At 63.0% G+C, this 55,088-nt stretch carries 48 protein-coding genes (1 of these 48 only partly in view); 29 read left to right on the forward strand and 19 right to left on the reverse strand.

Going from position 1 to position 55,088, the window contains the following annotated elements:
• The 5 genes from xerC to lptM all read right to left on the reverse strand — a co-directional run.
• Positions 1–783, reverse strand: the 5' portion of a protein-coding gene (gene xerC, locus PH586_RS11600) for a tyrosine recombinase XerC (protein WP_271347909.1). The gene continues 120 nt to the left of window position 1, outside the view; the window shows 783 of its 903 coding nt (coding positions 1–783); it begins with the start codon at positions 781–783; the stop codon falls past the left edge of the window.
• A 103-nt stretch (positions 784–886) separates the two neighbouring features.
• Entirely contained in the window at positions 887–1,591 is a 705-nt protein-coding gene (locus PH586_RS11605) for a DUF484 family protein (protein WP_271347910.1), read from the reverse strand.
• Positions 1,588–2,418, reverse strand: coding sequence for a diaminopimelate epimerase (gene dapF, locus PH586_RS11610; RefSeq protein ID WP_271347911.1), 831 nt, complete (start codon positions 2,416–2,418; stop codon positions 1,588–1,590). The genes PH586_RS11605 and dapF overlap by 4 nt, the downstream gene beginning before the upstream one ends.
• Before the next feature lie 10 nt (positions 2,419–2,428).
• On the reverse strand, positions 2,429–3,682 hold the full coding sequence (lysA, locus tag PH586_RS11615) for a diaminopimelate decarboxylase (RefSeq protein ID WP_271347912.1): 1,254 nt from the start codon (positions 3,680–3,682) through the stop codon (positions 2,429–2,431).
• Between the two features lie 9 nt (positions 3,683–3,691).
• The gene (lptM, locus tag PH586_RS11620; protein ID WP_333908326.1) at positions 3,692–3,817 is read right to left on the reverse strand and encodes an LPS translocon maturation chaperone LptM; all 126 of its coding nucleotides are present in this window, start codon (positions 3,815–3,817) and stop codon (positions 3,692–3,694) included.
• A 306-nt stretch (positions 3,818–4,123) separates the two neighbouring features.
• Here lptM and cyaY point away from each other — a divergent pair, with 306 nt between their 5' ends.
• The 3 genes from cyaY to rnk all read left to right on the forward strand — a co-directional run bounded on the left by cyaY (position 4,124) and on the right by rnk (position 5,180).
• Positions 4,124–4,456: an iron donor protein CyaY gene (gene cyaY / locus PH586_RS11625; RefSeq protein WP_238040680.1), complete on the forward strand. Its 333-nt coding sequence runs from the start codon at positions 4,124–4,126 to the stop codon at positions 4,454–4,456.
• Positions 4,380–4,652, forward strand: a complete 273-nt coding sequence (locus PH586_RS23705) for a DUF1289 domain-containing protein (protein ID WP_408636844.1) — start codon at positions 4,380–4,382, stop codon at positions 4,650–4,652. The genes cyaY and PH586_RS23705 overlap by 77 nt, the downstream gene beginning before the upstream one ends.
• Positions 4,653–4,772: 120 nt before the next feature.
• On the forward strand, positions 4,773–5,180 hold the full coding sequence (gene rnk, locus PH586_RS11635; RefSeq protein ID WP_271347914.1) for a nucleoside diphosphate kinase regulator: 408 nt from the start codon (positions 4,773–4,775) through the stop codon (positions 5,178–5,180).
• A 42-nt stretch (positions 5,181–5,222) separates the two neighbouring features.
• On the opposite strand, the gene PH586_RS11640 is transcribed toward rnk, so the two are convergent.
• From PH586_RS11640 to PH586_RS11650, 3 genes are all read right to left on the reverse strand, one after another.
• Positions 5,223–8,078, reverse strand: coding sequence for a class I adenylate cyclase (locus tag PH586_RS11640; protein WP_271347915.1), 2,856 nt, complete (start codon positions 8,076–8,078; stop codon positions 5,223–5,225).
• Between the two features lie 117 nt (positions 8,079–8,195).
• Complete coding sequence (locus PH586_RS11645) at positions 8,196–8,441, reverse strand: TIGR02647 family protein (protein ID WP_271347916.1); 246 nt, start codon at positions 8,439–8,441, stop codon at positions 8,196–8,198.
• Positions 8,442–8,577: 136 nt separating this feature from the next.
• Positions 8,578–8,856, reverse strand: coding sequence for a hypothetical protein (locus PH586_RS11650; protein WP_271347917.1), 279 nt, complete (start codon positions 8,854–8,856; stop codon positions 8,578–8,580).
• Positions 8,857–8,998: 142 nt separating this feature from the next.
• Between PH586_RS11650 and PH586_RS11655 the strand changes: the two genes are divergently transcribed.
• The 6 genes from PH586_RS11655 (at position 8,999) to PH586_RS11680 (ending at position 23,180) form a co-directional block, all read left to right on the forward strand.
• Positions 8,999–9,664, forward strand: a complete 666-nt coding sequence (locus PH586_RS11655; protein ID WP_271347918.1) for a glutathione S-transferase family protein — start codon at positions 8,999–9,001, stop codon at positions 9,662–9,664.
• Between the two features lie 263 nt (positions 9,665–9,927).
• Entirely contained in the window at positions 9,928–11,595 is a 1,668-nt protein-coding gene (locus PH586_RS11660; RefSeq protein ID WP_408636845.1) for a ShlB/FhaC/HecB family hemolysin secretion/activation protein, read from the forward strand.
• Positions 11,596–11,640: 45 nt separating this feature from the next.
• Complete coding sequence (locus PH586_RS11665) at positions 11,641–21,984, forward strand: two-partner secretion domain-containing protein (protein ID WP_271347920.1); 10,344 nt, start codon at positions 11,641–11,643, stop codon at positions 21,982–21,984.
• Between the two features lie 8 nt (positions 21,985–21,992).
• On the forward strand, positions 21,993–22,391 hold the full coding sequence (locus PH586_RS11670) for a hypothetical protein (RefSeq protein WP_271347921.1): 399 nt from the start codon (positions 21,993–21,995) through the stop codon (positions 22,389–22,391).
• A 161-nt stretch (positions 22,392–22,552) separates the two neighbouring features.
• Positions 22,553–22,858, forward strand: a complete 306-nt coding sequence (locus PH586_RS11675; protein ID WP_271347922.1) for a hypothetical protein — start codon at positions 22,553–22,555, stop codon at positions 22,856–22,858.
• A 22-nt stretch (positions 22,859–22,880) separates the two neighbouring features.
• On the forward strand, positions 22,881–23,180 hold the full coding sequence (locus tag PH586_RS11680; protein ID WP_271347923.1) for a hypothetical protein: 300 nt from the start codon (positions 22,881–22,883) through the stop codon (positions 23,178–23,180).
• Positions 23,181–23,251: 71 nt separating this feature from the next.
• On the opposite strand, the gene PH586_RS11685 is transcribed toward PH586_RS11680, so the two are convergent.
• The 5 genes from PH586_RS11685 to argH all read right to left on the reverse strand — a co-directional run bounded on the left by PH586_RS11685 (position 23,252) and on the right by argH (position 27,263).
• Positions 23,252–23,467 carry a hypothetical protein gene (locus PH586_RS11685; protein ID WP_271347924.1) on the reverse strand — a complete coding sequence of 72 codons (216 nt, stop codon included), beginning with the start codon at positions 23,465–23,467 and terminating at the stop codon, positions 23,252–23,254.
• A 259-nt stretch (positions 23,468–23,726) separates the two neighbouring features.
• On the reverse strand, positions 23,727–24,374 hold the full coding sequence (locus tag PH586_RS11690) for a DUF799 domain-containing protein (protein ID WP_271347925.1): 648 nt from the start codon (positions 24,372–24,374) through the stop codon (positions 23,727–23,729).
• Positions 24,375–24,380: 6 nt separating this feature from the next.
• Entirely contained in the window at positions 24,381–24,740 is a 360-nt protein-coding gene (locus tag PH586_RS11695; protein WP_271347926.1) for a DUF4810 domain-containing protein, read from the reverse strand.
• An 18-nt stretch (positions 24,741–24,758) separates the two neighbouring features.
• A complete protein-coding gene (locus PH586_RS11700; protein WP_271347927.1) occupies positions 24,759–25,430 on the reverse strand; it encodes a CsgG/HfaB family protein in 672 nt (223 codons plus the stop codon).
• A 438-nt stretch (positions 25,431–25,868) separates the two neighbouring features.
• The gene (gene argH / locus PH586_RS11705) at positions 25,869–27,263 is read right to left on the reverse strand and encodes an argininosuccinate lyase (protein ID WP_271347928.1); all 1,395 of its coding nucleotides are present in this window, start codon (positions 27,261–27,263) and stop codon (positions 25,869–25,871) included.
• Positions 27,264–27,516: 253 nt separating this feature from the next.
• Between argH and PH586_RS11710 the strand changes: the two genes are divergently transcribed.
• The 8 genes from PH586_RS11710 to PH586_RS11745 all read left to right on the forward strand — a co-directional run bounded on the left by PH586_RS11710 (position 27,517) and on the right by PH586_RS11745 (position 35,825).
• The gene (locus PH586_RS11710; protein WP_271347929.1) at positions 27,517–28,599 is read left to right on the forward strand and encodes a sensor histidine kinase; all 1,083 of its coding nucleotides are present in this window, start codon (positions 27,517–27,519) and stop codon (positions 28,597–28,599) included.
• On the forward strand, positions 28,596–29,342 hold the full coding sequence (locus tag PH586_RS11715) for a LytR/AlgR family response regulator transcription factor (protein ID WP_271347930.1): 747 nt from the start codon (positions 28,596–28,598) through the stop codon (positions 29,340–29,342). The genes PH586_RS11710 and PH586_RS11715 overlap by 4 nt, the downstream gene beginning before the upstream one ends.
• Before the next feature lie 114 nt (positions 29,343–29,456).
• The gene (hemC, locus tag PH586_RS11720) at positions 29,457–30,395 is read left to right on the forward strand and encodes a hydroxymethylbilane synthase (protein WP_271347931.1); all 939 of its coding nucleotides are present in this window, start codon (positions 29,457–29,459) and stop codon (positions 30,393–30,395) included.
• The gene (locus PH586_RS11725; protein ID WP_271347932.1) at positions 30,392–31,165 is read left to right on the forward strand and encodes a uroporphyrinogen-III synthase; all 774 of its coding nucleotides are present in this window, start codon (positions 30,392–30,394) and stop codon (positions 31,163–31,165) included. Before hemC ends, PH586_RS11725 begins: the two co-directional genes overlap by 4 nt.
• Positions 31,166–31,181: 16 nt before the next feature.
• Positions 31,182–32,330 (forward strand): uroporphyrinogen-III C-methyltransferase, encoded by a 1,149-nt coding sequence (locus tag PH586_RS11730; RefSeq protein ID WP_271347933.1) that lies wholly within the window; start codon positions 31,182–31,184, stop codon positions 32,328–32,330.
• Positions 32,327–33,574, forward strand: a complete 1,248-nt coding sequence (locus tag PH586_RS11735) for a heme biosynthesis HemY N-terminal domain-containing protein (protein ID WP_271347934.1) — start codon at positions 32,327–32,329, stop codon at positions 33,572–33,574. The genes PH586_RS11730 and PH586_RS11735 overlap by 4 nt, the downstream gene beginning before the upstream one ends.
• A gap of 393 nt (positions 33,575–33,967) precedes the next feature.
• Entirely contained in the window at positions 33,968–34,456 is a 489-nt protein-coding gene (gene rsd / locus PH586_RS11740) for a sigma D regulator (protein ID WP_271347935.1), read from the forward strand.
• A gap of 427 nt (positions 34,457–34,883) precedes the next feature.
• On the forward strand, positions 34,884–35,825 hold the full coding sequence (locus PH586_RS11745) for an AlgP family protein (RefSeq protein WP_271347936.1): 942 nt from the start codon (positions 34,884–34,886) through the stop codon (positions 35,823–35,825).
• Here PH586_RS11745 and PH586_RS11750 read toward each other — a convergent pair.
• Positions 35,822–36,286: a TIGR02444 family protein gene (locus tag PH586_RS11750; protein ID WP_271347937.1), complete on the reverse strand. Its 465-nt coding sequence runs from the start codon at positions 36,284–36,286 to the stop codon at positions 35,822–35,824. The two genes, PH586_RS11745 and PH586_RS11750, sit on opposite strands and share 4 nt — an antisense overlap.
• A gap of 50 nt (positions 36,287–36,336) precedes the next feature.
• Here PH586_RS11750 and PH586_RS11755 point away from each other — a divergent pair, with 50 nt between their 5' ends.
• The 4 genes from PH586_RS11755 to PH586_RS11770 all read left to right on the forward strand — a co-directional run bounded on the left by PH586_RS11755 (position 36,337) and on the right by PH586_RS11770 (position 40,326).
• Positions 36,337–38,247, forward strand: a complete 1,911-nt coding sequence (locus PH586_RS11755) for an ATP-binding cassette domain-containing protein (protein WP_271347938.1) — start codon at positions 36,337–36,339, stop codon at positions 38,245–38,247.
• Complete coding sequence (locus PH586_RS11760) at positions 38,244–38,831, forward strand: mechanosensitive ion channel domain-containing protein (RefSeq protein WP_408636846.1); 588 nt, start codon at positions 38,244–38,246, stop codon at positions 38,829–38,831. The genes PH586_RS11755 and PH586_RS11760 overlap by 4 nt, the downstream gene beginning before the upstream one ends.
• A gap of 5 nt (positions 38,832–38,836) precedes the next feature.
• The gene (locus PH586_RS11765) at positions 38,837–39,601 is read left to right on the forward strand and encodes a TerC family protein (RefSeq protein WP_271347939.1); all 765 of its coding nucleotides are present in this window, start codon (positions 38,837–38,839) and stop codon (positions 39,599–39,601) included.
• 95 nt (positions 39,602–39,696) lie between these two features.
• The gene (locus PH586_RS11770) at positions 39,697–40,326 is read left to right on the forward strand and encodes a LysE family transporter (protein ID WP_271347940.1); all 630 of its coding nucleotides are present in this window, start codon (positions 39,697–39,699) and stop codon (positions 40,324–40,326) included.
• 24 nt (positions 40,327–40,350) lie between these two features.
• On the opposite strand, the gene PH586_RS11775 is transcribed toward PH586_RS11770, so the two are convergent.
• Positions 40,351–41,124 (reverse strand): SDR family NAD(P)-dependent oxidoreductase, encoded by a 774-nt coding sequence (locus tag PH586_RS11775; RefSeq protein WP_271347941.1) that lies wholly within the window; start codon positions 41,122–41,124, stop codon positions 40,351–40,353.
• Positions 41,125–41,245: 121 nt separating this feature from the next.
• Between PH586_RS11775 and PH586_RS11780 the strand changes: the two genes are divergently transcribed.
• Entirely contained in the window at positions 41,246–43,144 is a 1,899-nt protein-coding gene (locus PH586_RS11780) for a cytochrome c/FTR1 family iron permease (RefSeq protein WP_271347942.1), read from the forward strand.
• 75 nt (positions 43,145–43,219) lie between these two features.
• The gene (locus PH586_RS11785; protein WP_271347943.1) at positions 43,220–43,672 is read left to right on the forward strand and encodes a YaiI/YqxD family protein; all 453 of its coding nucleotides are present in this window, start codon (positions 43,220–43,222) and stop codon (positions 43,670–43,672) included.
• A 1-nt stretch (position 43,673) separates the two neighbouring features.
• On the opposite strand, the gene PH586_RS11790 is transcribed toward PH586_RS11785, so the two are convergent.
• The 3 genes from PH586_RS11790 to PH586_RS11800 all read right to left on the reverse strand — a co-directional run bounded on the left by PH586_RS11790 (position 43,674) and on the right by PH586_RS11800 (position 45,345).
• A complete protein-coding gene (locus PH586_RS11790; protein WP_271347944.1) occupies positions 43,674–44,144 on the reverse strand; it encodes a thioesterase family protein in 471 nt (156 codons plus the stop codon).
• 96 nt (positions 44,145–44,240) lie between these two features.
• Positions 44,241–44,900, reverse strand: coding sequence for an isoprenoid biosynthesis glyoxalase ElbB (gene elbB, locus PH586_RS11795; protein ID WP_271347945.1), 660 nt, complete (start codon positions 44,898–44,900; stop codon positions 44,241–44,243).
• A gap of 232 nt (positions 44,901–45,132) precedes the next feature.
• Positions 45,133–45,345, reverse strand: a complete 213-nt coding sequence (locus tag PH586_RS11800) for a hypothetical protein (protein WP_271347946.1) — start codon at positions 45,343–45,345, stop codon at positions 45,133–45,135.
• A gap of 209 nt (positions 45,346–45,554) precedes the next feature.
• On the opposite strand from PH586_RS11800, the gene hemB reads away from it, so the two are divergent.
• Entirely contained in the window at positions 45,555–46,568 is a 1,014-nt protein-coding gene (gene hemB, locus PH586_RS11805; RefSeq protein ID WP_271347947.1) for a porphobilinogen synthase, read from the forward strand.
• A 17-nt stretch (positions 46,569–46,585) separates the two neighbouring features.
• Positions 46,586–48,796, forward strand: coding sequence for a polyphosphate kinase 1 (gene ppk1 / locus PH586_RS11810; RefSeq protein WP_271347948.1), 2,211 nt, complete (start codon positions 46,586–46,588; stop codon positions 48,794–48,796).
• On the opposite strand, the gene ppx is transcribed toward ppk1, so the two are convergent.
• Complete coding sequence (ppx, locus tag PH586_RS11815) at positions 48,783–50,285, reverse strand: exopolyphosphatase (protein WP_271347949.1); 1,503 nt, start codon at positions 50,283–50,285, stop codon at positions 48,783–48,785. The two genes, ppk1 and ppx, sit on opposite strands and share 14 nt — an antisense overlap.
• A gap of 234 nt (positions 50,286–50,519) precedes the next feature.
• Between ppx and trxA the strand changes: the two genes are divergently transcribed.
• The 4 genes from trxA to PH586_RS11835 all read left to right on the forward strand — a co-directional run bounded on the left by trxA (position 50,520) and on the right by PH586_RS11835 (position 55,071).
• Complete coding sequence (gene trxA, locus PH586_RS11820) at positions 50,520–50,846, forward strand: thioredoxin TrxA (protein WP_079203790.1); 327 nt, start codon at positions 50,520–50,522, stop codon at positions 50,844–50,846.
• 244 nt (positions 50,847–51,090) lie between these two features.
• On the forward strand, positions 51,091–52,350 hold the full coding sequence (gene rho, locus PH586_RS11825) for a transcription termination factor Rho (protein WP_271347950.1): 1,260 nt from the start codon (positions 51,091–51,093) through the stop codon (positions 52,348–52,350).
• Positions 52,351–52,535: 185 nt separating this feature from the next.
• A complete protein-coding gene (ubiD, locus tag PH586_RS11830; protein ID WP_271347951.1) occupies positions 52,536–54,002 on the forward strand; it encodes a 4-hydroxy-3-polyprenylbenzoate decarboxylase in 1,467 nt (488 codons plus the stop codon).
• Between the two features lie 100 nt (positions 54,003–54,102).
• A complete protein-coding gene (locus PH586_RS11835) occupies positions 54,103–55,071 on the forward strand; it encodes a CDP-6-deoxy-delta-3,4-glucoseen reductase (RefSeq protein ID WP_271347952.1) in 969 nt (322 codons plus the stop codon).
• The last annotated feature ends 17 nt before the right edge of the window (positions 55,072–55,088 follow it).

Below are 55,088 nucleotides of genomic sequence, written 5' to 3' on the forward strand. Positions count from 1 at the left end.
TTCCTGCACCGCGCGCAAGTCCTGCGAGGACTCCAGCATATGGCTGGCGAAGGAATGGCGCAGCATGTGCGGGTGCAGATTCTGCCCGAGTTCGCGCACCCCGGCCTGACGCACGCGCAGTTGCACCGCGCGCGGGCCGAGCCGGCGACCTTGCTGGCTGATGAATACCGCGCCATCCCCCGGGTTGGCCATGGCACGCAAGGGTAGCCACTGTTCCAGGGCCTGGCGCGCCATGCGCCCGACCGGCAATTCGCGGGTCTTGTTGCCCTTGCCCAGTACCCGCACCAGGCCGTCGCCCAGGTCCAGGTTGTCGAGGTTCAGACCGACCAGCTCGGACAGGCGCAGGCCGGAGGAATAGAACAGCTCGAGCATGGCCTGATCGCGGCGCGCGATGAAGTCGTCCTCGATCGCGCCGTCGAGTAGCTGGGCAGTGCGGTCGGCATCCAGGGTTTTCGGCAGGCGCTGCTCGCCTTTCGGCGGGGTCAGGCCGCTGGCCGGATCGTTCTGGCAATGGCCTTCGCGGATCAGGTAGCGGTACAGGCCGCGCGTGGCCGAAAGCAGGCGAGCCAGGCTGCGGCTGGACTGGCCCTCGAGATTGAGGCGGGCGATCAGCCGACGCAGGCGCGGGGTGTCCAGTGCGGCCCATGCCGCGATCTGCTCGCGCTCGCAGAAGGCGAGAAGTTTGCTCAGGTCGCGGCTGTAGCCGTCGAGGGTGTGCCGGGAGACCTGGCGCTCGCTGCGCAGGTGTTCGAGGTAGGCGTCAAGAGCAGCTTCAAGCTTCAAGCGGCGAGCTCCGTAGGATGGGTCGGGCCGCGCAGGTTAGCGGCGCATGGCGCTAGATTTACGCGCCAGGTATTAAGCGTGCGCCGCGTAACCCATCCTACGTTTAGCGTACCGAACGCAGTGGCGTGGCGAAGCGCGGCAGGACCCGGGCCAGGACTTCGGCGATATAGCCGAGGAACAGGGTGCCCAGGGAGCTCTTGTAGTGCTGCGGGTCGACACTGCCTATCGCCAGCACGCCATGCAGGCCCTGGTAGGACAACGCAACCACCGCTGCCGAGCCGACCTGCTTGGCTGCACTTTCGCCGAACAGGAAGTTCAGTTCATGCTCGCGCAACACACCGCAGATGGTCTTACCGCCGGCCAGCAGGCCGCCGATGGCCTGATGCGCTTCCGCGCTGCTGACCGAGCGGCCGACCGCTAGCGGCGACTCGCTGAACAGGATCAGGCTGACGAAGGGCACCTGGAACTGGTGACGCAGGCTGTCTTCCACGGTGATGACCACCTCTTCGAGGCTGGTGGCATCGAGCAGGTCGAGCACCAGGCGACGAGTCTTGTCGAACAGGCGGTCGTTGTCGCGGGCCACATCCATCAACTGCGAGAGGCGGTGGCGCATCTCGATATTGCGCTCGCGCAACAGCTTCACCTGGCGCTCGACCAGCGAGATGGTATCGCCGCGCTGGTGCGGAATGCGCAACTCGGGAATCAATTCGTCGTGGTCGACGAAGAACTCCGGGTGCAGGCGCAAGTAGTCAGCCACCCTAGCCGAGTCGAGCTCGAGTGGTTCGGGCGAATCCTGTTGATCGGTCATAGGCGAACTTGTCCTTCGTACACGCGCATGGCGGGTCCGGTCATCATAACGGGCTGGCCTGCGCCTGCCCACTCGATGAGCAACTTGCCGCCGGGCAGTTCGAGTTGCACCGGCGAGTCCATCCAGCCTTGGCCAATTGCCGCCACTGCTGCCGCGCAGGCTCCGGTGCCGCAGGCCTGGGTCTCGCCAGCGCCGCGCTCCCATACGCGCAGCCTGGCATGCTGGCGGTCGATGATTTGCAGGAAACCGACATTGACCCGCTGCGGAAAGCGCGGATGGTGTTCCAGTTTCGACCCCAGCTCATGTACCGGTGCATCGTCGACGTTGTCGACGCGCAGCACGGCATGCGGGTTGCCCATGGACACGGCGGCCAGTTCGAGCGCCTGGCCCTCGACCTCGACGCAGTAGCTCAAGGCTTGCTGATCGGCCTGGAAGGGGATTTGCGCCGGCTCCAGGCGCGGCGCGCCCATGTTCACGCGGATCTGGCCGTCGGCGCGCACGTCAAGTTCGATGATGCCGCCCTTGGTTTCAACGCGGATCTGCTTCTTCATCGTCAGCCGCTTGTCCAGCACGAAGCGGGCGAAGCAGCGGGCACCATTGCCGCACTGCTCCACTTCCGAGCCGTCGGCGTTGAAGATGCGGTAGCGGAAGTCGACGTCCGGATTGCTCGGTGGCTCCACCAGCAGCAGTTGATCGAAGCCGACGCCGGTGTGGCGATCGCCCCACTGCTTGGCGTTCTTAGGCTGGATATGCGCGTGCTGGCTGACCAGGTCGAGGACCATGAAGTCGTTGCCGAGGCCGTGCATCTTGGTAAAGCGCAATAACATCAGGGTGCCCTTATGGTGCTGGCGGCAGCTGGCTTTCGCCCGCAAAGAGTTCGCTGAGGCTCTCGCGCCGGCGCACTTCGAAGGCCTGATCGCCATCTACCATCACCTCGGCGGCGCGGCCGCGGGTGTTGTAGTTGGAGCTCATGACGAAGCCGTAGGCGCCCGCCGAACACACGGCCAGCAGGTCGCCCTCGGCCAGTGCCAGGTCGCGATCCTTGGCCAGGAAGTCACCGGTCTCGCAGATTGGTCCGACAATGTCGTAATTGCGCGTCGCGCCATCGCGCGGCTGCACCGCCACCACGTCCATCCAGGCCTGGTACAGCGCCGGGCGGATCAGGTCGTTCATCGCCGCGTCGACGATGGCGAAATCCTTGTGCTCGGTGTGCTTGAGGTATTCGACCTGGGTCAGCAGTACGCCGGCATTGGCGACGATCGAGCGACCCGGCTCGAACACCAGGGCCAGCTCGCGGCCGGCAATGCGCTCGCGAACGGCGGCGATGTAGTCGCCGGCCAAGGGAGGCTGCTCGTCACGGTATTGCACGCCGAGGCCGCCACCCAAATCCAGGTGCTTGATGCGAATACCATCGGCGGCGAGCTGATCAATCAGGGCGAGCAAGCGATCGAGGGCATCGAGGAAGGGCGGCAGCGTGGTCAGTTGCGAGCCGATATGGCAATCGACACCAACAACCTGCAAATTCGACAAGGCCGCGGCGCGGGCATATACGGCCGGTGCGTCGGCGATGGCGATGCCGAACTTGTTCTCTTTCAAACCGGTGGAAATATACGGGTGAGTGCCCGCATCGACATCCGGATTAACCCGCAGCGAAATCGCCGCAGTTGTGTTCAGCTCGGCGGCGACCAATTGCAGGCGCTCGAGCTCATCGGTGGACTCGACGTTGAAGCAGTGCACGCCCACTTCCAGAGCACGACGCATGTCGTCACGGCTCTTGCCGACACCGGAGAAGACGATCCTGCTCGCGTCGCCACCGGCGGCCAGCACACGCTCCAGTTCGCCACGCGAGACGATGTCGAAGCCGGCGCCGAGGCGCGCCAGCACATTTAACACACCGATATTGGAGTTGGCTTTTACCGCAAAGCAGACCAGGTGCGGCATGCCCTGCAGGGCATCGGCATAGGCGCGGTACTGCGCCTCGATGTGCGCACGCGAGTAGACGTAGGTCGGCGTACCGAAGCGTTGGGCGATGGCGGACAGGGCCACGCCCTCCGCGAACAGCATACCGTCGCGGTAGTTGAAGGCGTTCATGAGCTGTCCCTATTCGGTATGTGCGGGCGCGGGCTTGCTGTCTTCCGGCAGGAACAGCGGGCCTTTCTGGCCACAGCCGCTCAGCAAGGTGCTGACGGCGACAAGAGCGATAAGGGCAGTAAACAGCCGCTTCATGGTGAAGTCCTTGTAATAAAGCATGATTGCGCCGGAGTATACCGGCCCCCCGACGCCTTGCCTATGCGCCAGGATTCCCGTCCGACGGGGCTTTACCCGCCTCCTGGGAGAGGTGCGGATCATGCGCATCGAGCAAGGTATACTGCGCGTCTTCGCCTGCTCGTCCCGCTATGCTGGCCTTGCGAAGCAACCTTCGAGCACTACGTTGCGCCCGGTTCAGCCGCTCCCGTCTGGCCATCGTGCGCAACCGTGTCCCAGAGCGCCTGGTACTTTCTGCACCACCTGAATTTTTCGAGGACATCCGCAATGAGTTTGACCGAAGCCCGCTTTCACGATCTGGTCGATACCGTACAGCAAGCGGTGGAAGACATTTTCGATGACTGCGACCTGGATCTCGACCTGGAAAACTCGGCGGGTGTATTGACCGTACGTTTCGAGAATGGCACGCAGCTGATCTTCAGTCGTCAGGAGCCGATTCGTCAGTTGTGGCTGGCGGCCCGTTCCGGCGGTTTCCACTTCGACTACGATGAGGCCAGCGAGCGCTGGATTTGCGACAGCAGCGATGAGCTGCTGGGTGAAATGCTCGCACGCATCACCCTGGAGCAATCTGGAGCCAACCTTGAGTTTGAAGAGCTCTGAGTCAGCTGGCGCTGCGCCCGCCGAGCCGCTAATCGCCTCGCCGTGTGTGCGGCAGTGCTGCCTGGATCAGCGAGATATGTGCCTGGGTTGTGGCCGTTTACTCAACGAGATTCTCGAATGGGGCAGTGCCGATCATTCGCGTCGCCGGGTTATTTGCCATGCTGCCCGGGCGCGTTTGCCGCAGCGTCAGGGCTGATCGGCCGGCCTTGTTTATTTAAATGGCTGTGATACGGTCGACCCGACTTGCGCAAAACCCCGTCTCTAGCAGACGGGGTTTTGCTTTTTAAGCACTCAGTAAAGGAGAGTTGAGCTGACCATGTCCAGTGCACCGTCAATTACCATTACCCGTCTCGATTTGCAGCGGTTGGAACGTTTGCTCGACAGCCTGGAGGAGTTCGGCCCGGGCGCTGTCGCCCTGCAGGCCGAGCTGGATCGGGCCGACGTGATTGGCCACGACCAAGTGCCGGCAGGAGTGGTGACCATGAACTCGCGGGTGCATTGTCGCGAAGAAAGCAGCGGCAAGGACTATCACCTGACCCTGGTATACCCACAGGACGCCGGCAAAGAAGGCTGTGTATCGATTCTCGCGCCAGTGGGCAGCGCGCTGCTTGGGCTGAGTGTCGGCCAGCATATCGACTGGATCGCGCCCAGTGGCAAGGCGTTGAAACTGACCCTGCTGGCCGTGGAATACCAGCCGGAAGCGGCCGGCGAATACAGCCGCTGAACTGCTGTTCGGCAGACCTTGGCTGCGGGCCAGTCAGCCTGCTCAGGCTTTTTGCAGCGCCGCATTGAGGGCTGCTTCCAGGCGGGCCTTGTAACGCAGGTAGTGAATGGTCTGGGCGCGCCCATCGCCGAGCACGGCCGACAGGTCGAGGTCGGTGATGTAGCACGGGTAACGCTCGCCGTCGCGGCGTTGGGCAAGGATATGCCGGGCCACGGCGGCGAACAGGTTGCCGGCATATTCCAGTTCGGAAAATTCGCGGTGGTTGCAATACAGGGTCACGTTGGCGCGTTTGCCTTCGACTGGTTCGACAATCGCCTGCACGTCGTAGAAGGGATGGCTCACCGGCGCTTGCGGCGGCGCGCGCAGTTCCACCTGGCGGGCCCGCAGCGGCGCTGCCGGAAGCACTTCGTAATACAGCACCTCCAGTGCGGTCGACGGCGCTGGACTGTCCAGCGGCAGCAAGGCATTGCGCCGGTACAGCAGCGATTGCAGGAAGCGCTGCAGCGGCGTAAGCAGGCTTTGCTCGTCGCGAAACGGCATGCTCTGCCGCCACAGTGCGTTGTGTTCGTCGAGCAGGGTCAGTTCGGCCAGCTCGCTGTTTTCGTGACGACGGTAGAACACCTGGATGCATTCGGGGCGGCCGAGCGGCAGGATCAAGGCCAGGTCGTCACCTTCCAGCGCGTTGCGGTCAAGGTGTAGCCGGCTGTAGCCCGGTTGCTCCTTGCCGAGCTGCTCGAGCAGCGCCGGCATGTCGGTCAGGGCGGTGTGGCTGACCTGGCCCGGCGTCAGTTCGAGCAGGTGGTAGTGCTGCTTGATTTGCAGCAAGTAGCGGTTGTGCTGCGTCCCCGCGAAGTTGTTCAGGGTGTCGCGAAACAACTCCTCGACCCGCTCGGCGATGGTCGCGGCGCGGTTGCGGCAGAAGCAGCGCACCTGCAGGTTGGCTTTGCTGTCGCCGGCCGGCAGGCTGTTGAGAAAGTCGCGCAGGCAGTCGAGCAGCGCATGGGGGCCGTCATAGTGGCTGACCAGCAGTTCGTTCCAGCTGTTCAGGCTGACCTGGTCGATGGTCAGGATCAGGTTCTCGCGTACCCCGGAATAACCCAGGGCATCGATTCGTCCGGTGGTCATGTGCACGTTCATCTGGCTGTGCTGCTTGAGCGGGTCGATCCCGACATTGACCAGCAACAGCACGGCGCCGGGTACGCTGGCGCGTAACAGTGCGCGTTCCTCGATCGCTGGCAGCGGCAGCGGCACCGCCTGTTGCAGGCTGGCGAGCAGATTGGACAGCTCGAACTCAGTCAGGTCGCTGTCGCCAGGATGCAGTGACAGCCGCGTGCTGCTGTCGATCACGCCATTGCGGTGGCACCAGGCGAGCAGCTCCACCAGTTCACGAGCGCGCTTGAGCGGGGCAAAATCCGCCCATTCCTGGGCGCCGAGGCTGCCGTTGAATACGGCCCACTGATCATCCTCGCTGATTTCGGTCTTGGCTACCCGGACCAGCGTGAGGGTGTCCTCGCCCAGGTCTGGGGCGATGCCGGGATTGATGAATTCGATCTTGCCGGCCTTGCGCTCGAAGGCGGCATACAGGCGCCGACCCAGCACGCCGAGGTCGCGACTGTTGAGCGAGCTGCCCGCCTGGGCGTCGCGGGCGAACTGGGAGAGGAAGCGGTAGCTGTAGGTCAGTTCGTTGACCAGGGCGCGGCGCTCGGCGCTGACCTGGCGCACCTTCCACTGGCTGCGGCTGTCGAGCATCGCCAGCTGTCGGCTGTCCCAGTTCCAGTCGCTGGTCAGGCGCTCGAGCAGCAGGCGTTGCCAGCTTTTGTGGCGGTCGCGCGACGGCCGGCTGAGTTTCTTATTGATCTTCAGGTACAGGCAGCGGCGGATCAGCTCCAGCCGCTCGGTTTCTCCGCGTCCGCTCAGGTATTCCTCCAGGCGGCGGTACACCACGATGTAAGGATCGAGTTCGTCGAGGTCGAGGCGATTGCAGAAGACCGCTTGCTTGAAGCGCAGCGACAGGCATTGCACTTGGGGGTGTTCGCTGGCGTAGACCTCGGTGAGCAGCAACTTGAGCACCGATTTGTACGGCGACTCGATGCCCTTGAACAGCTGCCACATGCCCGCGCCGATGAATTCGCTCGGAGGGATCTGCGCCAGATGGCCAAGGTCAAGCACCTCTTCGGCGCGGATGAAGCGCTTGCTCAGAAGGATGTCGATGTAAGCGTGGTAGCGCTGCTCCTCGTACACCGGTACCAGCCACCAGAGCGGGGTGCGCCCGGCCAGCCAGATCGCCGTGCGGTAGAACTCGTCGAGTAACAGGTAGTGCTGAGTGGTACCGCAGTCGTCCGAGGTCAGCCGCGCCTCGCGGTCGCCGACGGTAAAGCGCACCGGGTCGACCAGGAAGAAATGTGCTTCGGCGCCCTGGGTCGCCGCCCAGGCCTCCAACTGGTCGCACTTCTTGCGCAGTTCGGCGATTTCCTGGGTACTGAGATCGGTCGCGTGACAGACCCACAGGTCCATATCGCTTTGCTCGGCCTGGGCCACGGTGCCCAGGCTGCCCATCAGGAACAGCCCGTGCAGTGGCAGTGCGCTGTTGCCGCGGCGCGCCTTGTAGGCGAACGAGCGGGTCAGTCGCTGCGCTTCGGCGAGCAGCTCGTCGCCCGGCTCGAAGCCGCTCAGCCCGGCGGGTGTCAGCCCTGAGACATAGCCCGGCAGCAGCGGATGATTGACGTGAAACAATAGTGGCAGCAGCTTCAGGACCAGCTGCTGGCGCGTCGACAGTGCCTGCATGGCGCGCTGCAGGCGGCCGGCATTGACCTTGAGAAAGCGTGCGCGCAGTTGAGCCAGCACCTTGCGGTCGATGCCGTCATCGATATCCGGGCGAATTTCCTGGGTACGGCTCATGCGCAGGCTCGGCGGGCAATGCGCCAAGACGGTCGGTCGTGGCGAGGTGCAGGTCGGAGTGCCACAGCGCCCACGCCATTGCCCGCTGGCGCGGGCGGCGCGGGGCGTGCCGGCGGGTCAGGCGGTTTCTGTCACATTGAGAATGGTCAGCAAGACTTGCGCGTGCTCGGCTGCATCCAGTCCCAGGCTGGTCAGGTAACCGCCATCGTCCTGGGTGACCAGGCCTTTGGCATGCAGGCGTTTGGCCGCCGCAATCGCTTGCGGGGCGGCAACATGGTGAACCTTGAGGCCTTCCTGGGTGTTGTCCAGGTTATACAGGGCGAGAAGATCCAGTTCGGCAACCAGCTCAGGGGTAAAAGACATAAGTGCTCCAGGCTCTTGTAAACAGGGGCCGGGCAGCGCTTGTGCCCGACTGGTTGAGCCCGCGTGAATGAAACGAGGCGCGGGTGTGTGCAGTGTAGCGAGACGCGAGGCTGTGCGCAGGACTAAGCGACTGGCGTCAGGGCATTTCTTTTGGTAACTCCGGCAGTGCGCGCAGGGCTTGCTCGTAGGCCGCACCATCGAATGGCCGATCTGCGTCGAGCATGGCCTTGATCTCGTGGGCCAGCACCATCGCCATCAGCTGCAGGATTTCTTCCCGCTCGTAGCCGACCAGGCTCAACTTGTTCAGGGTCGCCAGGGCGGCAGGTGGCTCTGCGGCCTCGATCTGATTCTCGATGGCCTGGATCAGCGCTGCTTCGGTAAAGGCTTCGTCTTCGTTTTCGTCGTGTTCGCTCATGGCTGGCTTATCCGTGGATTGAGCGTGCAGTGTGCCAGCGTGACCGCGCCCGCGCCATTCACTGCTCTGATACGGCTGGCTGGGATAGTGTGCCAAGGGCTATAACTCTCACTATTCATCCACTGGCCTGGAGCCTGGCAGAATGTTCAAACTATACGGATTCGCCGTTAGCAACTACTTCAACATGGTCAAGCTGGCCCTGCTCGAGAAGGGGTTGGAGTTCGAGGAAGTCACGGTCTTCGGCAACCAGAGCGAGGAGTTTCTCGCCATCAGCCCGCGCGGCAAGGTGCCGGCGCTGGGTGTCGAGCAGGGTTTCATCAACGAGACCAGTGCGATCCTCGACTACCTGGAAGAGGTCGGTGGCGGCAAGGCCCTGCTGCCGTCGGAGCCCTTCGCCCGCGCCCAGGTGCGCGCGCTGATGAAGGAGATCGAGCTGTATATCGAGTTGCCCGCGCGGATCGGCTATCCAGAAGCCTTCTTCGGTGCGGAGATTTCCACCGCCTTGAAAGGCAAGTGCAAGGCCGAGCTGCTGGCCGGGATCGACACGCTCAAGCGTCACGCCAGCTTTAGCCCCTATGTGGCGGGCGACAGCTTCAGCCTGGCCGATATCTACTTCCTCTACAGTATCGACCTGGCGTGTGGGGTGGCGAAGAAACTGTTCGGTCTCGATCTGCTGGTCGACTTCCCGCAGGCTCAGGAACTGCTCGGGCTGCTCAAGCAGAACCCGCACGTCAAACGCATCGCCGCGGATAAAGACGCGGCGATGGCGGCCTTCATCGCTATGGCGCAGGCCAAGGCCAAAGGCTGAGAAAAACGCTCGTGCCAGCGCTCGATATGGCTGAGCCCTCTGAGCTCAGGCGGCGCAGGATGCGCCGCCTGACAGCCTCCTAGCGGCCGGCTAGGAGTACGCGATCGCATTCGACCGCCGTGTACGCCAGGCGTTCGACCCAATCTCCGAAGACGTGCGCCAGGTCACTTATTGAGCGGCTGATGGCTCAGTGCCATATGTTTTAATGCGCGCCGGATTTTCGTATTCAAGGGACTGAAGGCATGGCGCCGCGCTGTAGATTTATGGCCATCTGGCTGCTGTTTTTTCTCGCCTCGACTGCCGCCACTGCGCAAACGGTGGGCGACCTCGAACTGATCCGCGAACGCCAGGAGCGCCTGCTGCAGGAGCAGCAGCGCCGTCTCGAGCAGTTGCAGCAGCTTCCGGGCAAAGCCGAGCCGGCTCCCCTCGAGCCGGGCGTGGAGGCGCGCTGTTTCGAGGTCCGCCATATCCGCCTCGAAGGCGCCAGCCTGCTCGGCGAGGCCGAGCGCCTGGCCCTGCTCGAGCCCTTCGCCGGCCGGTGCCTGGGCACTGGCCAGCTCAACGCGCTGCTCAAGGCCATCACCGACCACTACCTCGGCCGTGGCTATGTCACCACCCGCGCCTACCTGCCGCAGCAGGATTTGGCCGATGGCGAGCTGGAGGTGATCGTCATCGAGGGCCGGCTGGAAGGCCTGGACAGCTCCGCGCTGGCCAGCGAGCGCGAGCTGGCCATGGTGTTCCCCGGCCAGACGGGCGAGGTGCTCAACCTGCGCGAACTGGAGCAACTGGTCGAGCAACTGGGCCGCCTGCCGTCGCGCCGGGCACAACTGGAGTTGGTGCCGGGCGAGCAGGTCGGTGGCAGCCGGGTACGCCTCGAGGGCCAGCGCGACAAGCCCTGGCGCGTCAGCCTGGCGCGGCACAACGACGGCCAGCGCAGCACCGGCGAACAGCAGTGGGGCCTGGGCCTGGACTGGGACAGCCCGCTGGGCCTGGCCGATCAGTTGAGCCTGCGCGCTAGCCGCGATGCGGTCAGCGATCGCTATCGCCACTCGCAGAGCCAGAGCCTCAACTACAGCCTGCCCTACGGCTGGTGGAGCTTCAATTACAGCTACAGCCAGAGCTACTACCGCACCCAGAGCGAGGCCAACGGCTTCGCCTTCGACACCGACGGCGACAGCGCGAGCCATGCCCTGCGCGCCGAACGGGTGCTGCACCGCGACAGCCTGAGCAAAACCGCGGTCAACCTGGGCGTCAGCCACCTGCGCAGCAACAACTTCATTCTCGGCAACCGGATCGATGTCTCCAGCCAGCGCCTGAGCGAGGCGCAGCTGGGTTTCAACCATGGCCGGCGCATCGGTACGGCCTTCGTCAATGCCGATATCGGTTGGCAGCACGGCAGCGGCGCCTTCGATGCCCAGCGCCGCGGCGACCCCCAAGGCGGCGAACCGGTGGCCCGCTACCACAAATACAGCCTGACCCTGAGCTACCTGCAGCCGTTTCAGCTGTGGGGCGAGTCGTTCAGTTTCGATAGCCTGGCCAGCGGCCAGAAAAGCGAGGACGTGCTGTTCGGCCCGCAGCGCATCAGCGTCGGCGGCCTGAGTTCGGTGCGCGGTTTCAAGGAGCAGTCGATTGCCGGCGACAGCGGCGGCTATTGGCGCAACCAGCTGCGCTGGCGCAAGGCGGTGGCCTGGGAGCCCTTGCGGCCTTTCGTCCAGGAATACGGCCTGGCTTTGGCCTACGACGTCGGGGTGATCAGTGGCGGTCGCCACAACCCCGAGCAGCGCGGTCGGCTCTCCGGCAATGCCATCGAACTGAGCGCCCGTGGCCAGCATCTGGCGGCTTCGCTGACCCTGGCCCGCTCGCTGGAGCGCCCCGACGCCATCGAGCGACAAGAACACCCGCTGTATTTTCGCCTCGATCTGTTTTTCTGATTTTTCACTGATTGTAAATTTAAGCCCGCGGGTTGGAGTTGCTACATGGACGTTCGCACACCACTGTTTCAAAACATCGCCTGTGTCCTGATCGGTGTGCTCTTTCTCAACCCGCTGGTCGCCACCGCGGCGCAGTTGACGGTCGATGCCACGCTCGGCGGCAACACCAGCCTGGACCAGGCCGGCAACGGCGTGCCCATCGTCAATATCGCCACACCCAACGGCAGCGGCCTGTCGCACAACAGGTTCGGCGAGTACAACGTCGGTCAGCAGGGGCTGATCCTCAATAACGCCACCGCCGCCACCCAGAGCACCCAGCTCGGCGGCATCATTCTCGGCAACCCGCATTTCAACGGCCAGGCCGCCGGCCTGATCCTCAACGAAGTGACCGGGGCCAACGCCAGCCAGCTCAGAGGCTACACCGAGGTGGCCGGCAAGTCGGCCGCGGTGATAGTCGCCAACCCTCACGGCATCAGCTGCGACGGCTGCGGCTTTATCAATACCCCGCGGGTCACCCTGACCACCGGCAAACCGATGGTCGAGAACGGCCGGCTGGATCGTTTCGACGTCGACGGCGGGCAAATCTCCATCGATGGCGCCGGCCTCAACGCCAGCAACGTCGACCAGTTCGACCTGATCACCCGCAGCGCCAAGCTCAACGCCGAGCTCTACGCCAAGCAACTCAACGTCATCACCGGACGTAATCAGGTCAAGGCCGACGACCTCACCGTCACTGCCAAAGCCGCCGACGGCAGCGCCAAGCCGCAACTGGCCATCGACAGCTCCGCCCTCGGCGGCATGTACGCCGGGGCGATTCGTCTGGTCGGCACCGAGGCCGGTGTCGGCGTCAAGCTGGCCGGCGACATGGCCGCCAGCGCCGGCGATATCCAGATCGACGCCAATGGCCAATTGAGTCTGGCGCAGACCGCGGCCAGTCGCGACATCCTGCTCAAGGGCGAGAGTATCGAGCTAACCGGCAAGAGCTATGCCGGGCGTCATGTCGATGTGCAGGCGCAGCAAAGCCTGAGCCTGGCTCAGGACCAAAGCCTGGCGGCGCGAGAGCGCATCGAGCTGAAGAGTGGCCAACTGGACAACCAGGGGCTGATCGAAGCCGGTGTGAACGCCGACAACAGTCGCAACCTGATCGGCGATGTCACGCTGCAAGGTGAGAATTTGCGCAACAGCGGCAGCGTGATCGCCAGCCGCGAACTGAGCGCCGTTTTCGACGGGCAGCTGGACAATCGCGCCGGCACACTCAGCGGCAAGACCGATACCAACCTGACTGCCGGCAGCCTGAACAATGGTGTCGACGGCCGCGTCCTGTCCCAGGGCAACCTGACGATTGGCGTCGACGAGTTGGATAACAGCGGCGGCCTGATCGCCAGCGCCAAAAACCTGCACGTCACCGCAGGAGCCGATCTGCACAACCAGGACGGCGAAATCTCCAGTCAGGCTGACGCCGCCCTCGAAGCGCGGAACCTGAACAACCAGGGTGGCCTGATCGCCGCTGGTAGCCGCTTGCAGGTGACCGCCGCCGAGCTGGATAACCGTCAAGGCGGTCTGCTCTCAAGTGAAGGCAGTCTGACGCTGAGCGATACCGCCGTGGACAACCAGGGCGGCGCGATTGTCGCCGAGCAGCAGTTGACGATCGACGGCAAGAGCCTCGACAACCGCGGTGGCCTGGTCAGCGGCAAGGCGGATGTCAGCGTCGAGGTGGATGCTGTGCTGGACAACCGCGTCCAAGGCACGCTGGTCGCCGACGGCAAAATGACCGTCGCCGCCGCCGAATTGCGCAACGCCGACCGCGGCCAAGTGGCCGCCAAGGGCGACCTTGAACTGAGCGTTGGCGTGCTGAGCCAGCAGGGCGATGTTGCTACCGCTACCCAGGCCGGCGAGTTGCTCAGCGAGGGCAAACTGACGCTGCTCGCCGACAGCATCGACAACCGTCAGGGCGGCCTGATCGCCGCCGGCAAAGGGTTGGACATCCGCGCCAGCAGCAGCCTGCGCAACAGCGCTGGGGAAATCTCCACCCAGGCCCTGGCCAGCATTCGCGTGCAGGCCGCTGCCGGGCAACCGGCCGCGCTGCTGGACAACAGCGACGCCGGTCTGATCGTCGGCGACCAGGGCCTGGAACTGACGGTGCAACGCCTGCTGAACAACGCCAGGGGCGTACTCGCCGGTCGCGACAATCTGCTGCTGATCGGCGACAGCCTGAATAACAGCGCCGGCGGCACCCTGAGCAGTCAGAAAGTGCTCGCCGTGCAACTGACAGGCGCGCTGGAAAACCAGGACCAGGGCGCGCTGCTCAGCGGCGGCAGCCTGATGGTCGAAGCGGCCAGTTTGAATAACAGCGCAGGCGGTCTGCTTTCCAGCGCCGGTGCGCTGACCGTCGATAAGGCGGCCCTGAACAATCAGGGCGGCAAGCTGGTCAGCGATGGCCAGCTGACGATTAGCAACAGCAGCCTGGACAACAGCAATAGCGGCATCATCAGCGCCCAGCAGGCGCTGACCATCGGCACCGGTCAACTGGATAACCAGAACGAGGGTCTGATCAGCAGCGGTGCCGGCCTGACAGTCACTGCGGGTCTGATCAACAACTACGAGCAGGGGCTGATCGCCGGCAAGGGCGCCGTGCAGGTCAGCGCGACCGGCCTGGACCAGCATGCGGGCGGCGAGCTGATCAGCGAAACCTCGCTGACCCTCGACCTGCAAGGCGGCGATCTGAACAACAACGACAAGGGCCTGGTCGCCAGCCCCGGCGCGCTGCTGCTGAAGAATTTGGGTGAGGTCGACAACAGCGCCGGCGGCGAAATCTCCAGCGCGCAGAGCTTCCTGCTCAAGGCCGACCAATTGAACAACAGCGCTGGCCGCGTCATCAGTGGCCAGGCGCTGGAGCTGCAGATCACCCAGGCGCTGCTGAACAACCTCAAGGGTGCTCTGTCCGCCGCCAAACTGACCGTTGCAGCCGCCAGCCTGGACAACTCCGGCGCCGGCGTACTGGCCAGTAGCGGCGATCTCGAAATCGACCTCGACGGCAAGCTGGATAACCACGACCAGGGCCTGATCTCTGCCGGCCAGGCGCTGACCGTCACCAGCGCCTCGCTGGACAACTCGAACCAGGGCCTGCTGGCCAGCGACGGCGCCCTGACATTGACCACCGGTGCGGCGGATAACCGCGGCGGCAGCCTCGCCAGCCAGACCACGCTCGACGCCACCAGCGCCGACCTCGACAACCGCGGCGGCCTACTCAGCAGCCAGCAGGCCCTCACGCTCACCGCGGCGGATGTGGACAACCGCGATGGCGGCCTGATCACCAGTGCGGACAGCCTGACCCTGACCGCCGACAGCCTCGACTCCAGCCGCGACCTCACTGCCATCGGCGGCGAAGTCTCGGCCAAGCAAGCCCTCAGCCTGACGGTGAAAAAGCTGATCCAGCGCCAGGGCCGCCTGATCGGCGAAGCCGGCGTCAGCCTGGACCTTCAAGGCGGCGACCTGGACAACCGCGAGGGATTGCTGTTCGCCAATGGCCCGCTGACCGTCGCCAACCTGCGCAAGCTGGACAACCGTGGCGGCGAACTCTCCAGCAGCCAGAGCTACAGCCTGGTCGCCAGCGAGATCGACAACGGTGACAAAGGTGCGCTGATCAGCAGCGGCACGCTGACCATCGACCTGGATGCAGGGGCATTGCGCAACGCCGCAGGCGGCCTGATTTCCGGCTGGCAAGGCCTGACGGTGGACGCCGGCAGTCTGGACAACAGTGCCCTCGGCACCCTGTCCAGCCGTGATGGCGAGCTCGATATCGAACTGAGCGGCGCGCTCGACAACAGCGGCGAAGGCGCCCTGGTCAGCAAGGGCAAATTGACGGTCGATGCCGCCAGCCTGGACAACAGCGATAAAGGCATTCTCTCCAGCGAGGGCGACCTCGAACTGACCCTGACCGACAAGCTGGACAACCACGATGGCGGCCTGATCGATACCCTGGGCGTGCTGACCGTGGCGGCCGGCGAGGTGGACAACCGCAGCGGCCAGATCGGCAGCGAGAAAGCTGCCAGCGTCACCGCCGCCAGCCTCGACAACAGCGCCGGTCAGCTCTCCAGCAGTGCGGCTTTGAGCCTGACGCTGACCGGCGACCTGACCAACACCCAAGGCGCCAAGCTGGCCAGCGCCGGCCCCCTGATGCTCAAGGCCGCAGGCATCGATAACCAGGGCGGCAGCCTGATCAGCCAGAACCTGCTGCACATCACCGGCAGCAGCCTGAACAACGGCAATGGCGGCACCCTGGCCGCGCGCAACGCCCTCGGTATCACGCTGGGTAGCGGCACGCTGACCAACAGCGCCGATGGCTTGATTCACAGCGAGTTGGGCACCCTCGATATTCAGGCGCAAAGCTTGAACAACAACGGCGGAGCGTTAAGCAGCCAGCAAGACCTGACGCTAAACCTGGACGGTAAGCTGGACAACCAGAGCGGTCGTATCGAAAGCCTTGAAGGCAACCTCGACCTGCAAAAGTCCAGCGCCGTGGACAACAGCAGCGGCCTGCTCAGCAGCGTCAGCGGATGGTTGAAACTGCTCAGCGCCGGTCTGTTCGACAACGACGCCGGCACCACCCAGGCGCAATCCCTGGAAATCGACGCCGAGGGCGTCGACAACCAGGCCGGTCACATCTCTGCGCTGACCGGCGATACCAATATCGATATCGGCACCGCCACCTTCAACAACCAGGGTGGCGGCCTCTATGCCCATCAACTGTTGAAGGTGATTGCCGGCGACTTCAACAACCAGGGTGCGCAAGCAGGCCAGGGCGGCAAGGTTGCCGCTGAAATCATCGACTTCAGTCTTTCCGGTGCGCTGAACAATGGCTACGGCATTCTGGAAAGTGGCAGTACCCTGAGCCTTGCCGCCGCCAGCATCGACAACCAATACGGCAGCCTGCGCGCACTGGGCGCCAGCGGCGATACCAGCCTTATCGCCGACAGCCTGGACAACCGCAACGGCACCCTCGAAACCGCCAACGCCAACCTGGACATGAGCGTCGCCAGCCTGCAAAGCAGCGGCGGCAGCATCCAGCATGTCGGCACCGGCGATTTTGGCCTGAGCGCGGCCCAGGTAATTGGCGCCGGCGGCGATCTCAGCACCAACGGCCTGTTCACCCTGACTGCCGACAACTGGACCAATAGCGGTGTGCTGCAAGCCGGCAAACTGGAACTGAACATCGGCGCCTTCACCCAGACCGCCAGTGGCCAACTGCTGGCCGGCACGTCCCTGACCGGCACGGGCGGAACCTGGATCAATAACGGCCTGCTGGCCAGCGACGGCATCCTCGACCTCGACCTGAGCGGCGCCTACAGCGGCAGTGGCCAGGTCACCAGCCTTGGCGACCTGAGCCTGCACGCGGCCAGCATCAGCCTTGGCAACAGTGCGCGTATCGCCGGGGGCGGCCTGACCAACGTCAGCGCCACTGGCCTGCTCAGCAACCTCGGCAAACTCACCTCGGCGGGGGATCTCACGGTTACCGCCAATACCCTGAACAACTACGGCACCCTCGGCAGTGCGGAAAACCTGCGCATCGTTGCGCCGACATTGCTTAACCAGAGCGGGCTGATTTTTAGCGGCGCTGACATGACGCTGTGGGTGGATAACTTCACCAATAAATATGCGGATGTTTATAGCCTGGGGGCGCTGAGCATTGCCAAGAATGATCAGTTGGCCCAAGCCGGCACTGTAGAGAATATTTCCGGTACGTTGGAAAGTGCAGGCGATATGCGGATAAATGCGCAAACGCTGGACAACCGCACTGACGTATATTCCCTCGGTCGTGAATTGATCTCTGGCTATCTTGCGCTGCGTTGTTACGACTGCAGCGGCGATCATTACACCGTCGATTATGTCGCCAAGGAATTTTATGAAGGCAGCGTGCTGGACGATTCGCCGTCGGCCTTTATTTCGTCGGGCGGAAATTTCGACTTTGTCGGTGGTGATCTGTTCAATCGCCAGAGCACGATTTCCGCGGCTGGGAACATCACGGTGCAGGCCGCTAATTTCAGTAATATCGGCGCAATTGGTGGCACTATTGAAAGAACCCGTATCTACCACACCGGCAGGGTCACCGATGGTACTGTCGAGCGTTTTATTTACGATTACGTAGATCCCTATAATCAGCGTAATAACCCAGATTATCCCAACGTTTATTATGTAGATGACAGAGGCGATATCCGGTTGGCGATTGCGCGGCTCGTCCTTGAGAGAAGGGGGAGTGAGGTCGAAGTCTATGTAACGCACCTGTTCGACTCGGTTACAGACAAGCTCGTGTCAATTCCGCACGCGTATGGCAACAATCTTCCTGCTTCCCAATACGACCCGAACAATTTGCTTCAGCTGCCGAGCGCCCTGGCGGAACGCTACGCATTAGTCAGTGATGTCGAGATAGCCACCAATGGGGGAGAGGTTCGTTCTGCCGTTGTCCAGGCAGGCGGCAATGTGTCCATTCAGGCGGCCCAGAACCTGGAAAATAGCGCGATCCGGCAGGATTACGTGCATAGTGTTGGCAGCAATCTAATGGCTGATACCAGCGCCGCCGGCACGGGTAAAAGCACGGTCGCGCACCTCAATCTGCAACTTCCACCTGACTTGCAACAGCAGCAAGTCAATCCTCTGACCTTGCCTGGCTTTAGCTTGCCGCAAGGCGAAAACGGCCTGTTCCGTCTTAGTGAACAGGGCGCGACAAGCGGCGTGGCAGCCGCTGCACAGGGCGCGACAGGCGACAATGGCCTGAGCGCAAGTGCAGTGACGGTAGACGCGGCCCAGGAGTCCCTGGGGCCGGTGGCATCCGCTGGCAGTACCTGGAGCCTGCAGGCCGGACAGGGCACCAGTAGCGGTAGCGGGGCTTCAGATACCGCGTCCCTATCGCTGGACGGTGTGCAGAGCCTGCCCAGCAGCAGTGTCCCTAGCACCAGCCACAAGTACCTGATCGAAACCAACCCGGAGCTGACCAACCTCAAGCAGTTCCTCGGTTCCGACTATATGCTCGGCAACCTCGGCTACACCCCGGATAACACCCAGAAGCGCCTGGGCGACGGCCTCTACGAGCAGCGCCTGATCCGCGAGGCCGTCGTGGCCCGCACCGGCCAACGCTTCCTCGCCGGCTTGACCAGCGACGAAGCGATGTTCCGCTACCTGATGGACAACGCCATCGCCAGCAAGCAGGCACTGAACCTGTCCCTCGGCGTGACCCTCAGCGCCGAGCAAGTGGCCGCACTGACCCACGATATCGTTTGGCTGGAAGAGTTCGAAGTGAACGGCGAGAAGGTGCTGGTGCCGGTGCTCTATCTGGCTCAGGCCAACAACCGTCTGGGGCCTAACGGCGCGCTGATCCAGGGCGAGAACCTTTCCCTGATCACCGGTGGCGACCTAAATAGCATCGGCACCCTGCGCGCCAGCAATAACTTCAGCGCCGTGGCCGGTGGCAGCATCAATAACGGTGGCTTGATCGATGCGGGTAACCGTCTGGATATGCTGGCAGCCGACAGTATCCGTAACGATCAAGGCGGAATAATCAGAGGGCGCGATCTCAGCTTTACCGCGCTGACCGGCGATGTGCTCAACGAACGTTCCGTTACTCAGCATGAGGGCGCTGCCCGCAGCCGGCACTACATCCAGGACATCGCCGATAGCGCCGCGCGTATCGAGGCGGCCAATAGCCTGAGCTTCAGCGCTGGACGCGACGTGGCCAATATCGGCGGTGTTCTCGACAGCGGTGGGGATATCGACATCGATGCCGGGCGTGATGTGATCATCGCCTCGGCGCAAGAGCGTTTGCTGGATGAGTACGGTAGAAAAAACCGCAACTCCCGGACCACCCAGTATGCCGCAGAGGTCAGCTCCGGACGCGATGTCGAGATCATCGCCAGCCGCGACTTCACGGCCATTGACGGCCGCATCGATGCCTACAACGACATTACCGTGGGTGCTGGCCGCGATATGACCCTGGCTTCGGCGGCCAACGAGGAGCACTTCTACTCCAAGACCAAACGCGGCAGCAAAAAGGTCACCCGCCAGGAAGACCATGTTCACCAGCAGGCCACGGAAGTCAGCGCCAACGGCGATGTCATGCTCAGTGCCAACAACAACATGGTGCTGTCCGCCAGTCGGGTCACCGCAGGGGGCGAAGCCTATCTGGTGGCGGGTGAGCAGATGGCTTTGCTGGCCGCAGAGGATCTGGACTACAGCCTCTATGACATGAAGAAGAAAGGCTCCTGGGGCAGCAAGAAAACCCAGCGGGATGAAATCACCAAGATCACCAATGTCGGCAGCGAAATCACCACTGGCGGCGATCTAACGCTACTGAGCGGAGGGGATCAGACCTATCAGCGTGCGCGTTTGGAAAGTGGCGAAGATCTGACTCTGGCCAGTGGCGGCAGCATCACCTTCGAAGGGGTCAAGGACCTGGAGCAGGAGAGCCACGAGAAGAGCAAGAACAGCTTCGTCTGGACTTCCGCCAAAGGCAAAGGCAATACCGACGAAACCCTGCGTCAGAGCGTGTTGCTCGCTCAAGGCGAGGTGGTGATCAAGGCCGTCGAAGGCCTGAAGATCGACATCAAGCAGGTCAATAAGCAAAGCGTCACCCAGACCATCGATGCCATGGTCAAAGCCGACCCGCAGCTGGCTTGGCTGAAGGAAGCCGAACTGCGTGGTGATGTGGATTGGCGACGGGTCAAGGAGATACACGAGAGCTTTAAGTACGAGCACTCGGGGCTGGGCGGTGGGGCGGCGATCATTATTGCGATTGTGTTGGCGGTGATTACGGCGGGTGCGGGTACAGCTATTGCTGCAGCCGCAGGTGGTGCAGTTGGCGGCGGTACGGTGGGCACTGTGGTGGGAGCAGTCGCGCAGGGCGCCTTCCATGCGTCGGTTGCTCAAACTGCAATCAGCACCATCAACAACAAGGGCAACCCGCTGGCGGTCATCAAGGACACCCATTCAGCTGAAAGCATTAAGGGTTATGCCGTTGCTGGCATCAGCGCTGGCATCACTGCCGGCGTCGTGAACAGCGCCTGGGGTGTTAGTACCGAGGCTGCCCAAACTGCCAGCAAAGGGTTTGAACTGGGCACTGTTGGCGGTGCGGCCAAGTTCGCCGGCTACTCAGCCACCAATGCCACTGTGCAGGCGGGTGTAGGTACGGCCATTCAGGGCGGAAGCTTTAGCGATAACCTGAACGGTGCATTGGTCAGCCAGGCGCAGAACGTGGCAGGCGCCCTGGCCTTTAATGCGGTAGGGGATTACACCAAGGACGTATGGGCGGATGGCAGCCCGCAGAAAATCGCCTTGCATGCGTTGGTCGGTGGCCTTCTGAGCGAAGCGGCCGGTGGCGACTTCGCCACCGGCGCGGCGGCGGCGGGGGCCAACGAGGCGCTGGTCAATCAGCTCAATACCTTGGTTGACGGGAACGAGAACCTGCTGCTGATGGCTTCGCAACTGGTCGGGTTGACGGCGGCGGGGCTGGTGGATGGCGATTTGCAGCAGGGGGCGGATATTGCGGCTAATGCTACGACTTTCAACTATCTGCTTCATCATGAGGTAGTTGAAATGCTTGAAGAGCAGAAAAAATGCTCTTCGAACCAAGCTTGCAAGGACGAGATAAGGGAGCGGTATGCCGAGCTGAGTGAACAGCGCATCCAAGAGCTACCATCAATTTGTCAGAGTGATCTCAGCGCATGCAATAACATCTCAACCCAGTTGCAAGCGGATGCTCCAAAAATCCAGGCTTTGGCGGATCAACTCCGAAGGAGTGGCGATGGTGACACTGCCAGCGTGATAGGCTGGTTGGTTCCCGGCAGCAACCAGACTGCGCAGGACATAGTCACCAATAGTAATGTTGTGCAGCAGGGGGGCGAGGGGGCTGGAGTCTTAGCAGCGGGTGCCCAGCTTATTGCGAGTGGAGTTGGTGGGGTTAAACCGGGAAGTGCATCTGGTGTAAAAGGGGGCTCAGTTCCGAATCTAACTGAGCGGGGCACGTTGGTTAACCTGCGCCCTAATGATGTTGCTATTGCACAGCGGCCGGTAAGAACGCTTGTACAGGATGAATCCGGTCGCTACTGGCTGCAAACCTCAACCGGGAAGAGAATAACACCGTCAGGTTCATATGATTTTGTAACTATGCCGGATGGCAGTGTTCGAGTTGCCAGGCCAAATGTGAATCAAGACTTTTCGACCCACCTTGGGCTAAGTGGTGGTGGAGAAGTTAAATATGCGGGCTCTATACGCTTTGGGAATAATGATGGTCCAAGCCGAGGAACAATAACTCAATGGACTAATAATTCTGGGCATTATCAGCCGTCTGCAACTTTAAGTAATAATGCTGGGTTGCCGCAGGGCTTATTTAATCCGAGGTAGGCCAGGTTATGAATGAAAGGCAAAAAATACTATGTGCACAGCTTGCAAAAATGGAATCTAAGCAGGCTGCTGAATGGTTGATAAACAGATATCCGGTAGACTCCATAGATTATGGCGAGGCTCTGTTATTGATCCCCCATCGGTCTTGGAAACGATCCGATCAGAAGCGACTGGCTCAGCACTACTTTATAAAACTGCCTTTCTCTGGCGCGGGAGGATATGAGGCGTTTGCTTCATTTATGTCTGTAAAGACTTTTCTGGATTGTGTTCGGGAACGCTTGCCAATGAATGCTTCTGACGCAAGCTTGCTGCTGTATTACTTGATCCCTGTTCTTAACAAAGCTGCGAAAAACGACTCTGATCGGCAGTTGATTATGAATCTTGTCAATGAAATACGGCCCTCATGACGGTACTGTGGAAAAAGGGGACACCCATTAGCCTTGACTTGAGACCGGCTAATGGGTGTCCCCTTTTTCGTTTGTCCCCTTTTTCGTTTAAATAATGGGTGTCCCCTATTTTACGCGGCACCAGTCGCGATCTGGTAACTTGGCTGCAAGGTGAGAAATTCATGCCGGAGCGTTTTATCGCCTGGCCGAGCAGCGCCTACGGCTTTATTCCTCATGGTGTCAGCGCCGAATGCCACTCTCGTTGTCCCGATGAAGACCTGGCCATCATGCTGATCGAACGCGCGCTACGCTTGTTCTGCCGACGCATGCATTACACCGTCGCCGAACAGGACCTCGATCCGTCCAGCTGGAGCATGCCGATGCTGCCGGCCAGCTGCCTCGTACTCAGCGCAGTCGCTGCTGTGCACAATTTAACAGGTGAATTCAGCCGCTGCCCGGCGCTGGGTGCGGGCGTGAGCAGCAACTAAAGGTGCAGACGCGGGAATGCAGATGCTGAATCAAGTGGGCGATGAGATCTGGACCCTGGATGGCCCCGCCGTGCAGTTCTACGGCATGCCCTATACCACCCGGATGACCGTGGTGCGGCTCGCCCGCCTGACCGGGATACTCGCACCCAACGGCAAAACCCCGATCGACTGGCGCTTGAGCTTTATCTTCGGCAGGTCGGAGGCCAGACGCTCGCTGGCGACGCTGCTGGCCTGGGAGCCGGAGAACATCATTCTCGCCCACGGCGAATGCGTGTCCGGCAATGCACTGGATTTTTTGCGCAAATCGTTCGCCTGGGTCTAGCGGGCCGTCGAAGCACCTTGGCCAAGCGCGGCAGGAAGCCCGAGCCTACGCAGCTGGTTTTCCACGGCCTGCTAGCGGCGCAGCATGCGATAGCCCAGTAGCAGGGCGCAGACGCCAGCGAGAATGGCCGCAGCTATCATCCCGACGAGCGGGATGATGCCAGCCATCTCGTCGTAGCTGATCTTGAAGATCGGATCTTCGTGCAGGCGCATGCCGATGCCGAAGTAGATCGCCAGGAGCACGCCGGCAGCGAGGAAGAAAAGCAGGATTTTGCTGGTGCCGTCCATAGGGAGCTCCACGCTGTCGGTAAGGGGTCGAGTGTAGTCCAGCATGGCGCTGTGTTCTGCCAGTGGTGCGCGGCTCAACGGCGACGGAACAGCTGCCGCGGTTAGGGGCTAAAGGGGTCGGCGACCAAGGATCAGTATCGGGACGCTAATAATCAATGACACTGACCCCATTGATCGTTGATCCATAGAGACTAGACCGGCATGCCGCCGGTCTTGTGCGTGTTGCTGGGGCAGTTTGTTACTGCGCGGCCAGCTGGGTTTATGGTGCGCGTGGGCCGTGGAGGATGCCGTTGGGCTTGTTGGCCGTCAGCAGCCGTTGGCTGGCGATGCCGGCGACTTCATGGCCCCGGTCACTGAGGGTGTTGATGATCTGGTTGACTGCCGCGGTGACCAGCAGGCCAATCAGACCGCCGCCGCTGTTGTTCTGATTTTCGGCGGTGCTGGCCAGGGCGCGGCCTTCCCAAAGCAGTTGACCGTTGCGCAGGTCGATGAGTTTGGCATTGGCGGCCACCACGACTTCGCTGCTGATCACCTTATAACTGCTGCCATATTGGGTGACTTCGATGTAGAGGGCCGCATCTGCGCCGAAGATTTCGTGCAATTTGGCCGGTGGGGCCATGTGCATCTCGTCGGCATTCATCAAGCCGTTCTGCTTGAACGTTTCGTCCACCAGCGCCACCGGCAAGACGTAGTAGCCCGCTTCGGCGAGGGGTAGGGTCACGTGTGAGAGCAGGCTGTAGCTGGCTTTGATGTCCGGCGATTTGTTGATCGGCGGTAGCACCACGATGGAAGCTGGCTTGCTCTGTTTGAATGCGGTGTAGTCGTAGGGCGTGGGGGTAGCGCAGCCGGTGATCAGGCCACTCAGGAGCAGCAGGGCCAGCGCTTTGAAGGGGATGTGGCAAGTCATGATTGCTTATCTCCCGGCGTTACGCAGCAGGAAGTCCATGTAGACAGCGGACTCGGGGAATAGGGTTTTCTCGGTTTCGAACTGCTGGCGAACCTGGTCCGCTTTGCCGATTTCGGCGTAGAGCATGCCGAGGTGGGCATGAAAGCCGGGGGGCGGGGTGGCGTCGTGGGCGCGGGCTTCCTGCAGGCTGGCTTCCAGGGCGGCTATCTGCTGCTGCGGGCCGCTCTCATGCTTGAAGTGTTCGTAGACCTGCTCCTGGTAGCCGGCCCAGTGGTAGAGCGGCTTGGGTTGGCTGACGCAGCCACCCAGGAGTGTGGCGGAGGCCAGCGCGAGCAGTACGCCGTACTTCTTCATCTCGATAGTCATCGGGGTGTCTTCCTTGAGTTATTGCGCCGGGCGCCAGGTGCCCGTGTCGACACCGTCAACCAGGTTGTTGACTGCTTCACGGATGGCCAGATCGAGCACTTTGCCGTTGAGCGTGGAGTCGTAACTGGCGGTGCCGCCGAAGCCGATGATTTCGCGGTTCGACAGGCTGAACTCGCCGGCGCCTTGGACCGAGAAAACCACTTCGGAGGTCTGCACGTTGACGATGTTCAGGTTGACCTTGGCATAGGCAACTTGCGATTTGGCGCGACCGAGGATGCCGAACAGTTGGTGGTCGCCGATTTCCTTGCGGCCGAACTCGGTGACATCGCCGGTCACCACGAAATCGGCGCCGCGCAGTTGCTGGCTCTTCTTCGAGATCACACTTTCCTGTTGAATTTCTGCGAGGTTGTCGCGATCCAGCACGCTGAAGCGGTTGGACTGCTGCAGGTGGGTAATCAGGATGGTCTTGGCTTGGCCGCCGAGACGATCGACTCCATCGGAGAATAGGCCGCGCATGTAGCTGGAGCGGTTGTCGAACTTGCCCACGGCAATCGGGTTGCGCGGGCCGTGATAAACGCTTTGGGCCGAGGTTACTTTGGCGACTTCGAGGGTGCGCGATTGTTCGGTTGCGCAGCCGTTCAACAGACCAATCAGGCCAATCAGGCTGACGGCAAGTAGCGTTGTTCTCATGTGAGTGTTCTCGCTGGATGGTTTTTTGCGGTGGGTGTAGCGGGCTGAGTGACGCTACCGAGCAGTCCCTTGCGCGCGCGCTGGCATCGAGTAGAGAAGGGTGGGGCGTGTTGAAATGAAAATGGTTGGTGCATCCATGACCATTGCGTCCTTTGTCGGCCCGCCGTCCAGGTAGGTGGCGGCCGAGTACATCCGAGTGCGAGCAAGGTCCGGCTGCTGCGGCTGTATGGCGCGCAGCGCGACCGAGTACCTAGCGTTTTGGCTGGAGAAGTCTACAAAAACCAGAGGCAGGTGGCCAGTTGCCATTCACCGTGCACACGTGCCAGTTGTGACGTGAGTCACCTGCCTGGTAGGCACTCCGTTAACTAAAGGGGCGGAGTGGAATGGTACTTCGGGTGCGCGATGGGCGGGCCAGGCGTGCTGCCCCGCCAGCACGACTCAGCGGCAGGCCAACAACGCCTGGCCACGGTTGACCGCCGCCCGGACCTGCTTCGGTGCGGTGCCGCCGATGTGGTCGCGGGCATTCACCGAGCCTTCCAGGGTCAGTACGGCGAACACATCCTGTTCGATCTGATCGCAGAACTGGCGCAGTTCGTCCAGGCTCATCTCGGCCAGATCCTTGCTGTTGTCGACGCCGTATTTCACCGCGTGGCCGACGATCTCGTGGCAGTCGCGGAACGGCAGGCCCTTGCGCACCAGGTAGTCGGCCAGGTCGGTGGCGGTGGAGAAGCCGCGCAGGGCCGCTTCACGCATGATCGCGTGCTTGGGTCTGATCGCCGGGATCATGTCGGCGAAGGCACGCAGGCTGTCACGCAAGGTGTCGGCGGCGTCGAACAGCGGTTCCTTGTCTTCCTGATTGTCCTTGTTGTAGGCCAGCGGCTGGCCCTTCATCAGGGTCAACAGGCCCATCAGCGCGCCGAATACCCGACCGGTCTTGCCGCGCACCAGCTCGGGGACGTCGGGGTTTTTCTTTTGCGGCATGATCGAGCTGCCGGTGCAGAAGCGGTCCGGCAGGTCGATGAACTGGAATTGTGCGGACGTCCACAGCACCAACTCTTCGGAGAAGCGCGACAGGTGCATCATGGCGATGGAGGCAGCGGCGCAAAATTCGATGGCGAAATCGCGATCCGACACACCGTCCAGCGAGTTGCCGCCGATGGCGTCGAAGCCGAGCAGCCGGGCGGTGACTTCACGGTCGATCGGGTAGGTGGTGCCGGCCAGCGCGGCGCTGCCGAGCGGCATGCGGTTAGTGCGCTTGCGGCAATCGACCAGGCGCTCGTAATCGCGGCTGAGCATCTCGAACCAGGCCAGCAGATGGTGGCCGAAGGTCACCGGCTGGGCGGTTTGCAGGTGGGTGAAGCCGGGCATGATGGTCGCCGCTTCGCGCTCGGCTTGTTCCAGCAGGCCCTGCTGCAGACGGGTGATTTCGCCGAGGATCAGATCGATCTCGTCGCGCAGCCACAGGCGGATGTCGGTGGCCACCTGGTCGTTACGGCTGCGCCCGGTGTGCAGCTTCTTGCCGGTCACGCCGATGCGGTCGGTGAGGCGCGCTTCGATGTTCATGTGCACGTCTTCCAGGTCGACGCGCCAATCGAACTGGCCGGCTTCGATCTCGATCTGGATCTGGGTCAGGCCGTCGATGATGCTGTCGCGCTCGGCATCCGTCAGCACGCCGACCTTGGCCAGCATGGTCGCATGGGCGATGGAGCCCATGATGTCGTGGCGATACAGACGCTTGTCGAATTCGACGGAGGCGGTGAAACGGGCGACGAAGGCGTCGACGGGCTCGCTGAAGCGGCCGCCCCAGGATTGATTGGTTTTTTCAGTGCTCATGGGCTTCGCTCGGCTAATGCGCTAAAACAGGCGGGCCGCAGGTGGCGGCCGGCATGACGGAAAAGTCCGCCGATAATAGCAGGCTGGCGGGCAAAATCGCCGGGTCGGTTTGTCGGCCGTTGTGCGCCACGACAGTATGGGCAGTGTTGCCTGGCTCACAGTTTGCCGAGCCAGGCCATATTTACGCGGTTTATTTTGCCCGACTGCAGCTGGCTCGCTTGCCGCCCGGCCGGGCCACGGGGAAACTGCGCCGATGCATACTCAATGGTTGAACAATAATAAACCGCCAGCGTCCATCGACGACTTCTTCGTCCCGGAGCTGTGCGAGCCGGAAGCACTGCTGAGCATGGTCCTGCTGGCCGAGTTGCTGGTGCTGGTGCTGGTGCTGGCCGAGCCGATGTTGCCGGGCTTCGACTGGGTGCGCCTGGCGCTGACCTCGCTGTTCGTGCAGTGGATCCTGTTGCTCTCGGCGGCGCTGCTGTGTCGGCTGCGTCCCTTGCTGGCGCGCTGGCGTGCGGCGCTGGCCGGCGTGCTGTGCTGCCTGATCGTGGTCGGGCTGACGCTCGCCTGCACCGCGGTGGCCGATTATTACAACCTGGGCGGACCGCTGCCGCATGCTGGCGAGGTCAAGCTTTACCTGCGCCACGCCTTGATCAGCATGATCATGTCTGCGCTGCTGCTACGCTATTTCTATCTGCAGAGCCAATGGCGAAGGCAGGAACAGGCGGAGCTGCGCGCGCGCATCGAGTCGTTGCAGGCGCGGATTCGGCCGCACTTTCTGTTCAACAGCTTGAACAGTATCGCCAGTCTGGTGGTGATCGATCCGCACAAGGCCGAGCAGGCCGTGCTGGATCTATCCGACCTGTTTCGCGCCAGCCTGGCCAACCCCGGCAGCCTGGTGCCCTGGAGTGAAGAGGTGGAACTGGCCAAGCGATATCTGTCGATTGAGCACTATCGCCTTGGCGAGCGACTACAGTTGCAATGGGAGGTGGTCGACGTGCCGAACGATTTGCCGATTCCGCAGCTGACGCTGCAACCTTTGCTGGAGAACGCCTTGATCTATGGGATCCAGCCACGCATCGAGGGTGGCTTGGTGCGTGTCGAGGCGAGCTATACCGATGGGGTATTCCAGTTATGCGTCAGCAACCCTTATGAGGAACAACACGAGCAGCTGCCCTCGCGTGGGACACGCCAGGCGCTGGGTAATATCGATGCGCGTCTTGCGGCACTTTTCGGGCCGCGGGCCAGTCTCAGCGTGGAGCGCCGTGACGGCCGCCACTTCACCTGTCTACGCTATCCTTGTGCGAGACTCACGCAGGAAGCCCGTGTCCTATGAATGTCCTGATCGTCGATGATGAACCCCTGGCCCGTGAGCGCCTCAGCCGTATGGTCGGCGAGCTCGATGGCTACCGTGTCCTCGAACCGTCTGCGAGCAATGGCGAAGAGGCCCTGACCCTGATCGACAGCCTGAAGCCGGATGTCGTGTTGCTGGATATCCGCATGCCGGGCCTGGATGGCTTGCAGGTTGCCGCCAAGCTTTGCGAGCGCGAAGCGCCGCCAGCGGTGATTTTCTGCACGGCCCATGACGAATTCGCCCTGGAGGCGTTCAAGGTCAGTGCGGTGGGCTATCTGGTCAAACCGGTGCGCGCCGAGCACCTCAGTGAGGCGCTGAAAAAGGCCGAGCGGCCAAACCGGGTGCAACTCGCCGCCCTGACGCGTCCCGCTGCGGAGAGTGGCGTCGGCCCGCGCAGCCATATCAGTGCGCGCACGCGCAAGGGCATCGAGTTGATTCCGCTGGATGAGGTGATCTTCTTCATCGCCGACCATAAATACGTGACCCTGCGCCATGCCGGCGGCGAGGTGTTGCTGGACGAGCCACTCAAGGCACTGGAAGACGAGTTTGGCGATCGTTTCGTGCGCATCCATCGCAACGCCCTGGTTGCCCGTGATCGCATCGAACGCCTGCAACGCACGCCGCTCGGGCATTTCCAGCTATTTCTCAAAGGCCTCAATGGCGACGCGCTGATCGTCAGTCGCCGGCATGTGGCCGGGGTGCGCAAGCTGATGAACAACTTGTAGCGGGGGTTGGCTGGGCATGAGAAGTTGCGGCGCAGGCTGCCCATCCCCACGCCGCCCACACCCACTGTGCGGCCCCTGTTATTATTCCTGGCAGTCCGTTTTCTGGAATTGCCCATGCCCCGCGAAATCCGTATCGCCACCCGTAAAAGCGCCCTGGCCCTGTGGCAGGCCGAACATGTCAAGGCTCGCCTGGAGCTGGCTCACCCGGGTCTGAGCGTCAGCCTGGTGCCAATGGTCAGCCGCGGCGACAAGCTGCTCGATGCGCCGCTGGCGAAAATCGGCGGCAAGGGCCTGTTCGTCAAGGAACTGGAAACCGCCCTGCTCGAGCATGAGGCCGACATCGCCGTGCACTCGATGAAGGATGTGCCCATGGACTTCCCTGAAGGCCTGGGCCTGTTCTGCATCTGCGAGCGCGAGGATCCGCGCGACGCCTTCGTCTCCAACAGTTTCGACAGCCTGGATGCCCTGCCCGCCGGCAGTGTGGTCGGTACCTCCAGCTTGCGGCGCCAGGCGCAGTTGCTGGCCCGCCGGCCCGACCTGCAGATCCGGTTTCTGCGCGGCAACGTCAATACTCGCCTGGCCAAGCTGGATGCGGGCGAGTACGACGCCATCATTCTCGCGGCCGCCGGCCTGATTCGCCTGGGCTTCGCCGCGCGCATTCGTAGCGCCATCAGTGTCGAAGACAGCCTGCCAGCGGGCGGTCAGGGGGCGGTCGGGATCGAATGCCGCAGCGCCGATGCCGAGATCCATGCCTTGTTGGCAGCGCTGAACCATCGCGACACGGCTATGCGCGTCACCGCCGAGCGAGCACTGAACAAGCGGCTCAATGGTGGCTGCCAGGTGCCGATCGCCTGCTATGCGGTGCTCGAAGGCGAGCAATTGTGGCTGCGCGGCCTGGTCGGGCAGCCCGATGGCGGCGTGCTGCTGCGGGCGGCCAGCCGTGCGCCGGCGGCACAGGCCGAGCAACTCGGTGTGCAAGTTGCCGAGGCGCTGCTGGCGCAGGGCGCAGCGGACATCCTGCAAGCCGTCTACGCTGGAGCCGATTCCGAGTGAGCAACTGGCGCGTGCTGCTGACCCGTCCGGTCGAGGAGTGCGCGGCCCTGGCCGCGACCCTGGCCGAACAGGGGGTCTACAGCAGCAGCCTGCCGTTACTGGTGATCGAGGCCCTGGCCGAGACGTCGGAGCAGCGCGCGACCATCCTCGAGCTCGATCGCTACTGCGCGGTGATCGCGGTGAGCAAACCGGCCGCACGGCTTGCACTGGCGTTGCTCGACCGGTACCGGCCGCAACCGCCGACCGAACAGCCCTGGTTCAGTGTCGGCGCGGCCACCGCCGAGATCCTCGACAATTACGGGCTGACGGTGCATTACCCGGAACAGGGCGATGACAGCGAGGCGTTGCTGGCGCTGCCGCAGTTGCAGCAGGCGCTGGCTGCGGCAGGCGCGCCGCGGGTGCTGATTTTGCGCGGCGAGGGGGGGCGGGAGCTGCTGGCCGAGCGCTTGCGCGACCAAGGTGTGCAGGTCGACTATCTGTCACTGTACCGTCGACTGTCAGCACAATATCCGCCAGCGGCACTTGTCGAGCGGGTGCAGGCGGAATGCTTGAATGGCCTGGTGGTCAGCAGTGGGCAAGGCTTTAGCCATTTGCGTGCGCTGGCAGGCGAGCACTGGCCATCGCTGGCTCGGCTACCCTTGTTTGTACCCAGCCCGCGTGTGGCTGAGCAGGCGCGGGCTGCTGGCGCCGAACGAATTGTGGACTGTCGTGGCGCGAGTGCCGCGGCGTTGCTGGCGGCGTTGCAGGTGCAACCTGCCCCCGATCTCTGATGCAAAGGATGGATACGTGAGCGAAGCGACTACCCCGAAAGAGCAAGAACCGCCGGTAGCGGAGGCGCCCGCTGCTGCACCGCCAACCCCACCGGCAAAACCCGCGTCGCGCGGTAACGGCTTGGTCGTGCTGGCGCTGTTGCTGGGCGCGGCGGGCGTGGCTGCGGCTGGCTGGAGCCTGTGGCAGTTGCGCAGTCTGGAGATGCGCGAGCAGCAGCAGCTCGGCCAACTGCAGGAGGCGCGCAGCCAGACCGAAGCCTTGGCCCAGCGCACCCAGGCTCTGGATGCTCGTCTGCAGCAACTGCCCGGGGTCGATGAACTGGACGCTCGCCGTCGCCTGGTCGCGCAGTTGCAAGGTGATCAGCAGCTGCTCAATCAGCGCCTGGAGACGGTCCTCGGCGCCAGCCGCCAGGAATGGCGTCTGGCCGAGGCCGAGCACTTGTTGCGCCTTGCCAGTCTGCGCCTGTCGGCCCTGCAGGATATCGACAGTGCCGAAGCCTTGGTGCAGGGCGCCGACGAGATTCTCCGCGGCCAGGACGACCCCGCCGCTTTCGCCGCGCGCGAGCAGCTGGCCAAGAGCCTCGAGGCATTGCGCGCAACCGTCAATCCCGATCGCACCGGGTTGTTCCTCCAGCTGGCGGCCTTGCGTGAGCAGGCGGCGCAGCTGCATGCGCTGAACCCGACCTTCGTCAGTTCCGGCGGGGTGCTCAGTGATCTGGCCGCCGAGGGTGATGGCAGCAGTTGGTGGGCGCAGTGGCTGGAGACTCTCTCGCAGTATTTCCGCATTGACTTCAGCGCCGACCAGAATATTCGACCGCTACTCGCCGGGCAGAGTCTGACGCAGGTGCGCCTGGCTCTTAGCCTGGCCTTGGAGCAGGCGCAATGGGCGGCATTGCATGGCCAGACCCCGGTATATCGGCAGTCGCTGGTGCAGGCGCGCGAGGTGCTGGATGCGCATTTCGATCTGCAGAATCCCAGTAGCCGTGCCTTGCGTGCCCGCATTGCGGAGTTGCTCGATCAACCGATCGAGGTGGCCGCGCCAGACCTGAGTGATACGCTCAACGCGGTGCAGGCCTATATCCAGCACAAGCAGTCGGCCCGGGAGCGGCTGGAGCGTGATGCACCGGCAGCAGCGCTGCCGACCGTGGAGGAGGCTCGCCCATGAAGCGCGTCTATCTGCTGCTCGTCGTGCTGGCGGTCGCTGCGGGGCTGGCATTGCTCGCCCTGGCTGTCGCCGAGCACAAGGGCTACGTGTTGTTCGCCTACCAGGGCTTTCGCTACGAGTCGAGCTTGTGGGCATTCCTCGCGTTGATCGCGGTGGTCTGGCTGACACTGCACCTGCTGCGTCTGGTGCTGCGTCTGGTGGTCACTTCGGGTGGGCTGGTCAATCCCTGGTCACGTCTGCATGGCCGTCGCCGCGTGCGCCTGGCCCGCGAGCAGGGTTTTCTCGATCTGGCTGAAGGTCGCTGGGCGTCGGCCTTGCGCCATTTGCGCCGGGTCGCCGAAGGCGAGGAGCAACCCCTGGCCTATTACCTGGGGGCCGCTCGTGCCGCGCATCAGCTGGGGCAGCTGGAAGACAGTGATCAGTTGCTGGAGCAGGCGCTCACCCGCCAGCCGCAGGCCGAGCTGGCCATCGGCCTGACCCATGCCGAGTTGCAGGTGGCGCGCGGTCAGCTCGATGCGGCGCTGGAGACCTTGCAGGTGATGAACGAGCGGCACCCCCACCACCAGCTGGTCCTGCGTCAGCTGCAGCAGCTGTATGTGCAGCGCGGCGATTGGTCGGCGTTGCTCGGCTTGCTACCAGACTTGCGCAAGGGCAAGGTTCTTGCTGATGCGCGGTTGGTCGAGCTGGAGCGGCAGGCCTGGTGTGGTCGGCTGGCGGATGCCGGCCGGATTGACGAAGACGCTGGGCAGGATGCGTTGGCGGCGCTGGCGCAAGCCTGGCAGCAACTGTCGTCGGCGCACCGCCAGGAGCCGGAATTGCTGGCGGTGTATGCCGAGCGCTTGCGTGGGCTGGGCGCAGAACCTGACGCTGAAGAATTGCTGCATGCGGCGCTCAAGCGCAGCTACGACGGTCGCCTGGCACGGCTCTATGGATTGCTGCGAGGGCGCGACCCGGCGCGCCAGCTGCACGCTGCCGAGGGCTGGTTGAAGCAGCATCCGAATGATGCGGGTTTGTTGCTGACGTTGGGTCGGCTGTGTTTGCAGTGTCAGCTGTGGGGCAAGGCCAAAGAATATTTCGAGACGAGCCTGGTGTTTCAGCGCCACCCGGAAACCTGTGCGGAGTTGGCGCGCCTGCTGGCCCGGTTGGGAGAGACCGAGCAGAGCAATCGTTTGTTTCAGGAAGGGCTGGGGCTACTCGATCAGCGTCTGAACAGCCTGCCGTTGCCTGCCCCGGCCGTCAGCTGATCGGCGTTTTGCTTGGTAGTTTGGGGGGCAGGGACGCCTCGCGGTCGCTGATGTTGTGTCGATCCATTTGATGTCGATCATGGGATGGGCCTGATTATTCAACCCATGCTGTGCAAGTGGGTCTGCATATGTTGTAGTGCAAGCAAGCGTCTAGTGAAGTTTGGCTGAGTTTCTGCAGGCCAGACGCTGCGCGGGGCACCGATTAAACGCTCGTATGAAATTTTCTCGACCAAGCGCCTTGATGGCGCCGGTTCGCGAGCATAATCTGGCTCGCAAGCACTGCCGGAAAGCTGCCGTTTTGCGGTTGCTATTCAAAGACCATGTGCCGATTGACAAAAAACCGTCTCGGATCGGACGTATATCAGAATTACCGATAAGGGAAGTGAGGCCATCATGCTCGATAGTTGTCAGAACGCTCAGGAACGTTGGGGTGGTGTTCACCTGCTGATCGATCGCTGGTTGCAGGAGCGCCAGGAATTGGTGAGTGCCTACAAGGCCATCAGCAATTCCCCACAAGCCCCCATTACCAATGCGCAAGCCTTGCAGAGGTTCTGCGAAATTCTGGTCGATTACGTGTCCGCCGGGCATTTCGAGGTCTATGAACAGCTGACCAATGAAGCCAAGGCCTTTGGCGATCAGCGTGGCCTCGACCTAGCCAAGCAAATCTATCCACGTATCGAAGCGATCACCGAGGTGGCTCTGACCTTCAACGACCGTTGCGACAATGGCGATTGCCACGATGGCGTGTCCTTGGGCGAAGAACTCCAGCGCCTGGGGGCGTTGCTGCACGAGCGTTTCGAGCTGGAAGACTGCTTGATCGAAGTGCTGCATAACGCGCATCAGCAGCAGGTTCCGGCCGCGGCCGCGGCCCCCGCGCTCTAGCAGGCGGTTTCATCCGCCTGCCAGTAAAGCGGTGCAATTGACTCAGCCGAACAGCACCTGCTCGGCTCGCAGGCTACAGCTGGTCACTCTTGAACAAGCTGGGCGTAGACTTCGCGGTGGTGGGGTGTCCTTTGCCGCCGCACTGCTGGCTGGTCTGGCTGGTTAGGGTGTGTGTCCTGTCGCTGCCAGCGGCTGCCAATTCCCCCAAACAGTCGCTTGGCACGTTCGATTTTTCGGATTCCCCGGCATAGTCGTTCTCCCATTTTCAGGTCTTCGGCCGGAGTTACGCGGGTAACGCCGCGTGAACGCGCGCGGGGAGATTTGCTTGGGCAGCGTTCCTCGGCGCCTAACTACGCATTGGCGCCAAGTACTATTCTCCGGCAGGCTGCTAGTATGAGTTGCATCTACATCCGCCCGGAGGCGCGCCATGTCGGCCAAAAAGAACACCAAGAAGAAATCGGTAAGTACCCCGCTGCACCTGCTCCATCAACTCTCCAGCAGCTTGCTCGAGCATCTTGAGGATGCGTGTTCACGGGCGCTGATCGATGCTGAAAAGCTGCTCGGCAAGCTGGAGAAGCAACGCGGCAAGGCCCAGGAAAAGCTGCATGACGCGCGTGTCAAGTTGCAGGATGCTGCCGTGGCGGGCAAGTCCAAGGCGCAGGCCAAGGCCAGGGATGCGGTGGCCGAGTTGGAGGATTTGCTCGATTCTCTCAAGGATCGGCAGAGCGAGACCCGTAACTATATCGTCAGACTCAAGCGTGATGCCCAGGAAAGCCTGAAGCTCGCCCAGGGGATAGGCAAGGTCAAGGAGGCGGCCAGCAAGGCCCTGGTCCGTCATGAAGCCAAGCCCGTAGTCGTCAAGCCGGCAACCAAGCCAGTCGCGGCGAAAACGCCGCTAGCCAAGCCCACTGCCAGGCCGGCGGCGAGCAAAGCGCCTGCCAAGGCCGCTAGCAAACCTGCGGCCAAGCCCGCCGCTAAGCCCGCGGCCAAAGCTGCCGCCAAGCCAGTTACCAGTAAAGCCGCGGCAAGCAAGCCAGCAGGCGCCGCGGCCCGGCCGGCCGCCAAGACACCGCTTAAGTCCGCGGCGAAGCCAGTAGCCGCTGCTCCTGCCGGCGCCAAGCCGGCCGCCAGGTCGCCGGCCAAGCCGGCAGCGAAGAAGCCGTCAGCCGCCAGCACGGCCAAGCCGGCCGCCAAGCCCGGCGCAACCAGCGCAGCGCGTAAGCCCGCGGCGAAACCTGCGGTTAAAGCTGCAGCCAAACCCGCAGCGAAAAAGCCCGCGGCCGCTAAACCGGCGGTTGCCAGTTCGACGGCAGAGCCCGTCGTTGCCCCCGCCGTACCTGCAGGCAGCCCCCCGCCGACAGCGTCCTAAACTTGTCGAGCCGCGGCGTCCAGCAGGTGCAGTGCGTCGCGGTCGGCTGTGGTGGTGACAAGGGCCAGGGTGTGCAGCCAGTCCTGCATGTCCTCGGCCGTATCGCCTGGCCAGTCATGACAGCATGACGCCAGGCGGTGCAACAGTTCGCGTTCGGCCGCCAGTTCCAATTGCTTGATCTGTTCGCGCAGCGCTGCCAGCGCGCTGTCGTGCTGAGCGGCTGTGCGCCATTGCTGACGGACGTGCCTGAGCGCGCTGACCACCTCGCGCTGCCAGGGCTGGGCTACGGCGCGCAGGCAGTCGGCTCGTTCGCTGCTGCAGGCCACATTGCGGCAGCCGAGCCAGGCGCCGCAGAGCAGCAGGCAGATATCGTTACCCTGGGTCTGCAATTGCAGGCAGGCGGCCTCGACGCCGGGGCGGCGATAGAGGGCTTTGGCGAAACGCCACAGGTCAGGGTGCATGGTGCTTTCCGGGTATGCCGCGGGCGATTCTGGTAGACTCCGCCGCCATTATGATACGACTCCAGAACCTCACTTTACAGCGTGGCCCGCAGCGTCTGCTAGAAGACGCCGAGCTGACCCTGCATCCCGGCCAAAAAGCCGGCCTGATCGGTGCCAATGGCGCCGGCAAATCCAGCCTGTTCGCCTTGCTGCGCGGCGAACTCAGCGCGGATGCGGGCGATTGCCTGATCCCCGCTGACTGGCGCATTGCCCACATGCGTCAGGAGATCGACGCGGTCGAGCGCCAGGCGGTGGACTATGTGCTCGATGGCGATGTGCAGCTGCGCCGGGTGCAGGCTGAACTGGTCGTGGCCGAGGCGGCGCACGATGGCGTCGCGATTGCGCGCCTGCATACCGAGCTGGATAACCTCGATGGTTATGCCGCCGATGCGCGTGCACGCAAATTGCTCGCCGGCCTGGGTTTCGAAAGTGCGCAGATGGACCGCCGTGTCGGTGATTTCTCCGGTGGCTGGCGCATGCGCCTGAACCTGGCCCAGGCGCTGATGTGCCCGTCCGATCTGTTGCTGCTCGACGAGCCGACCAACCACCTGGATCTGGATGCGATCCTCTGGCTGGAAGGCTGGTTGCAGAGTTACCCCGGCACGCTGCTGCTGATTTCCCACGACCGCGACTTTCTCGATTCGGTGGTCGATCACATCGCGCACGTCGAGCAGCGCAAGTTGACCCTCTACCGCGGTGGCTATTCGGCCTTCGAGCGCGCCCGCGCCGAGCGTTTGGCTCAGCAACAGCAGGCGTTCGAGAAGCAGCAGGCGCAGCGTGCGCACATGGAAAAGTACATAGCCCGCTTCAAGGCCCAGGCGACCAAGGCGCGCCAGGCGCAGAGCCGGATCAAGGCGCTGGAGCGCATGGAAGAGCTCTCCGCCGCGCATGTCGACTCGCCGTTCGACTTCACCTTTCGCGAGGCCAGCAAGATATCCAGCCCGCTGCTGGACCTGAGCGAAGGCCGTCTCGGCTATGGTGACAAGGTGGTGCTCGAACAGGTCAAGCTGCAGTTGGCGCCCGGCGCGCGCCTGGGCCTGCTCGGGCCCAACGGCGCCGGTAAATCGACCCTGATCAAGACCCTGGCGGGCGAGTTGCAGCCTATCAGCGGCCGCCTGCAGCTGGGCGAGAACCTGGTGGTCGGCTATTTTGCCCAGCACCAGCTCGACGCCCTCGATGATAAGGCCAGTCCGCTCCTGCATTTCCAGCGCCTGGCGCCCAGCGAGCGCGAGCAGACGCTGCGCGATTTTCTCGGTGGTTTCGATTTCCGCGGTCCGCGCTGCGACGAGCCCGTGCTGAATTTCTCCGGGGGCGAAAAAGCGCGCCTGGCCCTGGCGCTGATCGCCTGGGGCAAGCCCAACCTGTTGCTGCTCGATGAGCCGACCAACCACCTCGACCTGGAAATGCGCCTGGCGCTGACCATGGCCCTGCAGGAATTCGCCGGCGCCGTGGTGGTGGTCTCCCATGATCGGCACTTGCTGAAAAGCACCACCGACGAATTTTTCCTGGTCGCCGATGGCCGGGTGCAACCGTTCGACGGAGATCTCGAGGACTACGCACGCTGGTTGGTGGATTACCGTGTGCGCCAGGCGCCGGTCGGCAACACTGAAAGCAACCTGGATAAAACCGACAAGCGCGCCCAGCGCCAGGCCGCTGCGGCGCTCCGCCAGCAGCTGGCGCCGCTCAAGCGCGAGGCCGACAAGCTGGAAAAAGAACTCGGCCACCTGCATGAGAGCCTGGCTGCCGTGGAAGCCCGCCTGGGCGACAGCGCGATCTACGAAGCGGTCAGCAAGAACCAGTTGCGCGACGCACTGGCCGAGCAAGCCAAGCTCAAGGGCCGTGAAGCCGACCTGGAAGAGCGCTGGATGAACGCGCTGGAAACCCTCGAGGCCTTGCAGGCCGACCTGGAGGCGGCCAGTTGAGTGTCGAGGTGATCAGCTGGGAATGGTTGAGCACCTACCACGAGCCGCTGCTGCGTGCCGGCCAGGTGCTGCTGATTGTGTTGTTGGCGTGGCTGCTGCAGCTTTTGCTGGCGCGCGGCCTGGGCCGGATGAGCTCACGTTACCCACAGCTGCCCGCGGGGTTCATGCACCCGTTGCGCGGCGGCCTGCGCTGGCTGATCACCGGCAGTGCCTGCATGCTGGTGCTGGAGCGTTTGGGCGTTTCCGCGCAGGTGCTGTGGACGGCGCTCACCGGGTTTATTGCGGTGGCGGCAGTGGCGTTCTTCGCCATCTGGAGCGTGTTGTCCAATATGTTCTGTGCGCTGTTGATCTTCATCCTGACGCCGTTCCGCATTGGCGACTGCATCGAGGTCATCGAGAGTGCCGACAAGCCGGGAGTCAGGGGCCGGGTCCTGGACATCAACCTGTTCTACACCACCCTGGAAGACCTCAGCGGTGATGCCCCGGGCACCTGGGTGCAGATTCCCAACAGCCTGTTCTTTCAGAAAGCTGTACGCCGCTGGCGTAATGGCGAACTACCCACCGCTCGCAAACTCGAGATTTAACTTCTATGGAATGGCTGGCCAACCCTGAACTCTGGGTCGCGTTTCTGACCCTGACCGCTCTGGAAATCGTCCTCGGTATCGACAACATCATCTTCATCTCGATCCTGGTCAGCCGCCTGCCCAAGGCCCAGCAACCCAGGGCACGCTTCTTCGGCCTGGCCCTGGCGATGGTCACGCGGATTCTGCTGCTGCTGTCGATCAGCTGGGTGATGCGCCTGACCACGGATCTGTTCCAGGTCTTCGGTGAGGGCTTTTCCGGGCGCGACCTGATCCTGCTGTTCGGCGGTCTGTTCCTGCTGTTCAAGAGCACTGCGGAGATCCATCAAGGCCTTGAAGGCGAAGAGGATGGGCCGCAGGCCGGTGGCAAGGTCTATGGCTTCATGGGCATCATCGTGCAGATCGCGATCATCGATATCATCTTCTCGCTGGACTCGGTGATCACCGCGGTCGGTCTGGTCGACAACGTACCGGTGATGATTGCCGCCATCGTCATCTCGGTGATCGTGATGATGCTCTCGGCTGGCACCATCAGCGACTTCATCGACAAGCACCCGAGCCTGAAGATGCTGGCGCTGTCGTTCCTCATCGTGGTCGGTACCGTCTTGATCGCCGAAGCCTTCGACGTGCATGTGCCCAAGGGTTACGTCTACTTCGCCATGGCCTTCTCGCTGGCCGTAGAGGCCATCAATATCCGCATGCGCACGGCCCGCGCCCGGGCGCGCAAGGAAGAGCTGGAGCCGGTGCACCTGCGCAAGGGTTCGCCGGACTGAGCGCCTGGCTGGGCAGGGTCAGCGCCAAGAGGTAGGCTAGAGCGCCTGCCTCTGTCCGTTGGCAGTCCTTTACCACTCTGTCTGAGGTATCTGCCATGGCGCTCGAAACCTGGCTCGCGTTCTTCGTCGCCTGTTGGGTGATCAGCTTGTCGCCGGGGGCTGGGGCAATCGCCTCGATGTCCGCCGGGCTGCAATACGGCTTCTGGCGCGGTTACTGGAATGCTTTGGGGTTGCAGCTGGGCCTGGCGCTACAGATCATCATCGTCGCCGCCGGCGTCGGAGCGATTCTCGCCGCATCGGAACTCGCGTTCAGCCTGATCAAGTGGTTCGGGGTGCTCTACCTGGCGTACCTCGGCTATCGCCAGTGGCAGGCCTTGCCCAGCGACATGGCGGCGCACGCCGAGCGCCCGATAGGCCGACCGCTGACGCTGGTCCTGCGCGGCTTTCTGGTGAACTTCAGCAATCCCAAGGCCATCGTTTTTATCCTCGCGGTGTTGCCGCAATTCCTCAATCCGCAGGCGCCATTGCTGATGCAGTACCTGCTGATGGGGGTGACTATGATCTGCGTCGACCTGGTCGTCATGGCCGGCTACACCGGGCTGGCGGCGCGGGTGCTGCGGGCCTTGCGTTCGCCACGTCAGCAGCGGGTGATGAACCGCAGTTTTGCCGTGATGTTCGTCGGCGCTGCAGCGTTGTTGGCCACGGTGCGCCGCGCCTCCAGTTGAATCTGGCAGCAGCCCGATGGACCCTCACCAGGCAATTGGCTGACCGTCCCAGGCCCAGAAAGTACCGGACTGGGCGGGGCCGTGGCGCTCGATCTGGGCCAGCAGATGCTCGGCGGCAAATGCGGCACTGAACAGCTTGCCGGCGGGGACATTGGCCTGGAAGGGTTTCGACAGTTCGCTGTCGGTTGTGCCGGGATGCAGGCTCAGTACGCAGCTCTGCGGGTTAAGGCGCGCCAACTCGATGCTGGCGGTGTGCAGCAACTGGTTGAGCGCGGCCTTGCTGGCGCGATAGCTGTACCAGCCGCCGAGGCGGTTGTCGCCAATCGAACCGACCCGCGCGGACAGCGCCGCGACCGTGCAGGGGTGGCGGCCACGCAGTAGCGGCAGCAGGTGCTTGAGCAGCAGGATCGGGGCGAAGGCGTTGACCTGGAATGTCGCCTGCAGACCTTGCAAATCCAGTTGGGCGAGGCTCTTTTCGGCTTTCGCGGCGCCGCTCTGCAGTACACCGGCGGTGCACAGCAGCAGGTGCAGGCGTGGCACCTTGTCACGCAATTGCGTGGCCAGTCGGCTCAGGGCAGCCTCATCGCAGGCATCCAGGTCGAGGCACCGCAGGCGCTCGCCATGCCTGGCGACGAGGGCCGCCAGCCCCGGCGAGTCGCTGGCGTGCCTGGCAATCGCCCAGACGCAGGCCACATCCTGTCGCTGCAGCAGTTGCTCGGTGAGGGCCAGGCCAATGCCGCGGCTGGCTCCGCAGACCAGTGCAGCGGCGGGTTCCTGCAGACGATTCCAAAGGCTCATCAGGGCTGCTCCGGTGTTGCGACGAATAGTCACGGATTATTCAAGGGTGGGGGCTTGAGGTAAAGAGTCAGGCCGGCAACAATGGCAACGCCATTCATTCGTATTTGTGATTACCTCCTATATGTACTCGCCTACTCGTTTACTCCGCTGGCTGCTCGTGCCCCTGCTGGCGTTCTGCAGTCTGCATGCCATGGCCGACACGCCCGCGGGCGCAGCCCAAGCCCTCCATCTGTTGAGCTACCTGGGTGCCGATTACCCGGCGACCGTGGCCAACGGCGAGGTGCTCGACGCCGTTGAGTATGGCGAGCAGTTGGAGTTTATCGCCGCGCTGCAGGGCTTGATCGTCGCGTTGCCGACACGCCCTGAGCAGGCCGGGCTGGAGCGGGGCGTTGCCGAGCTACGCCAGGGTATCGAACGGCGCGACGAGGGCGGCAGGGTCGCCGCTCAGGCCCGGCAACTGGCGGCGAGCCTGGCCAAGGCCTATGCCATCAGTCAGGCCCCGGCAATCACCCCCGACCCGACCCGTGGCGCGCCGCTGTTCGCCCAGCATTGCAGTGTCTGTCATGGCGCGCAGGGCGCCGGTGATGGCCCGGCGGGGATCGGCCTGGAGCCGCCACCGGCCAACCTGCGGGATGCGGCGCGGATGGATCGCCTGAGCCTGTACGACCTCTTCAGCACCATCGGTCTGGGCATTGATGGCACCGACATGGCGGCGTTTGCCGATCAGCTGGATGCGCGTCAGCGGTGGGACCTGGCCAGTTATATCGCCGGCTTCAGTGCCGCCCAGGCGCCCCAGGCCAAACCATTCAACCTGGCCGTGCTGGCGGATACCACGCCCGCGGAGGTTGCCCGGCAGCAGGGTGAAGAGGCCGCCGCGGCATTTCGCGCCCAGCGCGCCCAGCCGCCACAGCAGCAGCGCGGCCCGCTGCAACTGATCGAACATACCCGCACGACCCTGGAGCAGAGTCTGGCGGCTTATCGCCGCAGCGAGCGCGAGCAGGCCTACGACCTGTCAGTCGGCGCCTACCTGGAAGGTTTCGAACTGGTCGAAAGTGCCTTGAACAACCTCGATCCGCTGCAGCGCAAGGCCACCGAAAAGGCGCTGATGGCCTACCGCCAGGCGTTGCAGGACGGTCTGTCGGTGGCCCAGGCGGCACAACGCCTGGAGCTGGCCAAGGTCGAGCTGGGCAAGTCTGCCGCTTTGCTCGATGTGAACGGCCTGTCGGACTCGCTGAGTTTCTTCTCCAGCCTGCTGATCCTGCTGCGCGAGGGCCTGGAGGTCATTCTGGTGCTGGCGGCGATCCTCGCCTTCCTGCGCAATACCGGGCAACAGCAGGCGGTGCGTAGCGTGCACATCGGCTGGGGTCTGGCGTTGCTGGCCGGGGTCGGCACCTGGGCGCTGGCCGCCTACCTGATCGATGTCAGTGGCGCCCAGCGCGAGATGCTGGAGGGCATCACCGCGTTGTTCGCCAGTGTCATGGTGCTCTGGCTCGGCGTGTGGATGCATGACCGGCGGCATGCTGCGGCCTGGCAGGACTACATCAAGAGCAGCCTGGTTGGCGGTGGCGGGCGCTTCGGTTTCGCCCTGCTGGCATTCTTCTCGGTGTACCGCGAACTGTTCGAGGTCATCCTGTTCTACGAAACTCTTTGGTTGCAGGCCGGCCCCCAGGGCCACGGCATGGTTCTGGCCGGTGCGGCAGCGGCCCTGCTGCTGTTACTGGGCTTGGCCTGGGTGATCCTGCGCGGCTCGCGCAAGTTGCCGCTGGCGACCTTCTTCAGCGCCAACGCGGTACTGCTCTGCGCTCTATCGGTGGTGTTTGCCGGGCATGGGGTCGCCGCGCTGCAGGAGGCCGGGGTGCTCGGCACCCGGCCGCTGGCGTTCTTCGAGTTTGACTGGCTGGGCATCCACGCCGACGCTTACGGCCTGTCGGCCCAAGCGCTGGCGCTGCTCGCCATCGTGCTGTTCTATGGCCGCAGCTGGCTTGGCGAGCGCCGGCGTGGTCAGGTTGGCACAGTCTGACGCGCGGCACTGCTGCACTGCGGCCGTTCACCTGAGTGGCTGGGTATGCTTGCAATCTAGGGAGGTCGAGAGTCGATGCGCGTGTGGATAGATGCCGATGCCTGCCCGAAGGGGGCCAAGGATCAGGTGGTCAAGTTCGCCCTGAAGCGGCGTTTCGAGGTGTTGCTGGTGGCTGGGCAGGCGCAGAGCAAACCGGCCTATGCCTGTGTGCGCTTGATTGTGGTGCCCAGTGGACCCGATGCGGCCGACGATTATTTGGTCGAGCATGCCCAGCCGGGTGAGTTGGTCATCTGCAGCGACGTGCCGCTGGCCGATCGCCTGGTGAAAAAAGGCGTTGCTGCTCTCGATCCGCGCGGTCGCGAGTTCAATGAAAGCAATATGGGCGACAAGCTGGCGGTGCGTAACCTGTTTACCGAGCTACGCGAGCAGGGGCAGATCGGCGGCGGTCAGGGGCCTTATGGCGAGCGCGACAAGCAGGCCTTTGCCAACAGCCTGGATCGCATCCTGACCCGGCTTATGCGCACCTGATTCAGCCGCACAAGTAGGTGCCGGTGCCTACCGCGATCAGGCTGCCGTCATCGCTGTGCAGTTCACTGCGCACCACCGCGACCTTGTTGCCGGAACGCAGCAGCATGGCGCTGGCGGTGAAGTGCTGGCCGCGACCGGGACGCAGGTAGTCGATGCGCAGGTCGATGGTGCCCAGCTTGGACAGTCGCACCATGCGCTCATCGTTGGACAGGTGTTGATGCTTGTCGAAGGCGCCGATCAGCGCCATGGCGCCACCGGCGACATCCAGCAGCGAGGCAATCACCCCGCCATGCAGGATGCCGTGGACAAAGTTGCCAATCAGCGCAGCCTGCATCGGCAAGTGCATGGTCACGCGCTGCGGACTCAGTTCGCCAAGCTGGATACCCAGCATCTGGTTGAACGAAATACGCTGGAAAAAGCTGCTTACCGCCTGCTGCAGTTCTGGGCTGAGTTCGAGAGGTGGAGTGGTCATGGCGCCTGCCTTTGCGAGATGTTACTCACGCTGCAGCAGGTCGCCGTGCTTGGCCAGAGGCGCGGCGGGTGTGCCGCGCGCATTGGCGGGTTCGGCCTAGACGTGGGTCAGCTCGAGTACCCGGTCGACCAGCTTGTTGATCCCCGAGGCCGCTTCGCTGATCGACTGGGCCAGCATGTAGGCCGGTGTGGTGACCAGCTTGTTGGCGTGGTCTTCGACGACCTCGCTGACCTCGCACTCCTGATGGATTGCGCCCATCTGCGTCAGGGCGTCGGCGGTTTCCGGGTCGTTGCCGATGGTGCAGACCACGCCGCGGCCGAAGATCCTGGCCGCGAGGGCGGGGGCGATGCACATCATGCCGACCGGCTTGCCGGCCTTGACGAAGGCTTGGGCGGCGCTCAGCACGTCGGGCTGCACCGTACAGTTGGCGCCGCTGAGGACGAAGTCGGAGAGATTCTTGGCCACGCCAAAGCCTCCGGGCATGATCAGGGCGTGGAAATCGTCCACATGCAGTTCGCGCACGTCCTTGATCTTGCCGCGGGCGATGCGGGCGGCCTCTACCAGGACATTGCGCGTCTCGTCCATTTCATCGCCGCTGTAGTGATCGACCACCTGCAGTTGCTGCACGTCCGGCGCAAAGCATTGCACCTCTGCGCCGCGCTGGTCGAGGCGCAGCAGGGTGATCACGCTTTCATGGATTTCGGCGCCGTCGTAAACGCCGCAACCGGAAAGAATCACCGCTACTTTTCTGGTCATTGAGAACTCCTGATCACTGGGCTGGGCAAGGTAGCTATGCAGATTATGGCTGGTCTGCGGCCGATCCTCGACCTCTTGAGCGAGGTGAATGGCTGGGTCGGTCGGGCGCATCATCGGTCTGGGTATGGTCAGGTTGGCAAGGGGGCCGCGAAAGACTCGATAGTCCCCGGTTAGGATCCTGACGGCTAATCCTAGTCGCTGGGCTTTGGCAGCGATATGGGGCCAGGCCGAATTAGCTCCTCCGGACGATCTCTGCTTGGGCTGCATGCTGTGCAGCGCGGCCAAGACATACCGCCGGTCGCTGGCGTAGGTGCCCCAGCTGGTACACAGCATCAGGGATGCCGTGCAATGCCAGCCAGGCCGCCAGCAACGACATCGCGCCTTGGTGAAAAGTGTCGAGCAGCACTGCGCGATAGCCAGATTGCGGCAGGAGGTTTTCACGCATGGTGGCGGCTCTAGGATCAGACGCTCAGCCACGCCCTGGCACCGTTCGGGATGCGGCGTGGCGCTCGACGCCAGTGGGCGTGGTGGTCACAATAACTGCAGGCTGCGGCGATGCATTGGTGCAGTTGTGCCTGCGGCCGTCATCATTTAGTCATAATGGTGGCTTATAACTGTCACGCTCGCCCGTTCCTACGGGCTATGGAGTCTGCTGTGAGCTTTACCCCTGCCAATCGTCTGTTTCCAACCACCCGCCTACGGCGCAACCGTCGCGACGACTTTTCCCGGCGCCTGGTGCGCGAGCATCGCCTGAGTGTCGACGACCTGATCTTGCCGGTGTTCGTGCTTGACGGTGACAACCGCCGCGAGGCGATCGCCTCGATGCCGGGTGTCGAGCGGCTGTCCATCGACCTGCTGCTGCAGGAGGCGGAGAAGTGGGTGGCCCTGGGCATTCCGGCGCTGGCGCTGTTTCCGGTGACGCCGCTGGAGAAAAAGTCCCTGGACGCTAGCGAGGCGTGGAACCCCGAGGGCATTGCTCAGCGCGCGATTCGTGCCCTGCGTGCGCGCTTCCCGGAACTGGGGATCATCAGCGACGTGGCCCTGGATCCCTTCACCACCCACGGCCAGGACGGTATCCTCGACGATGAAGGCTACGTGCAGAATGACGTCACCGTCGACGCCTTGGTCAAGCAGGCGCTGTCGCATGCCGAGGCCGGTGCCCAGGTGGTCGCGCCCTCGGACATGATGGACGGTCGGGTGCAGGCCATCCGCGAGACCCTGGAGCTGGCCGACTTTCCCAATGTGCGCATCATGGCCTACTCGGCCAAGTACGCCAGCGCCTACTACGGCCCGTTCCGCGATGCCGTGGGCTCGGCGGCCAACCTGGGCAAGGCCAACAAGGCCAGCTACCAGATGGACCCGGCCAACGGTGACGAGGCGCTGCACGAAGTGGCCGCCGACCTGGCCGAAGGCGCCGACATGGTCATGGTCAAGCCGGGCATGCCCTATCTGGACATTCTCTGGCGGGTCAAAGAGGAATTCCGGGTGCCAACCTTTGTCTATCAAGTCAGTGGTGAATACGCCATGCATATGGCTGCGATCCAGAATGGCTGGTTGAGCGAGGCGGTGATTCTCGAATCCTTGACCGCTTTCAAGCGTGCCGGTGCCGATGGCATCCTTACCTATTTCGCCGTTCGCGCGGCAGAACTGTTACAGCCGGGGCGCTAGCCCCGCAGGACGATCCAATGACTACCGAAGGACTCACCCCGAGCGAATTGCAGACTGTCGAAGCGGTCGTCGCCGAGCTGCCAGCGGAAATCCTGCCGCCGATCGAAGCGCCCGTGCCCGCACCCACGCCGGCACCGCCCATGGTGGTGCCAAGCCTGGACGACAGCAGCCTGTATATCCACCGCGAACTGTCGCAACTGCAGTTCAATATCCGTGTGCTGGAGCAGGCGCTGGATGAGTCCTACCCGTTGCTGGAACGGCTGAAGTTCCTGCTGATTTTCTCCAGCAACCTGGATGAGTTCTTCGAGATCCGTGTCGCCGGGCTGAAGAAGCAGATCAACTTCGCCCGCGAACAGGCCGCTGCCGATGGCTTGCAGCCGCATCAGGCGCTGGCGCGGATTTCCGAACTGGCGCACGAGCAGGTCAGCCGCCAGTACGCGATTCTCAACGACACCCTGTTGCCGGCGCTGGAAAAGCACCAGGTGCGCTTTATTCGCCGGCGTCACTGGAACACCAAGCTGAAGGCCTGGGTGCGCCGCTACTTCCGCGACGAGATCGCGCCGATCATCACGCCGATCGGCCTGGACCCGACGCACCCGTTCCCCTTGCTGGTGAACAAGAGCCTGAACTTCATCGTCGAGCTGGAGGGCATCGACGCCTTCGGCCGCGACTCGGGTCTGGCGATCATCCCGGCGCCGCGCCTGCTGCCGCGGATCATCAAGGTGCCGGAGGAGGTGGGCGGCGCCGGGGACAACTACGTGTTCCTCTCCTCGATGATCCACGCCCATGCTGATGACCTGTTTCAGGGCATGAAGGTCAAGGGCTGCTACCAGTTCCGCCTGACCCGCAACGCCGACCTGTCGGTGGACACCGAAGACGTCGAAGACCTGGCCCGTGCCTTGCGCGGCGAGCTGTTCTCGCGGCGTTATGGCGATGCGGTGCGTCTGGAGGTGGTCGACACCTGCCCGCGGCCGCTGCTGGACTACCTGCTCAAGCAGTTCAGTCTGAGCGAGAGCGAGCTGTACCGGGTCAGTGGCCCGGTCAACCTGACCCGCCTGTTCAGCATCACCGGCCTGGTCAGTCACCCGGAGTTGCAATACCCGCCGTTCACCCCGGTAATCCCCAAGTTGCTGCAGAACAGCGACAACATCTTCAGCGTGATCAGCAAGCAGGACATTCTCCTGTTGCACCCGTTCGAGTCCTTCACCCCGGTGGTCGATCTGCTGCGTCAGGCGGCGAAAGACCCGCACGTGCTGGCGATCAAGCAGACCCTGTACCGCAGCGGCGCCAACTCGGAAATCGTCGATGCGCTGGTCGAAGCCGCGCGTAACGGCAAGGAAGTCACCGCGGTGATCGAGCTGCGCGCGCGCTTCGACGAGGAGTCCAACCTGGCCCTCGCCAGCCGCCTGCAGGCAGCCGGTGCGGTGGTGATCTACGGGGTGGTCGGGTTCAAGACTCACGCCAAGATGATGCTGATCCTGCGCCGCGAGAGTGGTGAGATCGTCCGCTACGCGCACATGGGCACCGGCAACTACCACGCCGGCAACGCCAAGCTGTACACCGACTACAGCCTGCTCACCGCCGATGTGGCGCTGGGCGAGGATGTGGCGAAGATGTTCAGCCAGCTGATCGGCATGGGCAAGACCCTGCGCATGAAGAAGCTGCTGCATGCGCCCTTCACCCTGAAGAAGACCCTGCTCGACCTGATCGCCAAGGAAACCGCCGCGGCGGCCGAAGGCAAGCCGGCGCACATCATCGCCAAGTTCAACTCGCTGACCGACGCCAAGATCATTCGCGCGCTGTACAAGGCCAGCCAGACTGGGGTGCGTATCGACCTGGTGGTGCGTGGCATGTGCTGCCTGCGTCCAGGTATTGCCGGGGTGTCGCACAATATCCAGGTGCGTTCGATCATCGGCCGCTTCCTCGAGCACACGCGGGTGTTCTACTTCCTCAATGAGGGCGAGGAAAAGATCTACCTGTCCAGCGCCGACTGGATGGAGCGCAACCTGGACAAGCGGGTCGAGACCTGTTTTCCGGTGGAAGGCAAGAAGCTGATCCTGCGGGTGAAAAAGGAGCTGGAGGCCTACCTGACCGACAATACCCAGAGCTGGGTGCTGCAGGCGGACGGTCGCTACCTGCGCAGCAGCCCGACCGGCAACCAGAACCCGCGCAGTGCGCAGGCCGGGTTGCTGGAGAAGTTGACGGTGCCGCTGGTCAGCGCACGCTGAGCTCGATGCCGGTGCGTTTGAGCCATTCCGCTTCCTGAACGAAGTCCGCCTGGGTCAGCGGATTGCTTGCCAGCCAGTCCTCCGGGAAGTGGATCTCCAGGCTTTGCGTCGAGGCCTGCAACTGCACCCGCGGCATCTCCTGGGTGCCGCGGATGTGATGGAAGAGGATGGCGAAGCGCAGCAGTACGCACAGGCGAATCAGCTTGATGCCTTCATCGCCAAACTCGCCAAGCTTGTCTTTTGGAATGTTGCGCCGGTGACCGCGCACCAGCAGCGCGAGCATCTGCTGGTCCATGCGCGAGAAGCCGGCCAGGTCGGAGTGCTCGATCAGGTAGGCGCCGTGCTTGTGATACTGGTAGTGGGCAATGTCCAGGCCCAGTTCATGCACCCGCGCGGCCCAGATCAGCAGTTCGCGGTGCCATTCGTCACCCAGCTCCCAGTCATCGGCCACCTGGTCGAGGGCTTCCAGTGCCTTGTGCTCGACCCGTGCCGCTTGCTCCAGGTCGACGTGGTAGCGCTCCATCAGCGCGCTCAGGGTGCGCTGACGCACGTCCTCGTGATGATGGCGGCCGAGCAGGTCATAGAGCACGCCTTCGCGCAGGGCACCTTCGGAGTGCGTCATGCGCTCGATCTCGCAGGCATCGAAAATCGCTTCGAGAATGGCCAGGCCCGCCGGGAATATCCCGCGTCGATCCGGCTTGATGCCGCCGAGGTCGAGTTTGTCCACGTCGCCGAGCTTGAACATCTTGCGCTTGAGCCAGGCCAGGCCGTCCGGGTTGATCTCGCCGCTGCCCAGCCCGGCGGCCTGGATCGCCAGGCCGATGGCCTTGATAGTGCCGGACGCACCGACGGCATCCTGCCAGCCGAGCCGGCGCAGGGCATGCTCGATGCCCATTATTTCCAGGCGGGCCGCGGTATAGGCCTGCGCATAGCGGGCCGGGGTGATCTTGCCGTCCTTGAAGTAGCGCTGGGTGTAGCTCACGCAGCCCATCTGCAGGCTTTCGCGCAGCAACGGCTCGAAGCGCTGGCCGATGATGAACTCGGTGCTGCCGCCGCCGATGTCGGTAACCAGGCGCTTGCCCGGGGTGTCGGCGATGCTGTGGGACACGCCGAGGTAGATCAGTCGTGCTTCCTCGCGGCCGGAGATGACTTCGACCGGATGGCCGAGGACTTCCTCGGCGCGGCGGATGAACTCCGCGCGGTTGTGCGCCTCGCGCAGGGCATTGGTGCCGACGATGCGCACCGCACCCTCCGGCAGGCTGGCGGTCAGCTGGGCGAAGCGGCGCAGGCACTCGAGGCCGCGTAGCATGGCTTCCTCGTTGAGCAGGCGCTGCTCGTCGATGCCGGCGGCCAGCTGTACCTTGTCGCCCAGGCGTTCAAGGATGCGCAGTTCGCCGTGATCGGCCTTGGCCAACACCATGTGGAAGCTGTTGGAGCCCAGGTCGATGGCTGCAATCAAGGGAAATGACTCTGCAGGGGTATGCGGCATGATGGGGCTTTCTCAAAGCGGAACGCCGACATCCTGCCACGATAGGTGGGGCACGCCAACGCATACTGATGTCGCAGGCCGTTGTCTTGCGCTGGACGGTCAGTCGGTTACGGCTTGAGTTGCGTGGTTCTTTGCCAAGGCTTATAGATAGTCTCAATGGTGTTCGCCTTCCTGTGTCGGGAAAGCCGGGCTATGATGTCGACCATCTTTTGCTTCCGAACACGGAGACTTTCCATGAGCGAATTCATCACCAATGTCAGCGACGCCAGTTTCGATCAGGATGTAATCCAGGCCGAAGGTCCGGTGCTGGTTGACTACTGGGCTGAGTGGTGCGGCCCGTGCAAGATGATTGCCCCGGTTCTGGACGAAATTGCCCAGACCTACCAAGGCAAGCTGAAAGTCTGCAAGCTGAACATCGACGAGAACCAGGACACCCCGCCGAAATATGGCGTGCGTGGCATCCCGACCCTGATGTTGTTCAAGAACGGCAACGTCGAAGCGACCAAGGTTGGCGCGCTGTCGAAGTCGCAACTGGCGGCCTTCCTCGACAGCAATATCTAAGCGCGAGTCACGGTAATGAGCCCCGCTAATGGCGGGGTTTTTTCTATCTGAGTGCTGGACGTATCGATAAAGCCGGTGTTACATTCGGCCTCGCTGCATTTCCTATGCAGCGCCCTGCAAGCCGTCGCCGACGGATTCCTACGCGAATACCTTCGATACACGCTGGCGATCCAATCGCCTTTTAGCGGCGCGGCCTCCCAAGCTGAATAGCTTATTTTCCCTCCTTCATGATTACGTCATTCCTATGAATCTGACCGAACTCAAGCAAAAGCCGATCACCGAACTGCTCGAACTAGCCGAACAACAGGGCCTGGAAAACATGGCCCGTTCGCGCAAGCAGGACGTGATTTTCTCGCTGTTGAAAAAACACGCTAAAAGCGGTGAGGAAATCTCCGGTGATGGCGTGCTGGAGATTCTCCAGGACGGTTTCGGCTTTCTCCGCTCCGCGGATGCCTCGTATCTCGCCGGCCCCGATGACATTTACGTGTCGCCGAGCCAGATCCGCCGCTTCAACCTGCGTACTGGCGATACCATCGTCGGCAAGATCCGCCCGCCGAAAGAAGGCGAGCGTTATTTCGCGCTGCTCAAGGTCGATACGATCAACTACGATCGCCCAGAGAACGCCAAGAACAAGATTTTGTTCGAGAACCTGACGCCGCTGTTCCCCACCAAGCGTCTGGTCATGGAAGCCGGCAACGGCTCCACCGAAGATATCACTGGTCGGGTGATCGACCTCTGCGCGCCGATCGGCAAGGGCCAGCGCGGCCTGATCGTAGCGCCGCCGAAGGCCGGCAAGACCATCATGCTGCAGAACATCGCGGCGAACATCGCGCGCAACAATCCCGAGTGCCACCTGATCGTCCTGCTGATCGACGAGCGCCCGGAAGAAGTGACCGAGATGCAGCGCACCGTGCGCGGCGAAGTGGTCGCGTCCACCTTCGACGAGCCGCCAACCCGCCACGTGCAGGTTGCTGAGATGGTGATCGAGAAGGCCAAGCGCCTGGTCGAGCACAAGAAGGATGTGGTCATTCTGCTCGACTCCATCACCCGTCTGGCGCGTGCCTACAACACCGTGATCCCGAGCTCCGGCAAGGTCCTCACCGGTGGTGTCGACGCCCACGCCCTGGAGAAGCCGAAACGCTTCTTCGGCGCCGCGCGTAACATCGAGGAAGGCGGTTCGCTGACCATCATCGCCACCGCGCTGGTGGAAACCGGCTCGAAGATGGACGAAGTGATCTACGAGGAATTCAAGGGTACCGGCAACATGGAGCTGCCCCTGGACCGTCGGATCGCCGAGAAGCGCGTGTTCCCGGCCATCAACATCAATCGCTCCGGCACCCGCCGCGAAGAGTTGCTGACCGCCGAAGACGAGTTGCAGCGCATGTGGATCCTGCGCAAGCTGCTGCATCCGATGGATGAAATTGCTGCCATCGAGTTCCTCACCGACAAGCTGAAGGCGACCAAGACCAACGAAGAGTTCTTCATGTCGATGCGTCGCAAGTAAGAATATCGACTGAGCCGCGTTGACCGCGGGCTGACCGCCGTTCACTACGACCTTGGTTCGGCCCGTTACGAAAAAGCCGGGGAAACCCGGCTTTTGTGTGTCTGCGCACTGCCAAACCTTCTGAATAACCCAGTTCGGCGCTAAACTTTGCGCCCCGACTGGAACGCCCGACACGAGGCTCCTGCATGCAGTATCGCGACCTGCGCGACTTTATCCGCGGACTGGAACAGCGCGGCGAACTCAAACGCATCCAGACCCCGGTTTCTCCCGTGCTGGAAATGACCGAAATCTGCGACCGCACCCTGCGCAAGGGCGGTCCGGCGCTGCTGTTCGAAAATCCCACGGGCTTCGACATGCCGGTGCTCGGCAACCTGTTTGGCACGCCCAAGCGGGTGGCCCTGGGCATGGGCGCGGCAGAGGTCAGCGAGCTGCGCGAGATCGGCAAGCTGCTGGCTTTTCTCAAGGAGCCGGAGCCGCCGAAAGGCCTGAAAGACGCCTGGTCGAAGCTGCCGATCTTCAGGAAGGTGCTGGCCATGGCGCCCAAGGTGCTGAAAGACGCGCCCTGCCAGGAAGTGATCGAGGAGGGCGACGACGTCGACCTAGGCAAGTTGCCGGTGCAGACCTGCTGGCCGGGCGATGTCGGTCCGCTGATCACCTGGGGCCTGACCATCACCAAGGGGCCGCACAAGGAACGGCAGAATCTCGGCATCTATCGCCAGCAGGTGATTGGCCGCAACAAGCTGATCATGCGCTGGCTCAGCCATCGCGGCGGTGCCCTGGACTTCCGTGACTGGTGCGAGAAGTACCCGGATCGCCCTTATCCGGTGGCGGTGGCTCTGGGCGCCGATCCGGCGACCATCCTCGGTGCGGTTACCCCGGTACCGGATAGTCTGTCCGAATACGCCTTCGCCGGTTTGCTGCGCGGCCACCGCACCGAATTGGTGAAATGCCGGGGCAGTGAGTTGCAGGTGCCGGCCAGCGCCGAGATCGTCCTCGAAGGGGTGATTCATCCCGGCGAGATGGCCGATGAGGGCCCTTATGGTGACCACACCGGCTACTACAACGAGGTGGACCGCTTCCCGGTGTTCACCGTCGAACGCATCACCCGCCGGCAGAAGCCGATCTACCACAGCACCTACACCGGCCGTCCGCCGGATGAGCCGGCGATCCTCGGCGTGGCGCTGAACGAGGTGTTCGTGCCGATCCTGCAGAAGCAGTTCCCGGAAATCACCGACTTCTACCTGCCGCCCGAAGGCTGCTCCTACCGCATGGCGGTGGTGACCATCAAGAAGCAGTACCCCGGCCACGCCAAGCGGGTGATGCTCGGTGTCTGGTCGTTTTTGCGACAGTTCATGTACACCAAGTTCGTCATAGTCACCGACGATGACATCAATGCGCGCGACTGGAATGATGTGATCTGGGCCATCACCACGCGCATGGATCCCAAGCGCGATACCGTGCTGATCGATAACACGCCGATCGATTACCTCGATTTCGCCTCGCCGATCTCCGGTCTGGGTAGCAAGATGGGCCTGGACGCCACCCACAAATGGCCGGGTGAAACCAGCCGCGAATGGGGGCGGGCGATCGTTCAGGATGAGGCGGTCAAGCGCCGGGTCGACGACCTTTGGGCGCAGCTGGGGATCGACTGATGCGGCGTGGCTGGATATGTGCGCGACTGCGGCCGCGCTTACTGCAAAGCGTGCGCAACCCGGGCAAGGCCGCGGGTTTGTGCTTTGGATTTGAAACGCTATGAAAGTTACTCTGCAACCCTCAGGTGCCGTGCTCGATGTCGAGCGTGGCGAGCGCATCCTCGATGCGGCGCGCCGGCTCGGTTATGACTGCCCGCAGAGCTGTCGCAATGGCAACTGTCATATTTGTGCGGCCCTGCTGGTCAACGGCCGGGTGCGTCAGGCAGGTCAGGTCCATGAGCATGGCGAGGTGTTCGCCTGCCTGGCCGAGCCCGAGCAGGAGTGTGTGCTGCTCTGGGATGGTGTGCTGGCCCCTGGCGAACTGCCGGTGCGCGAGTTGACCTGCCAGCTGGTCGAATGCCACGACGCCGGTGGCGACGTGTTCCGTGTGCGCCTGCGTGCGCCGGCCGGCAAGTTGCCGCGTTATCACGCCGGCCAGTATCTGCTGCTGCAGCGGGCCGAGGGCGAGTATGCCGCCTTTTCCCTGGCGTCGGCGCCGCAGTCCGGGCGTGAGCTGGAGTTGCATATTCTGGCGCGTGACCCGTCCAGTATCGCGGTCATCGAGCACCTGCGCGGGCAGGGCTTCGCCCGGATACAGATGCCGTTTGGCGACACCCATCTGGCCGAATTGCCGGCCGGTCCGCTGGTGTTGATCGCCGCCGGTACCGGCATGGCGCAGATGCGCAGCCTGATCGAGCACTGCCGGGCGGCCGGCTTCCCCCACCCCGTGCACCTGTACTGGGGCGCGCGTCGGCCGGAAGATTTCTATGAGCTGCCCTGCTGGGCCGAGTGGCAGTCGTTACCGAACCTGTTTCTGCATCAGGTGGTCAGCGAGCGCGGCGACTGGCAGGGCCGCTGCGGCCTGTTGCACGAGGCGGTGCGCGAGGACTTCGTTGATCTCAAGCCATTGCACGTGTATGCCAGTGGCTCGCCGAACATGGTCTACGCGACCCTGGATGCCCTGGTCGAAGCCGGTATGGATGCCCGGCAGATGCGCGCCGACGTTTTCGCCTATGCGCCGCGGGCCTAGCAGCCTGTCGGACTTGG

Source organism: Pseudomonas aestuarii, from assembly GCF_027988105.1.
Classification (GTDB): domain Bacteria; phylum Pseudomonadota; class Gammaproteobacteria; order Pseudomonadales; family Pseudomonadaceae; genus Aquipseudomonas; species Aquipseudomonas aestuarii.

Bases quoted from the DNA above. Each gene is read 5' to 3' on its own strand.
- PH586_RS11605 (WP_271347910.1), bottom strand. From the start codon at position 1,591: ATGACCGATCAACAGGATTCGCCCGAACCACTCGAGCTCGACTCGGCT.
- dapF (WP_271347911.1), bottom strand. From the start codon at position 2,418: ATGTTATTGCGCTTTACCAAGATGCACGGCCTCGGCAACGACTTCATG.
- lysA (WP_271347912.1), bottom strand. From the start codon at position 3,682: ATGAACGCCTTCAACTACCGCGACGGTATGCTGTTCGCGGAGGGCGTG.
- lptM (WP_333908326.1), bottom strand. From the start codon at position 3,817: ATGAAGCGGCTGTTTACTGCCCTTATCGCTCTTGTCGCCGTCAGCACC.
- cyaY (WP_238040680.1), top strand. From the start codon at position 4,124: ATGAGTTTGACCGAAGCCCGCTTTCACGATCTGGTCGATACCGTACAG.
- PH586_RS23705 (WP_408636844.1), top strand. From the start codon at position 4,380: ATGAGCTGCTGGGTGAAATGCTCGCACGCATCACCCTGGAGCAATCTG.
- rnk (WP_271347914.1), top strand. From the start codon at position 4,773: ATGTCCAGTGCACCGTCAATTACCATTACCCGTCTCGATTTGCAGCGG.
- PH586_RS11640 (WP_271347915.1), bottom strand. From the start codon at position 8,078: ATGAGCCGTACCCAGGAAATTCGCCCGGATATCGATGACGGCATCGAC.
- PH586_RS11645 (WP_271347916.1), bottom strand. From the start codon at position 8,441: ATGTCTTTTACCCCTGAGCTGGTTGCCGAACTGGATCTTCTCGCCCTG.
- PH586_RS11650 (WP_271347917.1), bottom strand. From the start codon at position 8,856: ATGAGCGAACACGACGAAAACGAAGACGAAGCCTTTACCGAAGCAGCG.
- PH586_RS11655 (WP_271347918.1), top strand. From the start codon at position 8,999: ATGTTCAAACTATACGGATTCGCCGTTAGCAACTACTTCAACATGGTC.
- PH586_RS11660 (WP_408636845.1), top strand. From the start codon at position 9,928: ATGGCCATCTGGCTGCTGTTTTTTCTCGCCTCGACTGCCGCCACTGCG.
- PH586_RS11665 (WP_271347920.1), top strand. From the start codon at position 11,641: ATGGACGTTCGCACACCACTGTTTCAAAACATCGCCTGTGTCCTGATC.
- PH586_RS11670 (WP_271347921.1), top strand. From the start codon at position 21,993: ATGAATGAAAGGCAAAAAATACTATGTGCACAGCTTGCAAAAATGGAA.
- PH586_RS11675 (WP_271347922.1), top strand. From the start codon at position 22,553: ATGCCGGAGCGTTTTATCGCCTGGCCGAGCAGCGCCTACGGCTTTATT.
- PH586_RS11680 (WP_271347923.1), top strand. From the start codon at position 22,881: ATGCTGAATCAAGTGGGCGATGAGATCTGGACCCTGGATGGCCCCGCC.
- PH586_RS11685 (WP_271347924.1), bottom strand. From the start codon at position 23,467: ATGGACGGCACCAGCAAAATCCTGCTTTTCTTCCTCGCTGCCGGCGTG.
- PH586_RS11690 (WP_271347925.1), bottom strand. From the start codon at position 24,374: ATGACTTGCCACATCCCCTTCAAAGCGCTGGCCCTGCTGCTCCTGAGT.
- PH586_RS11695 (WP_271347926.1), bottom strand. From the start codon at position 24,740: ATGACTATCGAGATGAAGAAGTACGGCGTACTGCTCGCGCTGGCCTCC.
- PH586_RS11700 (WP_271347927.1), bottom strand. From the start codon at position 25,430: ATGAGAACAACGCTACTTGCCGTCAGCCTGATTGGCCTGATTGGTCTG.
- argH (WP_271347928.1), bottom strand. From the start codon at position 27,263: ATGAGCACTGAAAAAACCAATCAATCCTGGGGCGGCCGCTTCAGCGAG.
- PH586_RS11710 (WP_271347929.1), top strand. From the start codon at position 27,517: ATGCATACTCAATGGTTGAACAATAATAAACCGCCAGCGTCCATCGAC.
- PH586_RS11715 (WP_271347930.1), top strand. From the start codon at position 28,596: ATGAATGTCCTGATCGTCGATGATGAACCCCTGGCCCGTGAGCGCCTC.
- hemC (WP_271347931.1), top strand. From the start codon at position 29,457: ATGCCCCGCGAAATCCGTATCGCCACCCGTAAAAGCGCCCTGGCCCTG.
- PH586_RS11735 (WP_271347934.1), top strand. From the start codon at position 32,327: ATGAAGCGCGTCTATCTGCTGCTCGTCGTGCTGGCGGTCGCTGCGGGG.
- rsd (WP_271347935.1), top strand. From the start codon at position 33,968: ATGCTCGATAGTTGTCAGAACGCTCAGGAACGTTGGGGTGGTGTTCAC.
- PH586_RS11745 (WP_271347936.1), top strand. From the start codon at position 34,884: ATGTCGGCCAAAAAGAACACCAAGAAGAAATCGGTAAGTACCCCGCTG.
- PH586_RS11750 (WP_271347937.1), bottom strand. From the start codon at position 36,286: ATGCACCCTGACCTGTGGCGTTTCGCCAAAGCCCTCTATCGCCGCCCC.
- PH586_RS11755 (WP_271347938.1), top strand. From the start codon at position 36,337: ATGATACGACTCCAGAACCTCACTTTACAGCGTGGCCCGCAGCGTCTG.
- PH586_RS11765 (WP_271347939.1), top strand. From the start codon at position 38,837: ATGGAATGGCTGGCCAACCCTGAACTCTGGGTCGCGTTTCTGACCCTG.
- PH586_RS11770 (WP_271347940.1), top strand. From the start codon at position 39,697: ATGGCGCTCGAAACCTGGCTCGCGTTCTTCGTCGCCTGTTGGGTGATC.
- PH586_RS11775 (WP_271347941.1), bottom strand. From the start codon at position 41,124: ATGAGCCTTTGGAATCGTCTGCAGGAACCCGCCGCTGCACTGGTCTGC.
- PH586_RS11780 (WP_271347942.1), top strand. From the start codon at position 41,246: ATGTACTCGCCTACTCGTTTACTCCGCTGGCTGCTCGTGCCCCTGCTG.
- PH586_RS11785 (WP_271347943.1), top strand. From the start codon at position 43,220: ATGCGCGTGTGGATAGATGCCGATGCCTGCCCGAAGGGGGCCAAGGAT.
- PH586_RS11790 (WP_271347944.1), bottom strand. From the start codon at position 44,144: ATGACCACTCCACCTCTCGAACTCAGCCCAGAACTGCAGCAGGCGGTA.
- elbB (WP_271347945.1), bottom strand. From the start codon at position 44,900: ATGACCAGAAAAGTAGCGGTGATTCTTTCCGGTTGCGGCGTTTACGAC.
- PH586_RS11800 (WP_271347946.1), bottom strand. From the start codon at position 45,345: ATGCGTGAAAACCTCCTGCCGCAATCTGGCTATCGCGCAGTGCTGCTC.
- ppk1 (WP_271347948.1), top strand. From the start codon at position 46,586: ATGACTACCGAAGGACTCACCCCGAGCGAATTGCAGACTGTCGAAGCG.
- ppx (WP_271347949.1), bottom strand. From the start codon at position 50,285: ATGCCGCATACCCCTGCAGAGTCATTTCCCTTGATTGCAGCCATCGAC.
- trxA (WP_079203790.1), top strand. From the start codon at position 50,520: ATGAGCGAATTCATCACCAATGTCAGCGACGCCAGTTTCGATCAGGAT.
- rho (WP_271347950.1), top strand. From the start codon at position 51,091: ATGAATCTGACCGAACTCAAGCAAAAGCCGATCACCGAACTGCTCGAA.
- ubiD (WP_271347951.1), top strand. From the start codon at position 52,536: ATGCAGTATCGCGACCTGCGCGACTTTATCCGCGGACTGGAACAGCGC.
- PH586_RS11835 (WP_271347952.1), top strand. From the start codon at position 54,103: ATGAAAGTTACTCTGCAACCCTCAGGTGCCGTGCTCGATGTCGAGCGT.